This window comes from Candidatus Dactylopiibacterium carminicum, assembly GCF_014736495.1.
In the GTDB taxonomy this organism is placed as follows: domain Bacteria; phylum Pseudomonadota; class Gammaproteobacteria; order Burkholderiales; family Rhodocyclaceae; genus Uliginosibacterium; species Uliginosibacterium carminicum.
In genome coordinates, this window is record NZ_MDUX01000012.1 from 1 (window position 1) to 56682 (window position 56682).

54 protein-coding genes are annotated in these 56682 nt (G+C 65.5%); 21 read left to right on the plus strand and 33 right to left on the minus strand.

Annotated elements, in window-relative coordinates; translation table 11 throughout:
- Positions 1–193 (plus strand): hypothetical protein (locus tag BGI27_RS17920; RefSeq protein WP_223871613.1); only part of this gene is annotated, 193 nt, incomplete at its 5' end.
- Between the two features lie 98 nt (positions 194–291).
- On the opposite strand, the gene BGI27_RS05345 is transcribed toward BGI27_RS17920, so the two are convergent.
- Both BGI27_RS05345 and BGI27_RS05350 read right to left on the minus strand, forming a co-directional pair.
- Entirely contained in the window at positions 292–1455 is a 1164-nt protein-coding gene (locus BGI27_RS05345; RefSeq protein WP_095523868.1) for a M20/M25/M40 family metallo-hydrolase, read from the minus strand.
- Positions 1452–2132 (minus strand): orotate phosphoribosyltransferase, encoded by a 681-nt coding sequence (locus tag BGI27_RS05350; protein ID WP_095523869.1) that lies wholly within the window; start codon positions 2130–2132, stop codon positions 1452–1454. Before BGI27_RS05350 ends, BGI27_RS05345 begins: the two co-directional genes overlap by 4 nt.
- 289 nt (positions 2133–2421) lie before the next feature.
- On the opposite strand from BGI27_RS05350, the gene BGI27_RS17925 reads away from it, so the two are divergent.
- Genes BGI27_RS17925 through BGI27_RS05365 form a run of 4 tightly spaced genes read left to right on the plus strand, consistent with a single transcriptional unit; the run spans position 2422 to position 4125 of the window.
- Positions 2422–2751 carry a LysR family transcriptional regulator gene (locus tag BGI27_RS17925; RefSeq protein WP_223871614.1) on the plus strand — a complete coding sequence of 110 codons (330 nt, stop codon included), beginning with the start codon at positions 2422–2424 and terminating at the stop codon, positions 2749–2751.
- A gap of 17 nt (positions 2752–2768) precedes the next feature.
- The gene (locus BGI27_RS05355) at positions 2769–3356 is read left to right on the plus strand and encodes a LysR substrate-binding domain-containing protein (RefSeq protein WP_239591103.1); all 588 of its coding nucleotides are present in this window, start codon (positions 2769–2771) and stop codon (positions 3354–3356) included.
- Between the two features lie 28 nt (positions 3357–3384).
- On the plus strand, positions 3385–3822 hold the full coding sequence (locus BGI27_RS05360; protein WP_223871615.1) for a VanZ family protein: 438 nt from the start codon (positions 3385–3387) through the stop codon (positions 3820–3822).
- Between the two features lie 60 nt (positions 3823–3882).
- Positions 3883–4125 (plus strand): GlsB/YeaQ/YmgE family stress response membrane protein, encoded by a 243-nt coding sequence (locus BGI27_RS05365; RefSeq protein ID WP_095523870.1) that lies wholly within the window; start codon positions 3883–3885, stop codon positions 4123–4125.
- Positions 4126–4271: 146 nt separating this feature from the next.
- Here the strand turns inward: BGI27_RS05365 and BGI27_RS05370 are convergent, their stop codons facing one another.
- Together BGI27_RS05370 and BGI27_RS05375 are read right to left on the minus strand one after the other, a co-directional pair.
- Positions 4272–4817, minus strand: coding sequence for an NADPH-dependent FMN reductase (locus BGI27_RS05370; RefSeq protein WP_095523871.1), 546 nt, complete (start codon positions 4815–4817; stop codon positions 4272–4274).
- Between the two features lie 68 nt (positions 4818–4885).
- Positions 4886–6457 (minus strand): DUF4139 domain-containing protein, encoded by a 1572-nt coding sequence (locus tag BGI27_RS05375; RefSeq protein ID WP_170942948.1) that lies wholly within the window; start codon positions 6455–6457, stop codon positions 4886–4888.
- A gap of 149 nt (positions 6458–6606) precedes the next feature.
- Here BGI27_RS05375 and BGI27_RS05380 point away from each other — a divergent pair, with 149 nt between their 5' ends.
- The 4 genes from BGI27_RS05380 to BGI27_RS05395 all read left to right on the plus strand — a co-directional run bounded on the left by BGI27_RS05380 (position 6607) and on the right by BGI27_RS05395 (position 11397).
- Positions 6607–7290, plus strand: coding sequence for a nitroreductase family protein (locus BGI27_RS05380; protein ID WP_095523873.1), 684 nt, complete (start codon positions 6607–6609; stop codon positions 7288–7290).
- An 85-nt stretch (positions 7291–7375) separates the two neighbouring features.
- A complete protein-coding gene (locus BGI27_RS05385; RefSeq protein ID WP_095523874.1) occupies positions 7376–7876 on the plus strand; it encodes a hypothetical protein in 501 nt (166 codons plus the stop codon).
- On the plus strand, positions 7849–9612 hold the full coding sequence (locus tag BGI27_RS05390; protein WP_239591105.1) for a heparinase II/III domain-containing protein: 1764 nt from the start codon (positions 7849–7851) through the stop codon (positions 9610–9612). The genes BGI27_RS05385 and BGI27_RS05390 overlap by 28 nt, the downstream gene beginning before the upstream one ends.
- 78 nt (positions 9613–9690) lie before the next feature.
- Positions 9691–11397 carry a ClcB-like voltage-gated chloride channel protein gene (locus BGI27_RS05395; RefSeq protein WP_170942947.1) on the plus strand — a complete coding sequence of 569 codons (1707 nt, stop codon included), beginning with the start codon at positions 9691–9693 and terminating at the stop codon, positions 11395–11397.
- Positions 11398–11415: 18 nt separating this feature from the next.
- Here the strand turns inward: BGI27_RS05395 and BGI27_RS05400 are convergent, their stop codons facing one another.
- Positions 11416–13923 (minus strand): sensor domain-containing protein, encoded by a 2508-nt coding sequence (locus BGI27_RS05400; RefSeq protein ID WP_095523877.1) that lies wholly within the window; start codon positions 13921–13923, stop codon positions 11416–11418.
- 213 nt (positions 13924–14136) lie between these two features.
- On the opposite strand from BGI27_RS05400, the gene BGI27_RS05405 reads away from it, so the two are divergent.
- Positions 14137–14622, plus strand: a complete 486-nt coding sequence (locus tag BGI27_RS05405; RefSeq protein WP_095529765.1) for a GNAT family N-acetyltransferase — start codon at positions 14137–14139, stop codon at positions 14620–14622.
- Positions 14623–14644: 22 nt separating this feature from the next.
- Here the strand turns inward: BGI27_RS05405 and BGI27_RS05410 are convergent, their stop codons facing one another.
- The 4 genes from BGI27_RS05410 to BGI27_RS05425 all read right to left on the minus strand — a co-directional run bounded on the left by BGI27_RS05410 (position 14645) and on the right by BGI27_RS05425 (position 20491).
- Positions 14645–16186, minus strand: a complete 1542-nt coding sequence (locus BGI27_RS05410; RefSeq protein ID WP_223871624.1) for a methyl-accepting chemotaxis protein — start codon at positions 16184–16186, stop codon at positions 14645–14647.
- A gap of 280 nt (positions 16187–16466) precedes the next feature.
- Positions 16467–18905, minus strand: a complete 2439-nt coding sequence (locus tag BGI27_RS05415; RefSeq protein WP_095523880.1) for a TonB-dependent receptor — start codon at positions 18903–18905, stop codon at positions 16467–16469.
- Between the two features lie 117 nt (positions 18906–19022).
- Positions 19023–19988, minus strand: coding sequence for a FecR domain-containing protein (locus BGI27_RS05420; protein WP_095523881.1), 966 nt, complete (start codon positions 19986–19988; stop codon positions 19023–19025).
- The gene (locus BGI27_RS05425) at positions 19988–20491 is read right to left on the minus strand and encodes a sigma-70 family RNA polymerase sigma factor (RefSeq protein ID WP_223871616.1); all 504 of its coding nucleotides are present in this window, start codon (positions 20489–20491) and stop codon (positions 19988–19990) included. The genes BGI27_RS05420 and BGI27_RS05425 overlap by 1 nt, the downstream gene beginning before the upstream one ends.
- Positions 20492–20790: 299 nt before the next feature.
- On the opposite strand from BGI27_RS05425, the gene BGI27_RS05430 reads away from it, so the two are divergent.
- Both BGI27_RS05430 and BGI27_RS05435 read left to right on the plus strand, forming a co-directional pair.
- A complete protein-coding gene (locus BGI27_RS05430; protein ID WP_095523883.1) occupies positions 20791–23085 on the plus strand; it encodes a FepA family TonB-dependent siderophore receptor in 2295 nt (764 codons plus the stop codon).
- Between the two features lie 286 nt (positions 23086–23371).
- A complete protein-coding gene (locus BGI27_RS05435) occupies positions 23372–24985 on the plus strand; it encodes a methyl-accepting chemotaxis protein (protein ID WP_095523884.1) in 1614 nt (537 codons plus the stop codon).
- 80 nt (positions 24986–25065) lie between these two features.
- Here the strand turns inward: BGI27_RS05435 and BGI27_RS05440 are convergent, their stop codons facing one another.
- The 8 genes from BGI27_RS05440 to BGI27_RS05475 all read right to left on the minus strand — a co-directional run bounded on the left by BGI27_RS05440 (position 25066) and on the right by BGI27_RS05475 (position 32430).
- Positions 25066–25428, minus strand: a complete 363-nt coding sequence (locus BGI27_RS05440; protein WP_095523885.1) for a CoA-binding protein — start codon at positions 25426–25428, stop codon at positions 25066–25068.
- Positions 25429–25493: 65 nt separating this feature from the next.
- Positions 25494–26249, minus strand: coding sequence for a 2-keto-4-pentenoate hydratase (locus tag BGI27_RS05445; protein ID WP_223871617.1), 756 nt, complete (start codon positions 26247–26249; stop codon positions 25494–25496).
- A complete protein-coding gene (gene hydA, locus BGI27_RS05450) occupies positions 26246–27682 on the minus strand; it encodes a dihydropyrimidinase (protein WP_095523886.1) in 1437 nt (478 codons plus the stop codon). Before hydA ends, BGI27_RS05445 begins: the two co-directional genes overlap by 4 nt.
- Before the next feature lies 1 nt (position 27683).
- Positions 27684–28409 carry a maleate cis-trans isomerase family protein gene (locus BGI27_RS05455; protein WP_095523887.1) on the minus strand — a complete coding sequence of 242 codons (726 nt, stop codon included), beginning with the start codon at positions 28407–28409 and terminating at the stop codon, positions 27684–27686.
- On the minus strand, positions 28406–29785 hold the full coding sequence (locus BGI27_RS05460) for an amidohydrolase family protein (RefSeq protein WP_223871618.1): 1380 nt from the start codon (positions 29783–29785) through the stop codon (positions 28406–28408). The genes BGI27_RS05455 and BGI27_RS05460 overlap by 4 nt, the downstream gene beginning before the upstream one ends.
- A 10-nt stretch (positions 29786–29795) precedes the next feature.
- Positions 29796–30581: an ABC transporter ATP-binding protein gene (locus BGI27_RS05465; protein WP_095523888.1), complete on the minus strand. Its 786-nt coding sequence runs from the start codon at positions 30579–30581 to the stop codon at positions 29796–29798.
- A gap of 11 nt (positions 30582–30592) precedes the next feature.
- Positions 30593–31408, minus strand: coding sequence for an ABC transporter permease (locus BGI27_RS05470; RefSeq protein WP_095523889.1), 816 nt, complete (start codon positions 31406–31408; stop codon positions 30593–30595).
- 20 nt (positions 31409–31428) lie between these two features.
- Positions 31429–32430 carry an ABC transporter substrate-binding protein gene (locus tag BGI27_RS05475; protein WP_095523890.1) on the minus strand — a complete coding sequence of 334 codons (1002 nt, stop codon included), beginning with the start codon at positions 32428–32430 and terminating at the stop codon, positions 31429–31431.
- Positions 32431–32749: 319 nt separating this feature from the next.
- Between BGI27_RS05475 and BGI27_RS05480 the strand changes: the two genes are divergently transcribed.
- The 4 genes from BGI27_RS05480 to BGI27_RS05495 all read left to right on the plus strand — a co-directional run bounded on the left by BGI27_RS05480 (position 32750) and on the right by BGI27_RS05495 (position 35744).
- Positions 32750–33478 carry a GntR family transcriptional regulator gene (locus tag BGI27_RS05480; protein WP_095523923.1) on the plus strand — a complete coding sequence of 243 codons (729 nt, stop codon included), beginning with the start codon at positions 32750–32752 and terminating at the stop codon, positions 33476–33478.
- A gap of 144 nt (positions 33479–33622) precedes the next feature.
- Positions 33623–34267: an amidase family protein gene (locus BGI27_RS18475; protein ID WP_095523924.1), complete on the plus strand. Its 645-nt coding sequence runs from the start codon at positions 33623–33625 to the stop codon at positions 34265–34267.
- On the plus strand, positions 34150–34986 hold the full coding sequence (locus BGI27_RS18480; protein WP_263406607.1) for an amidase: 837 nt from the start codon (positions 34150–34152) through the stop codon (positions 34984–34986). Before BGI27_RS18475 ends, BGI27_RS18480 begins: the two co-directional genes overlap by 118 nt.
- Positions 34987–35000: 14 nt before the next feature.
- Positions 35001–35744: an aspartate/glutamate racemase family protein gene (locus BGI27_RS05495; protein ID WP_095523892.1), complete on the plus strand. Its 744-nt coding sequence runs from the start codon at positions 35001–35003 to the stop codon at positions 35742–35744.
- A 4-nt stretch (positions 35745–35748) separates the two neighbouring features.
- Here the strand turns inward: BGI27_RS05495 and BGI27_RS05500 are convergent, their stop codons facing one another.
- Positions 35749–37146, minus strand: coding sequence for an MFS transporter (locus tag BGI27_RS05500; RefSeq protein WP_095523893.1), 1398 nt, complete (start codon positions 37144–37146; stop codon positions 35749–35751).
- 36 nt (positions 37147–37182) lie between these two features.
- Positions 37183–37602 carry a DUF2141 domain-containing protein gene (locus BGI27_RS05505; RefSeq protein ID WP_095523894.1) on the minus strand — a complete coding sequence of 140 codons (420 nt, stop codon included), beginning with the start codon at positions 37600–37602 and terminating at the stop codon, positions 37183–37185.
- 221 nt (positions 37603–37823) lie between these two features.
- Here BGI27_RS05505 and BGI27_RS05510 point away from each other — a divergent pair, with 221 nt between their 5' ends.
- The 3 genes from BGI27_RS05510 to BGI27_RS17935 all read left to right on the plus strand — a co-directional run bounded on the left by BGI27_RS05510 (position 37824) and on the right by BGI27_RS17935 (position 41058).
- Entirely contained in the window at positions 37824–39923 is a 2100-nt protein-coding gene (locus BGI27_RS05510; protein WP_095523895.1) for a methyl-accepting chemotaxis protein, read from the plus strand.
- A 287-nt stretch (positions 39924–40210) separates the two neighbouring features.
- Positions 40211–40540 carry a DUF134 domain-containing protein gene (locus BGI27_RS05515; RefSeq protein WP_095523896.1) on the plus strand — a complete coding sequence of 110 codons (330 nt, stop codon included), beginning with the start codon at positions 40211–40213 and terminating at the stop codon, positions 40538–40540.
- Positions 40537–41058 (plus strand): NifB/NifX family molybdenum-iron cluster-binding protein, encoded by a 522-nt coding sequence (locus BGI27_RS17935; protein WP_223871625.1) that lies wholly within the window; start codon positions 40537–40539, stop codon positions 41056–41058. The genes BGI27_RS05515 and BGI27_RS17935 overlap by 4 nt, the downstream gene beginning before the upstream one ends.
- On the opposite strand, the gene BGI27_RS05525 is transcribed toward BGI27_RS17935, so the two are convergent.
- The 5 genes from BGI27_RS05525 to BGI27_RS05545 form a co-directional block, all read right to left on the minus strand.
- Entirely contained in the window at positions 41055–41582 is a 528-nt protein-coding gene (locus tag BGI27_RS05525) for a flavin reductase family protein (protein ID WP_223871619.1), read from the minus strand. The two genes, BGI27_RS17935 and BGI27_RS05525, sit on opposite strands and share 4 nt — an antisense overlap.
- Before the next feature lie 94 nt (positions 41583–41676).
- Positions 41677–42504: a methylated-DNA--[protein]-cysteine S-methyltransferase gene (locus tag BGI27_RS05530; RefSeq protein ID WP_095523898.1), complete on the minus strand. Its 828-nt coding sequence runs from the start codon at positions 42502–42504 to the stop codon at positions 41677–41679.
- A complete protein-coding gene (locus BGI27_RS05535) occupies positions 42501–43373 on the minus strand; it encodes a DMT family transporter (RefSeq protein ID WP_095523925.1) in 873 nt (290 codons plus the stop codon). Before BGI27_RS05535 ends, BGI27_RS05530 begins: the two co-directional genes overlap by 4 nt.
- Before the next feature lie 127 nt (positions 43374–43500).
- Entirely contained in the window at positions 43501–43806 is a 306-nt protein-coding gene (cowN, locus tag BGI27_RS05540; RefSeq protein ID WP_095523899.1) for a N(2)-fixation sustaining protein CowN, read from the minus strand.
- A 59-nt stretch (positions 43807–43865) separates the two neighbouring features.
- Positions 43866–44540, minus strand: a complete 675-nt coding sequence (locus BGI27_RS05545) for a Crp/Fnr family transcriptional regulator (RefSeq protein WP_170942944.1) — start codon at positions 44538–44540, stop codon at positions 43866–43868.
- Between the two features lie 427 nt (positions 44541–44967).
- Between BGI27_RS05545 and BGI27_RS05550 the strand changes: the two genes are divergently transcribed.
- Positions 44968–45864 carry an EAL domain-containing protein gene (locus tag BGI27_RS05550; protein ID WP_095523901.1) on the plus strand — a complete coding sequence of 299 codons (897 nt, stop codon included), beginning with the start codon at positions 44968–44970 and terminating at the stop codon, positions 45862–45864.
- 29 nt (positions 45865–45893) lie between these two features.
- Here BGI27_RS05550 and BGI27_RS05555 read toward each other — a convergent pair whose 3' ends face one another.
- From BGI27_RS05555 to BGI27_RS05570, 4 genes are all read right to left on the minus strand, one after another.
- Positions 45894–46574: an amino acid ABC transporter permease gene (locus BGI27_RS05555; protein WP_095523902.1), complete on the minus strand. Its 681-nt coding sequence runs from the start codon at positions 46572–46574 to the stop codon at positions 45894–45896.
- A 6-nt stretch (positions 46575–46580) separates the two neighbouring features.
- Complete coding sequence (locus tag BGI27_RS05560; protein ID WP_170942943.1) at positions 46581–47333, minus strand: amino acid ABC transporter permease; 753 nt, start codon at positions 47331–47333, stop codon at positions 46581–46583.
- 264 nt (positions 47334–47597) lie between these two features.
- Positions 47598–48407, minus strand: coding sequence for an ABC transporter substrate-binding protein (locus BGI27_RS05565; RefSeq protein ID WP_095523927.1), 810 nt, complete (start codon positions 48405–48407; stop codon positions 47598–47600).
- A gap of 191 nt (positions 48408–48598) precedes the next feature.
- On the minus strand, positions 48599–49213 hold the full coding sequence (locus tag BGI27_RS05570) for a LysE family translocator (RefSeq protein ID WP_095523903.1): 615 nt from the start codon (positions 49211–49213) through the stop codon (positions 48599–48601).
- A gap of 230 nt (positions 49214–49443) precedes the next feature.
- Between BGI27_RS05570 and BGI27_RS05575 the strand changes: the two genes are divergently transcribed.
- Complete coding sequence (locus BGI27_RS05575) at positions 49444–51831, plus strand: hypothetical protein (RefSeq protein WP_141239712.1); 2388 nt, start codon at positions 49444–49446, stop codon at positions 51829–51831.
- A gap of 63 nt (positions 51832–51894) precedes the next feature.
- Here BGI27_RS05575 and BGI27_RS05580 read toward each other — a convergent pair whose 3' ends face one another.
- The 5 genes from BGI27_RS05580 to BGI27_RS05600 all read right to left on the minus strand — a co-directional run bounded on the left by BGI27_RS05580 (position 51895) and on the right by BGI27_RS05600 (position 56547).
- On the minus strand, positions 51895–53181 hold the full coding sequence (locus tag BGI27_RS05580) for a hypothetical protein (RefSeq protein WP_095523905.1): 1287 nt from the start codon (positions 53179–53181) through the stop codon (positions 51895–51897).
- Positions 53182–53183: 2 nt separating this feature from the next.
- A complete protein-coding gene (locus BGI27_RS05585; protein ID WP_095523906.1) occupies positions 53184–53414 on the minus strand; it encodes a DUF2249 domain-containing protein in 231 nt (76 codons plus the stop codon).
- Complete coding sequence (locus BGI27_RS05590) at positions 53414–53863, minus strand: hemerythrin domain-containing protein (protein WP_095523907.1); 450 nt, start codon at positions 53861–53863, stop codon at positions 53414–53416. Before BGI27_RS05590 ends, BGI27_RS05585 begins: the two co-directional genes overlap by 1 nt.
- Before the next feature lie 111 nt (positions 53864–53974).
- Positions 53975–54376: an NUDIX hydrolase gene (locus BGI27_RS05595; protein WP_095523908.1), complete on the minus strand. Its 402-nt coding sequence runs from the start codon at positions 54374–54376 to the stop codon at positions 53975–53977.
- Positions 54373–56547 (minus strand): primosomal protein N', encoded by a 2175-nt coding sequence (locus BGI27_RS05600; protein WP_095523909.1) that lies wholly within the window; start codon positions 56545–56547, stop codon positions 54373–54375. Before BGI27_RS05600 ends, BGI27_RS05595 begins: the two co-directional genes overlap by 4 nt.
- Positions 56548–56682: the final 135 nt, after the last annotated feature.

The following is a 56682-nucleotide window of genomic DNA, read 5'->3' on the forward strand; positions in this document are numbered from 1 at the left end:
CGATCTTGAGCGTCTTGCTCTTGAGCACCCCGGACAATGCGTCCTGCGCTTGCGCGGCGACAGCGCCAGGGCAAGCGCCCCAAGACAGAGCGCGGAAAAGAAATTGCGTTTCGAAAACTTCATGGTGCAGCCCTTTCAAAAACGGACAGGGGAGAGAAGAACGTTCCGAATGCCAGTCCCGGAACGAAGGTGAAGCCGGAACCGGCAGCGCCGGTCATGTCCAGACACGGTGCTCTGCAAGGACCTGAGCAGTTTCTGTGCCTGGATTGCATACAAAACCGCCAATCCGCCTCAAGCCGCCAGCAGCGCGCGACACAGCAGGTCGACGCCATCGAGGAAGTCGGCACACTCCATGGCTTCATGCACGTTGTGCGAGCCATGGGCATTGCGTACGAAAACCATCGCCGCCGGAATGCCCGCATTGGCGAACACCGCGGCATCGTGCCCGGCCCCGCTGGGCAGGCGTTCCACGGGGGTACCACGTGTCTCGGCCGCCTGCTCCAGACACCCGATCCAGGCCTCGTCCATGCGTGCCGGCGCCGAGCGGATGGATTTGTCGAATTCGAAGCGCACACCGCGCGCCTTTTCCACCGCACGGCACTCTTCCTGCATCAGCGCATGGAAGCGCTCCAGCGTGTCCGCATCCTGGCTGCGCACCTCGAAACTGAATTCGACTTCACCGGGGATCACCGAAACGGCATGGGAGCGCACCGGTGTGGTGCATATGCCCAAGGTCATCACCAGATCCATGCCCATCTGCAGCAACACGCGCCAGTGTTCGTCCATACGCGAGAGCAGGTCTGCCGTGGCGAGCACCGCGTCGTGCCGCAGCCAGCGCGGCACGGCGCCGGAGTGGCCGGTTTCGCCCAGACAGCGCACGCGGGTGTGCCGGATGTTGCCCCGGATCCCCGTGACCACCGTCGACGGCCAGCCACGCGCCACGGCATCGACATCGACACCGCTACGGGCCATGGCCTCGCCCAGCGTACCTTGCCCACTGCGGTGGCGCAGCGCCAGGGCACTGGCCGGCAGCTTACCCAGCAGTGCCAGCGAGCCGACGTAGGCCTTGCCATACCAGGCGCTTTCTTCGCCACGCAGCGCCAGCACGCGCACCGGTGGGGCGGCCTGCGGATCATCACGCAGGCGGTCGAGCACCAGCATGCCGGCCAGCACGCCGGCCAGGCCATCGTAGTTGCCCCCTTGCGGCACGGAATCCATGTGCGAGCCGATGACCACCGGTGGCTCGCTACGTGCATCGTTGGGCAGGCGCATCCACAGATTCTGGAAACGATCACGCTCACAGGCAAAGCCAAGCGCGTGGGCATGGGCCTCGATGGCCTGCATGGCGCGCTCTTCGCCTTCGCCATAGCTTTCACGGGTGATGCCTTCGCCGTCGCGACTGAGCGCGGCAATGTCCTCAAGAATGGTGAGGGCCAGGGTTTCCTGTGTCTTCATGCGCCCACCCCGCCGTGTTCGATGGACCATTGCACGGGGTCCGCGCTGAAGGCGGCGAGGGTTCCGGCCTCTTCCGCATCGAGCTTGCCGGAAGCCAGCAGCGCCGCATGCAGGTGCGCCCAGCTCGTCAGCGCGTGCAGGGTCAGGTTGTGTTCGGCGAACAGTTCGCGGCTCTGCGGGTAGATCGCGTAGTCCACGAGCACCAGGCTGTCGGCGGTCCGTGCGCCGGTACCACGCAACGACTGGGCAGCGGCCACCTTGGAGCGGCCGTCGGTGGTCACGTCATCCACGTGAAGCAGACAGGCCTGGTCCGGCAGGCGACCCTCCAGGCGTGCCGAGTTTCCCCAGCCCATGGGGCGCTTGCGCAGATAGAGCAAGGGCAGCGCCAGACGCTCGGCCAGCCAGGCGGCCACGGCGATGCCGGAGCTTTCGGCACCGACGATGGCGTTGATGCCCTGGCGGGCCACGAGCGGGATGAGCCCTTCGGCAGCAATGTCCATGACCTCGCGGCGCAAGGCCACATCGGACATCAGCAACCGGGTATCGACATAGACCGGACTTGCCCAGCCGGAGGTGTAGATGAAGGGTTGCGCCGTGGTGATGCGCACCGCGCCGAGTGCAACCAGCACTTCGGCCACACGGGCGGACCGGGAAGGAGAAAGCAGAGAGGCTTGCATCGCAGCATCCGTTTCCGGAGTCGTCAAAGCCACATGCTGCACGCCGGGGCGGGCGCAGGAGAAGTTCAGAAATCTCCGGCCAGCCATGCCCGTTGACGATGGCTGACGCCCCGGAATGCTGCGCGGCACGCTTCCTGCTAGAAGAAACCGTGCAGTCAAGCACCAGGTATCGAGAGCCTGTTCAAAGTCTGTCGCGAGAGTCCCTCAGCAGAGTGAAGAGCAGTACAGGAGTCCCTGATCAGGGCTCGCAGCCAGGCGATGAACAGGTTCTGAAAGGCAGGCAGAAACAATGTCCTCTCTTCTTTCTTCACGCAGTTTCCTGCGGCAGCTGGATCTGGGAACCCTGGATCTCTTCGTCCTCATCTGCGAGAGCGGAAGCATCGCGCGCGCCGCCGAACGCGGCCAGCTCGCGGCCTCTGCACTGAGCAAGCGCATTTCGGAACTGGAGCACGTGATTGATGCGCCGTTGCTGGAGCGTCACGCACGTGGCGTGCGCCCCACTTTCGTCGGCGAGCAGCTCGCCCAGCACGATCACGGCATCCTCGATGGTGTGGAGCGGCTACGTGGTGACCTCACCGAGTTCTCGCACGGCGTACACGGGCGCGTGCGTCTGGTCTGAGTGCCAGCGCCTCGGCCGTGGAGCAGTTCCTGCCCTCCGACCTGGCGGTATTCACCCACTCCAATCCCGATATCCGCATCGACCTGCATCAATGCAGCAGCCGTGACGTGGCCCATGCGGTGTTCCACCGCGAAGCCGAGCTGGGCATCTGCGGCCCCTGCGAAGAGGTGGCTCCGCTGCAATCACGCCCTTACCGCACCGAGCGCCTGGTGCTGGTGATGCCGGAGAGCCATCAGCTGGCACGGCTGAAAAAGCTCAGCTACGTGCAGTCGCTGGATTTCGAGCAGATCGCCATGCGCGGCAGCAGCACCGTGCAGGCCACGCTGGACCGTGTGGCACGCCAGCAGCGCCGCCGCCTGCGCCAGCGCATCGAGGTCGACAGCCTGTCGGCGATGTGTCGCATGATCGAATGCGGCATGGGTATCGGCGTAATGCCGCTGGGCGCCTTCCAGGCGCTCGGTGAGCGCCGCCTGCACGCAGCCGAACTCACCGACCCCTGGGCCCTGCGCGCGCTGAATCTCTACGCACTGGATTTCAAGGCACTCCCGGCGCCGGCACAGCGTTTCGTCGAACGGCTGACGGCCGTCGAGCGCGGCGGGGAATGACGCACGAGGAAGGTCAGCCGGAGACCGCATGTCGCATGGCCTCGGGCAGAATGGCGAGCATTCTCCGGCATTGCCTCCGATGAACGATCCAGTACTTCTCCAACGCATCTCCCGCCTGAGCCGCGCAGGTTTCTGGCTCGCCACCCTGGCATTCCTCATCCTGGCACTGCTGCCTGGCGAACGCTTGCCGCCCGGTCTTTTCGACTGGTGGGACAAAGCCCAGCACGCATTGGCCTTCCTTGTTCTCGGCACACTCGGCTTCACCGCCTACCCGGCACGCCACTGGCGGATCAGCCTGGGGCTCGGGTTGTTCGGCGCATTCGTCGAATTCGCCCAGGCCGCCACCGGCTGGCGCTCGGGTGACGTGCAGGACTGGCTGGCAGATGCCACAGGCATTCTTCTCGCCCTCGCATTACGCGCTATCTGGCGGGCAAACTTCGCCTCCAGGCGCCCGGTGTCCGATTGATCTTCACAAATTCGTGGGCTACGGTCTGAAAGACATAGCCATCACACAGAAGGAGGCAGCATGTCCCTGATCATCTTCCTGATCATCGGTGCCGTCGCGGGTTGGCTGGCCGGCCAGTTCACCAAGGGCGCCGGTTTCGGCATCCTTGGCAACATCATCGTCGGCATCGTCGGCTCTTTCATCGGCGGCTTCGCTTTCGGCTTGCTGGGTCTCTCTTCCCACGGCCTGATCGGCTCCATCGTCACCGCCACCGTCGGCGCGATCATCCTCCTGTACATCGTGCGTCTGATCAAAAAAGCCTGAGCCCTCCACTCGTACAAGATAAAAGCCCGGCACCTCGCGGTGGCCGGGCTTTTTTGCTATCGCCCCTCTCAAGGCCAAAATCCAGAGGAGAGCAGCGCCCCTGTGAAACGGGAGGGCATGGAGACCTATTTGCGTCGGAACCTGATTCAGCGTGCCGCCTGCACCTTGGCGACCAATGCCTGCATCTGCTCGCCGACCAGTTTGGCGAGTTTCTCGTCGGTCAGATTGCCATTGGCATCGAAGCCGCCGGCGAAGGCGTTGGCGAAGACTTCGGGCTTGTTCAGCGGTTGCAGATCGAGAAAGACGCAGACCTGCCGCAGGTGATACTGCGCACGCGAGGTACCCATGCCCCCGCCAGCCCCCATCAATGCCACGGGCTTGCCCGCAAGCAGCGCGTTGTTCGGTTCGCGCGACGCCCAGTCGAGGATGTTCTTGAGCGCGGGGGCCAGCGAGTAGTTGTACTCGGTGCTCGCCAGCACCAGGGCATCTGCCGCACCAATCTGTGCCAGCACGCGGCTTACCGCAGCGGGCCGCTCGACGATGTCCTGGTTGTAGAAAGGCACGTCCGCCAGTTCGGCGAACTCCAGGGTGGCGCCTCCGGGCAGATTGGCCTGTGCGGCACGCAGCAGGCCGCGGTTGGTGGATGCCTGGCGCAGGCTGCCCGCGATACCCAGCAGTTTGATTGAAGCCATGAAACCTCCTTGCATGTCAGTTACACGGAATCCGCATGCGCCGGATGGCTGCATGCGGGAAGAAACGCTCAGAGCCCGTCGATGATCGCCTCTCGCGGCCAGCTGATGCGGTACTCGGTACTGATGCGTGTGCTCGCACCGGCAGCCAACGGCAGCTCCCAGGCCTGCACGCCACGGCGGCTTTGCCAGTCTTGCTGCGTGGGCTGCGGCGTGAAGCGGCTTTCCACACGGATGCGGTTGTCACCGGCCAGTGGCGTGGCTTCCAGCAACAGCAGGGTGACCGGCTGGCCGTGGCGGTTGCTGATCACGTAGTCATTACCGAGCTGGCGTTCGCGGCGGGCCTCGATGAAGCCGCCCTCTCCGGCCTGATCCTTGCGCGCGATGACTTCCACGCGGACCAGATCGTCACGCCCGAAAGGCAGCTCCAGGCGCTCGCCTTCGTCGGCCTGCCACTGGGTGGCCCCCACGTAGGCACCATCACAATAGAGCTGTACCTGCCCCGGCAGCCACACGCCCTGAGGCCGCGCTGCGCTGGCCACCAGATACGCGGTGGCATCGCTGCGTGGGGTGACCTGCACACGCAGATCCGCCGGCAGGCGCTGGTTGCCCAGCGCCACGGTGAGCTTGCGGCCGTCGCCGGGCAGCGAAACCTTCACCGGCACCACGAACTCGGTGGCGAACATGCCCTGCAGCTCACCGATCTCGAACAGCGGGGCCTCCGGCATGGCACTGTCGGCCTCTGCCGACTTGGCCATCAGGGGGGCTGCGGGCAATGCCATGGTCGCGGCCCGGGCCTGGGGACGCGGCTCGCGCAGCGAGAGCTGCCAGGGCCAGGGTTGCGGCCCTTGCGGCGCGGTACGCGGCTGGCCGGTGGACAGGCGCAGGTCCACATCGCTCCAGTCCTCGCCGCTGGCCTGTGCGATCAGTGCCTGGCGCTCGATCAGCAGCTGCCCGCTGGCCGAATCCAGGCTGGCGCGATACACCGGCTGCCAGCCCGGACCAGGCAACTGATAGCTCACGCGGATCTCGCCGGCACGCTCCGCAGCCAGGCTCAGACGCAAGCTGCGGGTATCCCGGCTCTTGCCGGCGATCTGGTCCAGCTCACGCTGTACGGCCGCGAGCTGACGCTCGAGCTCGCGCTTCTGCACCGCCACTTTCTGGATCCTCGTGTAGGCATCGCCGCCGCCCTGGCGGATGGCATCCAGCGTGGAGCCCAGGGTCTTCGCATCCGGGCGCGGGGTGTCATTGGCCTGCCCCAGCCCTTGCAGGTAATTCGTCACCAGCTCGGCCGACTGGCGTTCCACGTCCAGCACCGCGATGCGGTCCGACAGCGCTTCGCGGCGGGTTTCCAGCTCGGCCTGGCGCGGGCTCGCGGCCTCGGCCGAGGGCACGTCACGCACCGAGAACTCACCCAGGCGCACGCCATCGTCGGCCTGGATGTTGAGCGTGCGCACGTCGAAACCGGCGGGCAGCCCCCCGATCTCCAGTGTGCGTGCGCCGGCCGCCACGCGCACGCTGCGCTCCACGGTGGCCAGCCCCGGATACAGGGTGACGGCGCTCACGCGGGCAGTCTGCTGCGCGAGTACCGGTGCAGTGACACAAAACAGGGAAAGCGCGATCACGCGCAGGCTTGGGGGCATCTCGTTCTCCATTCTGGCTTGCCGTATGGCCCGGACAGGCTCACATTATCGGCCCGTTGGTCTGTGGCTGCCGTCATATACCCCACGCGGGCAATGACGGACCACCGCATGGACCGTCGCCCCCTTTCTTCGTTCAGTCAGCCGCCACCATGAGTCGCATCGCCGAACCCCTGGAAGACGCCATCCGCAGCCGCCATTCCATCCGCCGCTTCCTGCCCACGCCCGTGCCCCGCGAACAGATCCTCCACTTGCTGGATCTCGCCGCCTGTGCGCCCAGTGGCGTGAATACCCAACCCTGGCACGTCTACGTCCTCACCGGGGAATCCAGGCAGAAGCTCACGGATGCGCTGCTGGCCGAATTCGCCAACCCGAGTTTCGAACGCCGCGGCGAGTATGACTACTACCCCGCGCAATGGACCGAACCTTACCGCGCCCGCCGCCGCGACACCGGCCAGCGCCTGTACTCGCTGCTCGGCATCGAGAAAGGTGACAACGCCCGCATGCAGGAACAATGGGCGCGCAACTACGCCTTCTTCGACGCCCCCGTGGGCCTGATCTTCACGCTGGACCGCGTACTGGGCCAGGGCAGCCTGATCGACTATGGCGCCTTCCTGCAAACGCTGATGATCGCCGCGCGCGGCGCCGGGCTGGACACCTGCGTGCAGGCCGCCTTCACCGAATACCATCCGGTGATCCGCGCCCAATTGCAGATCCCCGAGGCGCAGATGGTGCTGTGCGGCATGTCGCTGGGCCATGCCGACCCCGATGCGCCGGAAAACCGGCTCGTGCTGCCGCGCATACCGGCGAGCGGATTCACGCAATTCCGCGATTGAAGCCTCCGGCGGGTTTCCCGCACTGGCCGGCAGCGCCGGCTTCTGCCGCAATACGCCATCCTTCTCGCAATCGATCGCCTTCGCCATGCGCCGCCTGTTGATCCTCCTGTGCATCAGCCTGAGCGTATTCAGCGCCCGGGCCGACGATGACCATCAGCTCGTCGCCCGCCGCGCGAGCGCCCTTGTGGCCAGCCTTGCCGACGAGCACCCCCGCCTGCTGTTGCGCCCGATCGATCTGCCCGCGCTACGCGAGTTCGTGCGCGAAGCGCTGCCGGCGGATGCCGAAGGACGCAAGCTCGCCGGCTTGCTGCTGCCGCCCACGACGCCCCGCGCGCTGATCCCGCAGCCCGAGGCCGTCAGGAATGGCAGCCCGGAGGGCAGTCAGCGCTGGCGCGCCGGCTACCAGGCAGCCAACGAGGTCGGCACCTGGGCGCAGCGTTACGCGCTGGCCTGGCTGATCAGTGAAGACCCGGCCTACGCGCGCGAAGCCCCGCACGCTGGCTGCTGCATCTGGCGAGCTGGAAGATCGATCGCGACACCTACCGCGCCAACGACGAGCTGTTCATCCAGCATCTGCGGCCGATGATCTTCGCCTACGACTGGGTATGGCCTGCGCTCAGCAGCGACGAGCGTGCCACCATTTCCGCCGCACTCGCCAGTCGCCTCACTCTGCTCGCATCCCAGATCCAGCCGAAGTTCAGCCTCACCCAGCCCACGCCGGCCGATAACTCGCTGAGCCACCCGATGCGTTTCATCTCCACGCTGGGCCAGGGTGGGCTGGCGCTGCTGCATGAGAACAAGGCTGCGCCCGGCTGGCTGGCCTGGAGCTACGAGTATTACCTGCGCCAGTTCCCGGTATGGGGCGGCCCCGCTGGCGGCTGGGCCGAAGGGCTCAACTACTGGGGCACCGGCCTCACCCAGCACCTGCGCTTCCTCGAAGGCCTGGCCCTGCTCGGCCACGGTGAGCCGCTGGCCCGCCCCTTCTGGCGCAACACCGCCTACTACGCCGTCTACAACCAGATGCCCTATGCCGGCAGCTCCTTCGGCGATCTCAACAATCTGGTGCGTCCAAACTCCAGCGTGGCCCTGCTGCTCGCCAAGCTTGGCCTGCTTGACGACGATCCCCGACCGGTCGCCTTCGCACAGGCCATGGCGCAGAAGCTGCCCGGCGACTTCGGCTATTACAACTTCAACGCCTTCGATACCCTGCTTCATCGTTTCCGCAGCACCCAAACCAGATTGCCCGCCGGCTCGCTCGCCGATCTGCCGCAAGGCCGGCTTTTCGACGACATCGGTATCGCCACCCTGCACTCCGCACTGGGCAACGCCGGCCAGGACATCATGTTTGCCCTGCGTGCCAGCCCGCTGGGCACGGCCTCGCACGCCTTCTCGGACCAGAACAGCTTCGTCCTCAACGCCTTCGGCGAGCCACTGGCCATCAGCTCCGGCTACCGCGAGTTCTACGGCAGCGCGCACCACACCGGCTGGACGCGCCAGACCCGCGCCAAGAACGCCATCCTCTTCGGCGGCGAAGGTCAGCGCTTGCGTGACGCCAGCGCCACCGGCCGCATCCTGCGCTTCGTCGACCTGCCGCGCACCGGCTTCATCAGCGCTGACGCACTGGAGGCCTACAAGCCACATGCCACACGTGCGCTGCGCCATGTGCTGTTCGTCGACCGGCGCTACTTCGTGATCCTCGACGAAGTGGCCGCGCCCTCGCCCGTCAGCTACCAGTGGCTGCTGCACGCGCGCCGCGAGATGCAGCTCGATCCGGCCAACGGCCAGGTGCGCGTGAGCATGCCGAATGCCCGCCTGGATCTGAGCTTCCTGCACCCTGCCGCCGATGCACTCGCCTTCAGCCAGACAGACGCCTTCGATCCCCCCGTGTTACCGGCCTACGAGAAACAGATGCCACGCGAATGGCATTTCACCGCCGTGACCCGCACCCCTGCCGCCAGACAGGAATTCCTCACCGTGCTGCAACCCGGGCAGGCGCAGCAGCCCGCGCCGGCACGCGCGCAGGCCATCGCCGCAGAAACAGGCCACGCGCTGCGTCTGCAGGCCGGCGAGCATGAAGAGATCGTACTCATCTCACGTCAGGACGAACTGCGCGTCAGCGCCGCCGGCTGGCAGCTGCAAGGCCAGGCCGCAAGCTTCATCCGCGACGGCAGGCAACTGCGCTTTGCCCTGATCGGCGCCACTCGCCTGACCCTGCCCGCCGGATTCAACACCGTGCAACCCGCCGAACGTCTCACCGATGGCCGCCTGCGCGTGCAACTACCGGCAGGGCGCAGCCAGATCGTGGCGCAACAAGGCCGATAGCACTGTCGTGGCCTGCCGGCATCAGGGCCACGACACGCACGCCGTACAATGCCGGCGTCCCCCAGCCACCTTCCCGCCATGCTTGCCCGCCTCAACCGCCTGCGCCTGCTGTTGCTCGAACGCCTGCCTGCCGGCGATCTGCCGGCCACCTTGCTGGCGGCGGCACTGGTGGGCCTGCTCGGCGCACTGGCCACGGTGGCTTTCCGCGAACTACTGCATGGCCTGGGCATGCTCTGGTTTGGCCGTGCGGACGGGCTGGTGGCCACGGCGCGCGGGCTGGAATGGTGGCATCGGCTGTGGATTCCGGCGGCCGGGGGTGTGGCCGCCGGGCTGGTACTGCGCTGGGCGCAACGCTTCGACGCTCCGGGTGACAAACGCGACTACATGGAGGCGATCACGCTGGGTGACGGGCACATCGGCGCGCGTGCCTCGCTGGTGAGAGCGCTGTCCTCGGCGCTGTCGGTCGCTTCCGGCGCTTCCATCGGCCGAGAGGCGCCGATGGTGCAACTGGCTGCGCTCACCGGTTCGCTGATCGGCCGCTGGCGCCGCATGCCACGGCAACGGCTGCGCCTGCTGGTGGCCTGTGGTGCGGCGGCGGGTCTCAGTGCAGCCTATAACGCGCCGATCGCCGGGGCGCTGTTCGTCGCCGAAATCGTGCTCGGCTCCTTCGCCATCGAGGCACTGGGGCCGCTGATTGTTGCTTCGGTGGTGGCCAATCTCACCGTCCACCAGTTTCTCGGCTTCGCTCCGCTGTACAAGATGCCGGTCTTTGAACTGGTGCTTGGGCTCAACGCCCTGCCCTTCCTGGGCCTGGCTCTGGTGGCCGGCCTGTGTGCGCCGGTCTATCTGCAATTGCTGGCGCTGGCCAGACGGCCTTTCGCCCGGCTCGGCGGCCCCTTGTGGCTACGCCTGGGCGCGGGCGGCCTGATCGTCGGAATCGTCTCCACCGTCGAGCCCGGCGTCTGGGGCAATGGCTACAGCGTGGTGAACGCCATCCTGCAAGGCGGCTGGCTATGGCCGGCATTGCTCGCCATCCTGGCCTTCAAGTTTGCGGCCACGGGGGCGGCCACCGGCTCTGGTGCCGTGGGTGGCGTGTTTACGCCCACGCTGTTCGTCGGCGCCGCGCTGGGGGGGCTGTTCGGCATCGGCATGGAACAACTGTGGCCCGGCGCCGTGCCGATGCCGGCCTGGGTGGCCGCCGGCATGGGCGCCTTTCTTGCCGCTGCGAGCCATGCGCCGTTGATGTCCGCGGTGATGATCTTCGAGATGACGGGCAACGCACAGATTATCCTGCCGCTGCTGCTGGTCTGCGTATGCGCCTCGGCCCTGAAGCAACTGCTGCGCGCCGAATCGCTGTATTCGCATTCCCTGCCCGTCGCGGTGCCGGAGCCAGACGCCGCCAGCCTGTTGCGCGCGGCGCCACCGATGATCCCGGAGACCGCCACGCCCGCCGAGGCCGAGGCTGCCTTCCTCGCCAGCCGCTGGCAGCATCTTTATGTGCATGACCCCCGTGGCCGCTTCATCGGCGCCCTGTCGCTGCACGACTTCGGCCCCTTCCAGCGCGAGCACGGCGCCAGTGCCGTCGCCATTCCGCCCGGGCTGTTGCGCCGCGACTATCCGCGCGTCAGCCTGGATGCCGGCCTCGGCGAGATCCTCGCCACCTTCGCCCAGCACAGCGGCGAACGCCTGCCGGTGCTGGACCTCGATGGCCGACTGCGCGGCTACGTTTCCAAGACCGATGTGATGCTGGCTCTGCAGGAACGGGCGCCGGGCGGACGGGGATAGGCGTGGCCCCCGGTCCCCTCACCCGGTGGCGTCGACATCTTCCTCACCCGCCTGATGGTCTGCCAGCCAGCGTGCGAACGCTTCGGCGGGCAACGGCGGCGAGTAATGAAAGCCCTGTGCCACGTCATACCCCTGGGCTTTCAGCATCTGCCGCTGGAACGCGTTTTCCACGCCTTCCGCGATAACCGTCAGGCGCAGGCTCTCGCCGATGCGGATGACGGCTTCACTCAGCGTGCGTGCGGTGTCGTCGTGTTCGAGGTCGGCGACGAAGCTCTGATCGAGCTTGATCTCGCTGACGGGCAAACGGCGCAGATAGCTCAGGCTGGAGTAGCCGGTGCCGAAATCGTCCATGGAGAGCCGGAACCCCAGCGCGTGGATTTCATGGATCGTCTTGAACGTGGTGGGATTGGTATCCAGCAGCACGCTCTCGGTGATCTCCAGCGTCAGGTCGGCAGGTGCGAGCTGATAGCGGGCAAGCGTCTCGATGATCATGCGTGGCAGATCGAGGTTGTGAAAGCTGGTGGGTGAGAGGTTCACGGAAACGGCCGGGATCTCCAGGCCTTGCGCGCGCCATTGCGAGAGCTGGCGGCAGGCTTCGTCGAGTGCCCAGCGCCCGAACTCGGAGATCAGCCCGCATTCCTCCGCCAGCGGAATGAAGTTGCGCGGCGAGATATCCCCCAGCTCGGCATGCTTCCAGCGCGCCAGGGCTTCGGCGCCGTAGATCTTTCCGTTCTTCAGATTGATCTGGGGCTGGTACTGGAGCTGCAGGCCGCGGCCGTCGCGTAGCGCTTCGCGCAGGGCGCTTTCCAGCCTGAGGCGTTCCTGCGCAAGCTTGTTCATCTCGTGGCTGAAAAAGCGGAAGCAGCCACGGCCGCTGGTCTTGGCCTCATACATGGCCATGTCGGCATGCTGGATCAGCGTTTCCATGTCACGCCCGTCGGCAGGGAACATGGCGATGCCGATGCTGGCCGTCGGCGCGATCAGCACGGCGACGAACTCATCGCCCGAGAGGCGCCCGACGACATCCGATGCCCGGAATTCCTGCTTGAAGCAATTGGCGATACTGCACAGCAGTTCGTCGCCGGCGTTGTGTCCGAGGGAGTCATTGACCTGCTTGAAACGGTCGAGGTCGATGAACAGCACGCTCAATGAACGCTTCTCGCGCTGGGCGATGGCGATCACCTGATCCGCCTTGGCCAGCAGCAGGCTGCGGTTTGGCAACCCGGTAAGGCTGTCATAGAAGGCCAAGTGGCGGATCCTGGCCCGCGCCTGCTCGCGCTCCATGGCGATCGCACACAGATGGCTGCAGGTATCCAGGAGCTTCTCGTGAAAGGAGGTCGGCTGCATCTTTTCCTTGAAATACAGCGCAAAGGTTCCCAGCACATGCCCCTCGGGCGCGCGGATCGGTGACGACCAGCAGGCGCGATAGCCCAGCGGCAGGATCAATTGCTTGTAGTCTGCCCACAACGGGTCGCGCTCGATGTCGTCGCCCATGACCGGCTCGTTGCGATAGGCGGCAGTGCCGCAAGAGCCGGCGAAGGCACCGATCTCCAGCCCGTCCAGAGCCTCGCCATAGGATTTCGGCAGATGGGGCGCGGCCAACGGATGCAGGTGCCCGGTCTCGTCTAGGCCAAGGATGGAAGTTGCAACATCAGTAGCGATCCGTTCGACTTCACGGCACACGAGGTCCAGCACATCGACCAGGGGCTGATCGTGCGCCATGGCCTCCAGCACCCGCTGCTGCAACACTTCGTGGAGCTTGGGGCGGGTGATGTCACTGATCAGGGAAACCGTCTGTTGCAGGCTTCCCCGGGAGTCCAGCACTGGCTGGGTGGCAATGCTGACCCAATAGCGCTGGTCATCCCGGCCGTGGACGATCTCCTCACGGTGTACGGTCTGGCCGCGCAGTAGTCCGGTGACCGCATCCTCGCCCCCTTCGGTGAAAAGATGGGCTCCGAGCAGGGCAACCGGCTCGCGGCCAATCACATCTTCCTGGCTCCAGCCGAACATCCGCGTGAAGCCGGCGTTCACATACACGATCCGCCACGCCTGATCGCACATGACGATGGAGGCATCCGCAGCATCCGTGGCCATTGCCAGACGCTGGTTGCGCTCGTGCAGGCCCGCTTCCAGTGCCGCGCGGATCGTGATGTCCGTCGCGATCTTGATCACGCCGACGATCTGCTGGTCCGGATTCCGGATGGCCGAGTAGGTTGCCTCCAGCCACCGGCTGCTGCCATCGGCGTGACGCCGCTCACAGAGATTGGAGAAGACCTGCCCGTGCAACAGCCGTTGCCAGAACAATGGATAGGCTGCGCTGTAGACTTCGTGCGGCTGGCAGAAGAGGCGGTGGTGGCGCCCCAGCGCGGTTTCCTCCGAGTATCCCAATGCCTCCAGGAAATTCCGGTTGGCCCTGCGCAGGATGCCCTCGACATCGAACTCAGCGATCAGCATCGCCCGGTCCAGTGCGATCAATAGCGCCTGATCTGCGGCGGAAGCGGATACATCAAAGGAAAACGCTGCCATAGGAAGAGAGCTCCACCTCGATCCGCACACGTGGCTGATGCCACGCTTTCAATCACGCAACATAGTCCACCCGAGCATCCTCCGGCAGGCGTTTTTGGTGACTAGAACGCTGCTATGGACTTTCAGCCACGGCCGAAAGGGTAGGCCCCATGACGCCCGGCTGTGGCCGGGGCAACCGCCGCCGCCGGCCCCGCTGGCTATACTGCCGCACACATGACGATCACCCTCATCCCCTCACAGAAAGCCGACATCCCCTTCGTGCTGGATTGCGAAGCACAGGCCGATGCCGCGCCCTTCATCTTCCCGTGGTCCGCCGATCAGCATCTGCAGGCGCTGCAGAACGCCGACTGCGTACATCGCATCGCGGTCGATGCCGCCGGCGTACGCCTGGGGTTCAGCATGCTGTTCGGTCGGAAATCAGAGCATCGCTCACTGGAGCTGCGCCGCATCGTGGTGGCGGACAAGCACCGAGGCACGGGAAGACGGATGCTGGCCCGCCTCCAGCAACTTGCCTTTCTGGAACTTGGCGCCCATCGCCTTTGGCTGGATGTGAAGCAGCAGAACACGCATGCACGGCAGCTCTATCGCAGCATGGGTTTCGTGGAGGAAGGCGTGCTGCGTGAATGCCTCACCGGTCCGGGCGACACACGCGAATCGCTGGTGCTGATGGCGATGCTGCGCCACGAATACGCGGGCTGACGACGAACCGGGCCGCGACAGTTCAGACCTTGTAGGTTGCGATGATCTGTTCCATGTCACGCGCCAGGGTGTTGAGCTCCCCGGCTGTCCGCGCGCTGCTGCCGGCCGCGGCGCTGCTTTCCTCGGCCATCTGGGCGACCCGTTCGACGTGGCTGGCGATGTTGTTGCTGGCCATGCCCTGTTCGCGGATGGCATCGGCAATCTCTTCCACTCTCTGCAAGGTATCGAGGCTGCCGGTCTCGATCCGCTGGATCGCGCTGCTGGCCGAGCCGGCACGCTCCACGCCCGCGCGGACCATGGCGACCGCTTCCGCCATGCTGCGCGAGGCTTCCCTGGAGACTTCACGAATGGCCTCGACCATGCCGGTGATTTCGGTAGTGGAGCCCGCAGTGCGCTCCGCCAGCTTGCGCACCTCATCCGCGACCACCGCGAAACCCCGCCCCTGCTCGCCGGCACGGGCTGCTTCGATGGCCGCGTTGAGTGCCAGCAGGTTGGTCTGATCGGCCACGTCACGGATCACCGAAACGATGGAAGAGATGCTGTCTCCATGGGCCTCCAGTTCGCTGATGCGCCCGGATACATCGGCTACCGAACGCGCGATGGCATTGATATCTTCCACAGTCTCCGCGATGGTCCGCGCACCATCGCTGGCGAGTTGCCCGGACTGCTGGGAGAGCTGGCGTGCTTCGGCGGAACGGTCGCCGACATGATTGATGCTGACCGTCATTTCCTCGACGTTGGCTGCCATGCCGGCAGCCGCATCGCTTTGCTGCGCCGCAGCCCCGGCAACCTGCTCGGCGCTGGTGGCCATCTGCGCGGAGGCGCCGGCAAGCCGGGCGGTATGCTGGGCAATCCTGGCAAAGCTGCCGGAGAGCTTCTCCAGCAGACTGTTGAGCGCACCGGATACGGTAGCGATCTCGTCGCGCCCCAGCACCCTGGCACGCAGACGGAAATCCAGCTCGCGCTCGATGCGCGTCATGGTGCGCTGGATGTCGCCGAGCGCACCTCGAATGCCCCGGATGATCGCAAAGCTGACCGCGCCGATGAGCAACAAGGAAAGCACGACGATACCGATGACGGTGCCGAAGCTGCGCTCGGCCCCTGCAACGGCAGCATTGGCTTCCTGCGAAGACGTCGTGATATTCAGTGCAAGATGCTCGTCGAACACCTTCGCGAGCTCCGCGCGCTTGGCGCCCATCGGGCCGGAGAGATCGGTCGCCGCACTGCCGGACCGCAAAGCCGCCAGATATTGCGCAAGCATGCCCAGATATTCCTCCAGCAAAGCCTGCTCCTTCATGTACAGCTCGCGGCCGCGCGGCGTACGGATCATGCCGTCGTAGGCACCGAGGTTTTTGCGCAGACTCTGTGCGATATCCTCAAGCTCGCGCTCGATCTGGGCGCGGACCGCCGGATCGGTAGCCACCAGATGGCGGAAGAGGTTGATCGAGGCCTGCTGCAGATCCGAGCGCATCGAATGCATCAGGTGCAGGCCGGGGATGGAGCGCTGGTCCAGCGTGCGCCAGGGCTTGCGCCTCCTGGCGGGAACTGTAGGCCCCCATGCCACCGACGACGAGGATGGCAAGAATGGCGGTGGACGCCAGAAGCAGGAGTTTCTGTGTGATGGACATTTTTCCTCCCCATGGAAGCGGTTGATGATTCAAATATCATTCTTGCCATAATACGGCAGCAACGACTCCCCCGGCGCCGTCTTCGTCCGTCCTGCAGCGCCGCGCTACGGCTTGCAGCGCGCGGTCCGACGAAAAAAAGGCTCCGCATCCCTCACGGGACGCGGAGCCTGCCGCAAGCGAAGCTTCAGATGAAAAGGCGGGGCCCTGGCCTCTGGCTCAGAAATCCACCGTCGCCGAGAGCTTGAAGGTGCGCGGAGCCCCCAGCGTGGCGTAGCCATCGCCAAAGCGGCCGGACCAGTAATGCGCGTCGGTCACGTTCTCCACGTTGGCGCGGAACACCGTCGGCCGGCCTGCGATGCGGGTGCTGTAGCGAGCGCCAAAATCCCAGCGATTCCAGGCGGGGATTTCAAGCTTGTTGGCTTCATCCAGGTACTGCGCACCGGTATGGGTGAGGCGGGTGTTCAGTGTCAGACCGGCCACCCAGGGGGTATCCCATTCGGTGCCGAGATTGGCCGTCCAGACCGGCACACCGGGCACGTCCTTGCCTTCGTTGGTCGCCGTCGAGGCATGTTCCTGCCGGGCCTTGGTATAGGCGGCGCCGCCGAGCACCCGAAGGCTGGGCGTGATCTGGCCGAAGACGTTCCACTCCACGCCCTGATTGCGCTGATCGCCATCCAGTACCAGCGTCGACTTGCCTCCGCTGCTGCTGGCCACCGACACCGTGAACGGCTTCTTGATACGGAACAGACTGAGGGTATTGGTGAAGCTGCCGTACTCCCACTTGACCCCCACTTCGGCCTGCTTGGTCTTGTATGGCGCCAGCACCTCGCCCTCATTGGCGTAGGTGGAGCCGACCGTAACCCCCGGGCTCAGCCCTTCGATGTAATTCCCGTAAAAGGCAAGAGAGGGGCCCCAGGGTTTGACGACGATGCCTGCCAGCGGCGTGATGGCCTTCTTGTCATAGGCAGGGGAAGACATCTTCTGCTGCACACGCTGATGTCGCGCACCCAGCGTGACCAGCAGGCGATCCTGCAACATGGCCAGCGTATCCACGGCCGCCAGGCTGCTGAAGGAGTTGTCGGCCGAGCGGTTCGCCGTACCGTAGGGCCCGGCCAGTTGCGGCGTGATCGGATCGTAGATATTAGTGGTGTAGCTGCTGCTGGTGACAGCGGACGCCAGGCCGCTGCGCGTCTTGAGCAGCAAAGTGCTGAGCGTAAGCTTGTGCGCGACCTCGCCGGTGACGAAGCTGCCACGCACGCCCGTTTCGGCCGAGATGCTCTCGGTGAAGCCCTTCTGGTGATAGGTCTGGCCGCGCGCATCGCCAGCGTCGTTGAGTACCACCACGCGCGTGCCATTGAGGTAACCCTTGTAGTCGTAGCTGGCCGTGCCGGCAGCGGCGTATGCCGTCCACTGATCAGTCAGATCGATCTCGCCACGCGTGCTCACACCGTTGGTTTCCTGAGTCGCGTAAGTGCCGCGCAAGGCATTCTTGGTTGGATCGGGCGCATCGAGCACATGGCCGAGCGTGCCGAACCCAACCATCAGCGGGCTGCCATCGGTCTGCTTCTGGCGCGAGGTGTAGGCATCCAGTTCGGCACGCCAGCGCTCCCCCCGCCAATCCAGGCCGAGGGAGAAGAAATGCTCGCGCTTGGTCTGATCCTCCAGCGTGGTATTGCCATCGCTGACGGAAGCATTCATGCGGACACCAAAGCGCTGCTCCTCGCCGAGGCGGCGGCCGACGTCCAGCGCCAGACCGAGGCGGGAATCGGAGAGGTAGCTGGTGGTCACGCGGGTGATCGGCGTATCACCGGCACGCTTGGGCACCAGATTGATCACACCACCGACCGAACCACTGGGCGAGATACCCGAGAGCATGGCGGCCGGGCCCTTGAACACCTCGACCCGTTCCAGGAATCCGGTGGGGACGTGCGCCCCCGGCAGCATTCCATACATGCCGTTGAAGGCAAGTTCCGTGGAGTTCACGTCAAAACCGCGGATGGTGAAGTTCTCGGCGTTGTGCCCATCGCTGGTGGTGAAACGCACGGAAGGATCGTTGCTCAGCACTTCGGCCACCGTGCCGCTCTGCTGATCGACGATGGTCTGTTCGGTGTAGGCCGTAACATTGAACGGCGCATCCATCACGTCAACGTTGCCCAGCGTGCCCAGACGCGCACCGCGCGCCACCTGGCCACCGGCATAGGCCGCAGGCAGCTCGCTGGCGCGTTCGACGCCGGCCGTCACCACCACCTTGCCCAGTTGCGTCTCACCGCCCACGGGTGCCGCACGTTTGCGCAGCGAATACACGCCACCGCCCACGGCATCCAGTTCCAGGCCGCTGTCGGCAAGCAGGCGTGTGAAGCCTTCATCGACGGAGAATTCGCCCTGCAAGCCTCTGCTCTGGCGCCCCGCCACCAGGGCCGGATCGAAGGAGAGCCTGACACCGGCCCTGGCAGCGAAGGTAGCCAGCACGTCGCCCAGGGCGCCGCCAGCAATATTGAAAGGCCGGCGTGCCGCCGTACTCTGCTCGGCAGCCTGCGCGCTGCCCGGCGGGAGCATGCCGGCGGCAATACCCGCAAGCATCAGGTGGATGGAAAGCGCGATGGCACGGGGCCGCCCGATGCGGCTGCGGGCGGAGTGCGCGGGTTGCGGGGTCATGCGGTATTCCTTTCTGCAAGCGTTGGACGATCAGCGCGGAGGCACGCTGTCATCCGGTACACCGCACGACCCGGAAAAAGGTATCAGCCTCCTTGCAAAATCCTTGGCGCGCGAGCCTCAGCTTCGCGCTGGCAGCAGACGGGTCCAGTAACGTGTGAGGCGTTGCAGCTGCAACGGCCGGGTACGTACCAGCATGTCCAGACTGGCCTCGGTGTCATCCAGCGGAAAAGCGCCAGAGACACGCAGTTCCGCCACGGCGGGATCACAACGCAGCACACCGGCGTGATAACGCGAGAGTTCGGCCACCCAGTCGGCCAGGCGCATGTCACGCGCAATCAGCATGCCGTCCGTCCATAAGTCGTCCCCGGGCGCCAGTGCGCCCACCCTGCCGGAGGCCATCGCGCCGAAGCTGGCCTGTTCGCCAGCCCGCACCAGATGGCGTGCTCCGCTGCCGGTCGTGACCTCCACGGCCCCTTCGAAAACCGCCAGATGGCTGCTGCCCGGCTGTTGCCATACGGAAAAACGCGTTCCCACGGGGCGGAACAAGGCCTGCTCGGTCTCGACAACGAAGGGGCGTGACGGCGCTTGCAGATCGGGTGCCGTGGTGAGCATCAGCTTGCCGCGATGCAAACGCAAGCGACGTTCCTGTGCGGTAAACAGCACATCGACCGCGCTCGCGGTGTCCAGGACCAGCAGGCTGCCGTCGGCCAGCCGGTGGTGCTGACGCTCGCCGGTGGCGGTCCTCAGATCGGCCTGCCATGCCTGCCAGGGCAGGCTTGCACGCAACGCCAGCGCTCCCGATGTGCCCAACGCGCACAGTCCGAGCACACGCAGGGCGCGACGACGCCCCGGATGCGGCAGGCCACCCAGCGTCTGCCGTGTAACGCCTGCCGGCACCCTGCCGAAACAGCCGAGCACGGCCTCGGCGCGTTGCCAGGCGGCCGCGTGGCCGGGGCTGCGTGCGCGCCAGCGTTCGAATTCGGCTTGCAAGGACTCCGACCGCTCGCCGGATTGAAAACGCAGCAGCCATTCCGCCGCTTCGGCGTACAGGAGCTTGTCTGCAACAGGCAGGGATTCCGGCATCACAGCGCCGTCATGCAGGCCACGAAGCCCGCCTTCATGTGCCGTTTCACGGTGATCAACGAAACCCCCAGCCGGGTGGCGATCTGCGGATAGGTCATGCCATCGAGCTGCGAGAGCAGGAAGATCTCGCGAGTCTTGTCCGGCATCTCGCGCAGCATGCGTTCGATGCTGTACAGGGCTTCCAGGATTAGATAGCGCGTCTCGGGCGACGGGCATTCCGCCTCGGGCAGATGCGCGACGCTTTCCAGATAGGCGCGCTCCACCGCCTGGCGCCGCCAGTGATCGATCAGCAACCCCTTGGCGATATGCGCAAGCAGCGCGCGCGGCTCGCTGAGATCGGCTGGACCCGGCTGGCCGAGCAGACGCAGGAAAGTATCCTGCGCCAGATCCGCCGCCCGCTCATGACAACCCAGCTTCCGGCGCAGCCAGCCCTGCAGCCAGCCGTGGTGCCCGGTGTAGAGATCGGAAAGAACATCGGGTGGGCAGGTTGCTGCGGTAGACAACGATGGGCTCCGGTGGATCTGGTTGCAAGGCGATGCCATATCCACGGCACCACACAATCAAGAATGGTTCTCATTCTTTACCTGTCGCGATCCCACGTCAATCGGCCAGCGTCTGCCGCATGTCTGCCCTGCGCACAGCCTGCGGCGCCTCATTCCAGAGACGTGCCGCACTTGACACATTTGTTGCGATTTCGCAACAAAACCGCACTCAAAGATGTAAATGGGTCGTTAATGAGAATTGTTTTAATTAACATATTCAACTGGATAGTTTCCCATCGAACCATCAAGAGGGGTTTTCCATGATGTACAGCAGCATCCGTCTGCCTCAGCTAAGCAGCATCACACTGGCCATCTGCGCCCTGGCTGCCCAGGCACAAGCCCAGGCTCAACAGGCACAAGACAAGGTCACGCAACTCGAAACCGTCGTGGTGAAAGCCACCGCTGAAGAGGAGGTCAAGCGCTCCCTTGGTGTTTCGGTCATCACTGCACAGGATCTGGAAAAGAATCCCCCGGCAGCAGATCTGTCCGAAGTGCTGCGTCGCGAGCCGGGTGTTAACCTGACAGGCAGCGCGGCCTCCGGCATGCGCGGCAACCGCCGCCAGCTGGACATCCGCGGCATGGGCCCGGACAACACGCTGGTGCTCATCGATGGCCGCCCGGCCACCTCGCGCAACGCTTCGCGCCAGGGCTGGACCGGCGAGCGTGACACCGACGGCGATACCAACTGGGTGCCCGCGGAAGCCATCGACAAGGTCGAGATCCTGCGTGGCCCGGCTGCGGCGCGCTACGGCTCCGGCGCGATGGGCGGTGTGGTCAACATCATCACCAAGCGCCCCACCGACAAGTACACCGGTTCGGTGACCTATTACGGCAACTTCCAGCAGGATTCCAAGGAAGGGGACACCAACCGCATGACCTTCAACCTGGCCGGCCCGCTGAGCCAGCGTCTGGGTTTCCGTCTGTACGGCGGTGTCGCGGAAACCGACCCGGACGCCATCGACATCAACAAGGGACACGCCTATGAAGCCAATGGCATCGTCGCCGCGGCCGGCAAGACCGATAGCCGCGACCGGAATGTCAATGGCGTGCTGACGCTGGATGTCGACCCGCAACAGAAGATGGAACTGAACCTGGGCTTCAGCCGCAAGAGCGATCTGTATTCCGGCGACACCCAGAATCTGAACTCCTACAGCACGGGCAGTGGCGGCAACTTCATCCCGGTGACCGACCTCTACGGCTCGGAAACCACCGTCGTCAAACGTAGCGATATTGGCCTGACGCACAAAGGCAGCTGGGGCTGGGGCAGCTCCCGCACAGGCTTCAGCTACACGGAAACTCGCAACTCGCGCGCCACCGAAGGCCTGTTCGGCGGCCCGGAAGGCGCCTTCCTGTCAGATAGCGCAACCTCCCTCCAGCAGTCGCGCTACACCACGAAACTGCAGGAAACCCGCCTGGACGGCGAGGTCAACCTGCCGTTGCGCTGGTTTGGCGCCAGCCAGATGCTCACGCTGGGCGCGGAAACAAAGTATGAATCGCTGAACGATCCGGGCAGCACTCGTACCCTGCGTCTGGGCTCCAGCAGCAGCACCAACTATGAGCCGGTTTCGCTGGGCGGCCGCAGCGATGCAGGCAAGCTTTCCTACAGCAGCTTCGCGGTTTATGCGGAAGACAACATCGGCGTCGGTGAAGACCTGATCCTCACCCCCGCGATGCGCGTGAACCAGCACGAAAAGTTCGGCAACAACCTCAGCCCCGGCGTGACGGCGTCCTACTCCATCACCCCGGACTGGACACTCAAGGGCGGTGTTGCCCGTGCCTACAAGACGCCGAACCTCTACCAGGCCAATCCCAACTACCTGCTCTACAGTGCTGGCAACGGCTGCCGCTCCACCTCCGCCCCCTGCTATCTGCAAGGCAACGACGATCTCAAGGCCGAGACCAGCGTGAACAAGGAACTCGGCATCGCCTACGATGCCGGCAGCCTGCGCGCCAGCCTGGCCTACTTCCACAACAGCTACAAGAACAAGATCACGGCTGGCGTCGACTCCTACGGTACGGTAGCCATGGCCAACGGCAGCACGGCCTATCTGCTCAAGTGGGAGAACACCCCCAAGGCAGTGGTCTCCGGTCTGGAAGGCAACCTGTTCGTACCGCTGACGACCACGGTGGACTGGAATACCAATTTCACCTACATGATCGAGTCCGAGGACAAGACCTATCACCAGCCGCTGAGCATCATCCCGGAGTACACCCTGAACAGCTCGCTGGACTGGGCCGCCAACGACAAGCTGTCGGTACAAAGCACCGTAACCTGGTACGGCCAGCAGAAGCCGGCCACCTACGACATCCGTCGTGGCGCGTCCGTGACTTCCGCTCCGAGCCTGAGCCCCTACGCTCTGCTGGGCATCAGCAGCGGCTACAAGATCAGCAAGCACTACAGCGTCCGCGCGGGGATCAACAACCTGCTCGACAAGAAACTGTATCGCACGGGTCTGAACTACGGCACCAACAACGCCCTCGTCCTGGGCGCAGGTGCCAGCACCTACAACGAGCATGGCCGCTCGTTCTTCGTCAGTCTGACCGGTTCGTTCTGAACGAATCGCCTGTGTGCAGACAAGGGGCCGTAAGGCCCCTTTTTCATTGCCGGACCACTCCGGGATGAAAAAGCGCTCCCTTGGGGGCCGGGCCATCGGATCGCGATGGAGCGAGGGGCCATTTTTTCATTACTGGCCCTCTGCCCGAAAGCACCACGCCACTCTACGGAAAGCTGCAACAGCGGGCAGCCGATCAGTGAAAGTACGTAACACATGACCACGCGGCTATATAGATGCCCGCCAGGTGACCGTTAATACGCCACGCTTACGCCTTCTGGAGATCATCATGCGCATGTCCCAACGGCTGCTGGCCCTCATCGGCCTGGCCACAGCCGGTCTGCTCTTCCTTGCTGTGATCAACGTCGCCCAGATCAGGACGGTGCATGAGAAGACCGGTTACGCCAACGTCAATGTGGTGCCCAGCATCCTCCTGCTGAACAAGGCCATGGAGGAATTCAGCCACATCCGCGTACGTGCTTACCGCCACGCGCTGAGTGATGACGTCGAAGTCAAACAAGGGCTGGAAAAAGCCCTGGATGAGGCTGAAGACAATCTTGAAAAGGCGCTGACGGATTACGCCCCGCTGGCCTCGGACGACCAGGATAAACGCCTGCTGGAAACGGATCACGAGCTGCTCAAGCGCTACATGACCACCACGCGCCAGGTGATCTCCGTCTCGAATTCCGGTTACCGCGAAGAAGCGCTGTCACTGCTGACGCAGAATGCCAAGCCCGCCGAGGCGCTCAACGACGCCTTCGTGGCGCATATGGCCTACAACCGGCAGTTGGGGCAGGAGCACGAACGCGAGGCTGCCGCCACCGAGCGCTCAGCCACCTATACCGCCATCGCGCTGGTACTGGCCGTGATCCTGGCGGTCTGTACACTGGGTTTCTTCACTTACCGCCACACCGTGCGCAGCCTCGGCCTGGCCAACACCATCGCCGATCGCGTCGCCTCCGGCGATCTGCGCCCCTCGGCACAGCGGAACCTGCCGAATGACGAGATCGGTCATCTGCTGCGCCGCCTGGAAGGCATGCGTGCCAGCCTGCAAGAAACCGTGCGCGCGCTGGGTGACAACGCCAACCACCTGCATGGTTCCGCCGAACAGCTGACCGGCGTGGCGGGCCAGGTATCACAGGCATCGGAACACCAATCGAGCTCGACGGCATCTGCGGCGGCGGCCGTCGAAGAACTCACCGTCAGCATCGACGTGGTCGGTGGCGGTGCGGAAGACGCCAGCCATCGCGCCGCCCAGGCGGGCGAGCTTGCGCGCCAGAGCAACAGCGAGGTCAGCGGCGCAGTGGAGGGCATCCGCAAGGTTTCAAGTCAGATCGGGCTCACAGCGGAACGTCTGACGGCGCTCTCGGCCCAGGTCGCACAGATCGGCTCGATCTCCGTGGTGATCCGCGAACTGGCCGAGCAGACCAATCTGCTGGCGCTCAATGCTGCGATCGAAGCGGCGCGCGCCGGCGAACACGGCCGGGGCTTTGCCGTAGTGGCCGATGAAGTACGCAAGCTGGCCGAGCGCACCACCACCTCGGTGCAGGAGATCAACCAGGTCATCGACGCAATCCAGCATGGCGCGCAGGACGCGGTCGACAGCATGCAGACCAGCCGCGATTCCGTCACCGGCGTGCTCGGCGCGGCAGACTCCGCCAGCCGTTCGATGGAAGAGATCTGTCAGGCCACCGACACCGTGCAGCAGGCTATCGCGGACATCTCGCTGGCACTCAAGGAACAACGCGTCACCTCCTCCGAGCTCGCACGCAGCGTGGAAACCATCGCCCAGATGTCCGACGAGAATGCCCGCGCGGTCGCTTCGCTGTCCGACGCCTCGAACGAACTGCTGGGTATTTCCCGCTCGCTCACCGACACCACGGCCCGCTTTACGGTGAACTGACGCTTCAACCCTGTTCGTACCGAGGCATCGAAGCATGAACGGGCGCCCGAACCGTATCGGAAGAGATCGGGAACAGCCCTTTAGAACTGCCCGCTGCGCAACAGCACCAGCGTGCAGGCCTCCTCGTGATCGATCCCGGCGGCGTCCAGCCGCGCATAAGCCTCCGGATTCTCGGTGCCGGGGTTGAAGATCACGCGGCGCGGCGCCAGGGCCACGATGCCATCGAGCAGCGCCGCCTGGCGTGCCGGGCCGATGTACATCGTCACCGTGTCCACCGGGCCGGGCACCGCGTCCGGCACGGCATAGGCGGGCTCGCCCAGCACCTCGGCCACTGCCGGTGCGACCGGGATGGGCTGATGCCCATACTCGCGCAGCATCAGCATGGCCTTTTGGGAATAGCGCTCGGGATTGTTGCTGGCGCCGATGACGACGACTCTTTCCATGATGCGACCTCGCATGCCCGCAAACGCGGTAATGCCGCACAGGCTACACCAGCCGCCGGCCGCGGCTACAGCCGCATCTCCACGCTGCCGAATTCATCCAGCTCGACGCGCACCCGCGCGCCCGGTTGCGCCCAATGGATGCCGGACCAGGAGCCGGTAGCGATCAGATCGCCTGCACGCAGCCCATCCCAATGCTCGGCGGCGTGACGCGCCAGCCAGGGCAGCGAATGCAGCGGATTGCCATAGGGGTGGCAGCCCTCGCCGCGGAAGATCTCGTGCCCGTCGTCCTGCACCGCCAGACGCAGCGCGGACCAGTCCGGCCGTGCCAGCACGCGCAGCGCCGGGCCGAGGATCAGCGCACGGTTGAACTGCTGATCGGCGCGCTGCACGCTGGCCGGCAAGGGCTGCTGCGCGTCCAGCCGGATGTCGCACAGCTCGATGCAAGGGTACAGGCAGTCGATGGCCGCCCAGACGGCCGCCATGTCGGCATCCGGCGCCAAATCGCAGCGCAGGCGCACCGCTACCTCGGCCTCGATGCCCAGTTGCACGGCAAAGCCGGCGGGCAACTGCCAGGGGGATTCGAAAATCGCATCGGCCGGCACCGGCGCGCAGGCCGGCCCGCTGGCCGGGCTTCCGCCCAGCTTCCAGGCCGGCGGATGCCCATCCTGAAACCAGCCCATCGCCCGCGCCACGGCTTGCTGCACGCGGTAGCCGGCAGCAAGGTCGAACGCCGCCCAGTCCGCGGCGGGCAACGGCAGTTGGCGGTTGCCACGCCGCGCTGCCAGCAGCGTCTCGCACAGCACCCGTTCGGCGCCGCTCACAGCGCCAGTTCCTCCTGACGACGGCGCCGCAGCGCCGGACGCGGCCGCTCGCAAGCGAGGAATTCGCCGCGCCCAGCGCCAGCCAGCGGCGTCTGGCCATCCCACACCACTTCGCCGCGCGACAGCGTGAGCGCCAGCCAGGCGCGCAGGCGCATGCCTTCGTAGGGGGTGTAATCGACGTTGTGATGCAGCGCAGCGTTGCTGACCACGTGATCGCCTTCCTGCCAGATCACCAGATCGGCGTCGGCGCCGATGGCGATGCTGCCCTTGCGCGGATACAGACCATAGATCTTGGCCGGGTTGGTGGCGGTGAGTTCGACGAAGGTCTGCGGCTCGATGCGCCCGGCCAGCACGCCTTCGGACCACAGCAACGCCAGCCGCGTCTCCACACCGGGGATGCCGTTGGCGATCTTGTCGAAGGAGGCGTTCTCACCGTGGACGCGCTTGCCGTCCGGGCCGTCGAAGCGGAACGGCGCGTGGTCCGAGGAGAACACCTGGAACACGCCGTTTTCCAGCCCTTCCCAGATCAGCGTCTGATTGGCCTTGTCGCGTGGCGGCGGACTGCAGATGCACTTGGCGCCGTGGAAATCGTCGTCGCAGCCGAGATCCTCAGCGCTGAGGAAGAGGTATTGCGGACAGGTCTCGGCATATACGCGCAGGCCGTTGCCCTGTGCCCAGCGGATCTGCTCCATGGCCTCGCGACCGGAGACGTGCACGATCAGCACCGGCACGTCGACCAGCTCGGCCAGCGAGATGGCGCGGTGGGTGGCCTCGCGCTCGACCAGCATCGGCCGCGAGCTGGCATGAAAGCGCGGCGCGGTGTGGCCGGCAGCGATCAGCTTGCTGGTAAGCCAGGAGATGCAGTCCGCGTTCTCGGCGTGGATCATCGCCATTGCACCCTCGCGGCGGGCCACCGCCAGGGTTTCCAGCATCTGGCGGTCGTCGAGCTTGAGCGCGTCGTAGGTCATGTAGATCTTGAAGGAACTGAGCCCCTCAGCGATCAGCGCCGGCAATTCCTCTTCCAGCACCTGCGGCGTCGGATCGGTGACGATCATGTGGAAGGCGTAGTCGATCAGCGCCTTGCCGGCAGCCCGGCGGTGATAATCCTCCACCGCCGCGCGCAACGACTGACCCTTCTGCTGACAGGCGAAGGGGATCACCGTGGTGGTGCCGCCGCAGGCTGCCGAGCGGGTGCCGGAGACGAAGTCGTCGGCCATCACGCTGCCGTCGCCGGTGGGCTGGTCGAAGTGGCAATGGGCATCGATGCCGCCCGGCGTCACGTAGCGGCCGGCAGCGTCGATCTCCTGGCTGCCGGCGGCAAGCTGGCGCCCGAGGGCGACGATGCGGCCGCCGCTGATGCCGATGTCGGTGTCGAACTGGTCGGCAGCGGTGACCGCGCGGGCATTGCGGATAACGAGGTCGAAAGCGCTCATCTCAGGCTCCTTCACGCATCAGCGAGCCCCAGCCCTCGATCCTTGCGGTGTCGACACCGCAGGCGCGCAGCATCTTCCACACCACGGTGCTGGTGGTGTCGTACACCGCGCAGCCGTACTGCTTTTCCCAACGCTGCGCGAAGTGGGCGGAATACAGATTGGTGCAGTAGGGCACCACCACCTGCGGCGCGGCCCGGGCCACCTGCGCCACCTGGGCGTCGAGCGTGGCTTCGTCCACTTCGGCGAAGGCGAAGTTCTCGCTGATGGAAAGATGCGATTCGGCCACCACCCCGATGCCGGCCGCTGCGTAGTTGGCGGCGATGCGCCGCTGCACGTCCTCCAGATAGGGAGAAACGATGGCCATGCGCGTGAAGCCGCGCAGCGCCAGCAATTCATTGAGCGCCAGGATGGAGCTGGTGGCCGGGATGCCGGTGGCTTCGGTGATGCGCGCGCGCAGCAGGCGGTCGCTGTCGAAACCCAGCCAGCCGGCGGCGGTGCCACTCCAGCCGATCATGTCGACGCGTGCATCGGCCAGCAGGCGGGCGGCGGCGAGGATCTTGCCGTCGTCGAACTGGCCCAGCGCGCCGTCGTCCAGCGCGATGCGGGTGACGGTGAAGCGCGAGAAATGCGCGCTCACGCCCGGCAGCTGCTGCAGCATGCCGCAGGTGAGCGGCTCCAGGGAGGTGTTCGAGGAGGGCGTGAGGATGCCCAGGCGGATGCGTTTCATGCCGTGATTTCCGTTCTCTTCGGGGGATAGGTGCGCAGGGGGCGCTCGCAGCGGCTCCAGGCCGCGCGGCAGGCTTCTTCTGCACGGGCGATGGCTTCGGCCTCGTCGACCAGCACGCAGCGGCGGTTCTCGACCACCAGCCGGCCATCGACGATGACGTGTTCCACGTCGTGCCCGGCAGCGTTATGCACCAGGGTGCCGACCGGATCGATGCAGGGCGTGAGATGCGCGGCGCGGGCATCGATGACAACCAGATCCGCCAAGCGGCCCGGCTCGATGCAGCCCAGCGCTTCGCCCTGGCCGAGCGCGGTGGCGCCTTGCAAGGTGGCCATGGCCAGCACGTCGCGCGGCTGCCAACGCTCGCTGACGTGCCCCTGCTGGATGCGGCCGACCGCCAGTGCCCAGCGCATGGCTTCGATCATGTCGCCATGCATGGTGTCGGTGGCCAGGCTGAGCCGGGCGCCGGCCTGACGCAGCGCATGCGTCGGCGCGAAGCGGCCGGACACCGCATTGCCCAGCGGGATGTGCACCACCTGCTCGCCCGAGTCGGCCAGCAGCGCGATGTCCTCGTCGCTGACGTGAATGCAGTGGCCAGCGAGCAGATCCGGCGCCAGCAGGCCCAGGCGTTGCAGCAGTTCGACCGGCGAGCAGCCGTGACTGGCCTGGATCCAGTCCACCTCCTCCTGGCTCTGCGCCAGATGGGTGCTGATCACCAGCCCATGGCGACGCGCCAGCGCGGCCACGGCCTTGAGGAAATCCGGCGAACAGGTATCCGGCGCGTGCGCGGTGAGGTGCGCCTGCACACGGCCGCCGGCACAGCCATGCCAGCGGGTGACGAAATCCTCGGCTTCACGCAGCACGCGCTGCGCCCGCACAGGGTCGAAACGCCGTGCACCGGCCAGCACGGAGGCGAAATCCACGTCGTTCAGGCGCGGGCTGGCGAACAAGCGCACGCCGGTGTCGGCCATGCCGGGCACGATGTGGTCGGCGTGCACGAAGGAATCCACCAGCGTGGTGCAGCCGGACTTCAGCGCTTCGATGGCGCCGAGCCGCGAGAGCGCCGCGGCTTCGTCCGGCGTCAGTTGCGAAGCCTGCGGCAAGCCAGGTGTGTAGGACGGTGCAAAGCCCAGATCCGGCGCCACGCCACGCACGAAATTCAGCCCGGCGTGATAGTGCATGTTGATGAAGCCGGGGCTGACGATGCGCCCGGCAAGATCCAGCTCGCGGCGCGCGGGCATCGGCGCGCGCGTGCGGGAGAGCCACGCGATGCGCCCCCCGCGGATGCCGATCCAGGCCTGCGGCCAGCTCTCCAGCGCCGGGCCGACGCCGATGAGCTGCGCGCCGCCAAGCAGCAGGTCCAGTGTTTCGTCCTGCATCGCAAGCTCCTCAGACAGTGGCCGCGTCGGCGCGGGCCAGCGCGGATTCCTCACGGATCAACGCCAGGATGTGCCGCTTGTATTCGTTGAATTCGGCCGAAGTGGAGTCGCGCGGGCGCGGCAGGTCGAGCTTGATCAGCTCGCGGATGCGGCCCGGGCGGTGCGTCATCACCGCGATCTGCGAGCCCAGCACCAGGGCTTCGTCCACGCTGTGGGTGACGAACACCACGGTGCCCTGATGGCGCTGCCAGATGGCGACCAGCTCTTCCTGCATCTCCAGCTTGGTCTGCGCATCCAGCGCCGCGAAGGGCTCGTCCATCAGGATGACGGAGAAGTTGAGCAGCAGGGCGCGGGCGATGCCCACGCGCTGCGCCATGCCGCCGGAAAGCTCGGCGGGGTAGTGGTTCTCGAAGCCGGTGAGCTTGACCATGTCGATGAAGGGCTGGGCTGCTGCGCGCCGCTCCTCGGCCCCCTTGCCGGCGAGCTTGAGCGAGAAGGCGATGTTTTCCCACACCGGCAGCCAGGGCATCAGCGTGGCCTGCTGGAACACCATGCCGCGATCCGCGCCCGGGCCCAGCACCGGCTTGCCGCCGACGCTGACCGTGCCGCTGGTGGCCGACTCGAAGCCGGCGATCATGTTCAGCAGCGTGGATTTGCCGCAGCCGCTGGGGCCGAGCAGGCAGAGGAATTCATTGCTGTCGACGCTGAAACTCACGTTGTCGATGCTCAGCAGTTCGGTGCCGCGCTTGCGGTCCTTGTAGATCTTGACGATGTCCTTGAGTTCGATGGACGCCATGTGCGCCTCCTTCAGTGATTGCGGCCTTGCACGGTCTGCCCGTGCTGCCAGTGCAGGATGCGCGACATGAGCAGCTTGATCAGCCAGTCGGTGAGGAAACCGAGCAGGCCGATACTGATCATCGCGGCGATGACCAGGTCATAGCGCAGGAAGTAGTAGGAATCCCACAGCACGTAGCCCAGACCGCTCTTCACGGCGACCATCTCGGCCGTCACGGTGAGCATCCAGGCCGAGCCGATGGCGATGCGCAGGCCGGCGAAGATGGATGGCAGCGCGGCCGGCAGCACCACGTAGCGCAGGATCTGCGCTTCACGCCCACCCATCATGGCGGCGGCGCGGATCAGGTTGCGATCCACCGTCTTCACGCCATGGATGGCGTTCATCAGCACCGGGAAGAAGGCGCCGAGGAAGACCAGGAAGATGGCCGGCTTGTTGGCGATGCCGAACCAGATGATGGCCAACGGAATCCAGGAGACCGGCGGCACCGGGCGCAGCATCTGGATGGTGGGCTCGATGGTTTTCTCCACCCAGCGCCACCAGCCGATGGCCACGCCCAGCAGCACACCGCTCACCACCGCGATCGCATAACCCACGAAGACGCGCACACTGCTGGCCAAAGCGTCATGGATCCAGCGACCGGCATTGGCTTGCGAGGATTCATCGATGGAGAACACCCAGTCCGCCCAGGTACGGCAGACCGTCGAAGGCGCGGGCAACAGGGAGGGCGGCAGCCAGCCGGAGCGCGAGAAAATTTCCCACGCCACGATCAACAGCACCGGCACCCACAGACGATCGCGTTGCTCACGCAAGCTTGCAAGCCAATTCATGGTCGTGATCCTCTCCTGCCTCAGTAACCGAGCTCGGTCTTGGGCTTGCCGGTCACGGCAGACAGGAAGCTGTAGTCCATGGCCTTGTCGACCCCGGCCGACACGTCATTCGCCACATACTTCAGGTCCTTCATCATCACGGCGATGGCCTGGGCCGACTTGCGGTGCATGAAGTAGTCGGGATAGGCGTTCTTCAGCGCCTCGTTGGCCACGTTGGCATCCATCGCGGTGTACTTGTTGATCACCTCCACCCAGGCCTGGCGATCGCTCTTGAGCTTGTCCACCAGCTGCACCACGGCGCCAACGGTGTCACGCACGGCCTGCGGCTTCTCCTTGATCACGTCGGAACGGGTGACGATCAGGTTGGTCAGGTTGCCGGCGGCCTGGTTGTAGGGCAGCGAGAAATGCTTGCCGACGCCGGACATGCGGATCTGCGAAGCAAAAGGCTCCACGGTACAGATCAGCTCGACCTCGCCACGCTGCAGCGCGGCCGCGTGATCGGAAGGGTTGGGAATGTTGATGAACTGCACATCCTTGTTCGGGTTGATGCCATGCAGCATCAGCTCACCGCGCATGTGGATGTCTTGCGCGTTGCCACGCGAGGCGGCCACGCGGAAAGGCTTGCCCTGCGCCTTGTAAATGGCGATCAGCTTCTTCAGCGCATCCCAGTCGTCCGCCTTCAGATCCACGCCCTTGGCGGTAAGGATCTCGGAGCCGCCATTGACCTGGCCGGAGATGGCGACCACGTCGAAGCCCTTGTCGAGCGCGGTGATGAAATGCAGGTAGGTGACCTGGGCAACGTCGATGCTCTTGGAGACCAGCGCGGTCAGCACGTCGTTGCCGGAATTGAAGTTGATCGCCTCGATCTTGGTGTTGCTGGAATACTCAGGCGTCAGTGCCATGGGCAGGCAGTGAGCGCACTTGGCGAAACCCAGCTTGACTTCGGACTTGCCCTGGGCGGCTGCGAGCCCCGGGGCGATCAGCGCCACCGAGAGGAGGAGGGGTGCGAATTTCTTGAACATGGCTACTCCGGTTCAAACAACAGGATTGCAAGGGGAGGAACAATCCGCCGATCAGCTCGCCACAGCTTTGTCACAAACATCAAAGCAGATTGTGACAACGCATAGGCAAAAGATGTGCCAATCCTGTCAATCCCCGATTTCCGGGCATTCCGCCCCTTCCGGCAAACAACATGGCGCACGTCACTGGTGCATGACGCACCACACTGTCGCAAACAAACTGGTTTTTGTGACAAAACAAATTGCGATGCGTGACAATCTTCCCCGCATACCCCTAGAATCCCTCCGCAACAAGGATCGTCCTGCCCTCACGCCCATCACCATGTCCGAGAAAGCCCTCGCCCGCACCAGCCGGCGCTCCCCCCTGCCCTCCACCGAAGCCGACGTCGGCGCCAGCGTCGATACGGTCTATGACCGCGTCGTTCAGGCGGTGATGGAGCATCGCCTGCCGCCGGGCACCAAGCTGGTCGAGGAAAAACTGGCGACGGTCTTCAGCATCACGCGCACCCGCGTACGCGAAGTGCTGCAGCGGCTGGCGCACGAAGGCCTGGTCAACGCCATCCCCAACCGGGGCTCCTTCATCGCCAGCCCCACCGTGGAAGAAGCGCGCCAGATCTTCGACGCGCGCCGCATCCTGGAGCCGGCGCTGGTGCGCCGCCTGGTGGCCGACGCCGACGCCGAGGACATCCAGCGCCTGCGCGCGCACGTAGCCGCCGAACGCCAGGCACGCGCCGAGGACGACCGCCGCGCGATCATCCGGCTCTCGGGCGAATTCCACCTGCTGATGGCGGAAATGGTGGGCAACCCGCAGCTCACCCAGGTGATGCGCGAACTGGCCTCGCTGACCTGCCTGATCATCCTGCTCTACGACTCGCCGAACATGCCGGCCTGCCCCAACCATGAGCACAGCGAACTCATCGATGCCATCGAGACGCGCGACGAGGCACAGGCCGTGCGCTGCATCGTCGAGCACCTGCAGCACATCGAGGAGACCCTGGACCTTTCCGGCGACGAAGGCCCCGAGATCGACCTCGAATCGATCTTCGCCTGAGCGGCCGCACATGATTTCCTCTGCGTCATGCCGCCCCCTGATGCAGTTCAGTCAAAACATGGGGGTCATTCCGACGCAAGCCGGAATCCAGTGCTTCCATACGCCTAATGTCAGCAGAAATTTGAGCAGACCCTGAAAAATCTCATGCTCCACACCCTGCCCGCCACACGCATCGCCGCACTCTGCCGCAGCGGCGGACTGCGCGTACCCGACCTTGCCGAAGCGCTGTGCGCGCGCATCGCCGCGCTCGATCCCGTACTGAATGCCTTCGCCGATTTCGAGGCGGACTTCGTGCGCGCGCAGGCACAACACATCCAGTACCGCCTCGAGGCCGGCGAAGCGCTGCCGCTGGCCGGCGTGCCGGTGAGCGTGAAGGACAACCTGTGGGTGGGCGGCCGCCCGGCCAGCTGCGGCTCACACGTGTTCGCCGACTTCATCGCACCGCGCGACAGCTGGAGCGTGGCGCGCCTGCGCGAGGCCGGCGCACTGATCCTGGGGCTGACCAACTGCTCCGAATTCGCCTGCAAGGGCGTGACCAGCAGCCCGCTGCATGGCGACACCCGCAATCCCTGGAACACCGCGCTGACGCCCGGTGGCTCCTCCGGCGGCGCGCTGGCACACTGGCCACCGACTCCGGCGGCTCCACGCGGCGCCCGGCCGCACACACCGGGCTGGTTGGCTTCAAACCCACCACCGGCCGCATCCCGCACCCCTGGGGATTTGCCGACCCCACCCAGCCGCTCAACGCCATCGGCCAGATCGGCCGCAATGTGGCTGACGTACGCCTGATGTTCACCACCCTGGCCGGCCATCACGGCGGCTATCCACTCGCCTCGCCCGCGCCATTGATAGAAGAAGCGCCCGCCCTGCGCATCGCCTGGTCACCCGACCTGGGCCTGGGCCATCCGCTGGACGCGGAAGTACGTGCCTGCCTGGAAGGCGTCATCGCCCGCCTGCGTGACGCCGGCTGGCAGGTCGCCGATGCGGCCCCCGCCTGGCCGGCCCAGCTCGCCGACACCAATCTGATGGCGCTGCAGCACGCCGGGCTGTACGAACTTTTCGGCGAGCGCCATCGCCATGACCCGCAATGCTTCGATCCGGCCATCGCCGCGCAGATCGAAGCCGGCGCCGACATCAGCGGCGCTGCCGTGGTGCGGCTGCAACTGCTGCGCGAACGCATCGTCGCGACCATGGCGGAATTCTTCGAGACGCACGACCTGCTGCTCTGCCCCACCGTACCCTGCGAACCCTGGCCGCTGGAACAGCTCGGCCCCGCGCACATCGGCGGCCTGCCCGCCGGCCCGCGCGGCCACGCCGTGTTCACGCCGCTCTTCAATCACGCCGGCACTCCGGCGCTGTCGCTACCCTGCGGGCTCGGCACGCGGGGCCTGCCGCTGGGGCTGCAACTGGTCGGCCCGCGCTTCGCCGACCTGCGCGTGCTGGAGGCTGCCAGCCGTATCGAAGCCCTGCTGGGGCCTCTGCCCGCCTGCCCGCTGCTCACCCCCTGACGCCAGGAGCCGCCATGAGACTGCTGATCATCAACCCCAACATCTCGCAGAGCGTGACCGAGCTGATCGAAGCCGAAGCCCGCCGCACGGCGGCAGCCGGCACCGAAATCACGATGGCCACCGCCGCAGCCGGCGTGGCTTACATCGAGACACGTTTCGAAGCCCTGCTCGGCGCGCATGCCGCTGCCTGCATCGCCGGCGAGCGTGCCGGCAGCTATGACGCGCTGATCGTCGCCGCCTTCGGCGATCCGGGGCTGGCGGCACTGAAGGAAGCCCTGCCGGTGCCTGTGGTGGGCATGACGGAAGCCGCACTGATGAGCGCCTGCCTGCTCGGCCAGCGATTCTCCATCGTCGCCATCTCGGCGCGCATCACCGCCTGGTATCGGGAAACGGTAGCCGCCAACGGCCTGCTGGACCGCCTGGCCAGCATCCGCCACCTCGACCGCCCGCTGCGCGACGCCGGCAGCGTGCAGGAAGACCACGCCGCACGCCTGCTTGAACTATGCGAAGCCGCTGTGCGCGAAGACGGCGCCGACGTGATCATCCTCGCCGGCGCGCCGCTGGCCGGGCTCGCCCGCAGCGTGGCGGAGCGCCTGCCGGTACCGGTGGTGGATGGCGTCTCCAGCGCCGTGCGCCATGCCGAGACACTGGTCGCGCTGGGGGTGCGCAAGGCCCGCGAAGGCAGCTTCGCACCACCGCCGGAAAAGCCCCGCGCCGGCCTGCCGGCCGGCATCGAGCGGCTGTTCCAAAGAGATTAACGACTCACCGGGGCGGCGCCGCCGGCTGGCCGCGTAGCGAAGCGATCCACGCGCCGAGGAAACTCAGCGCGGCGGCGACCCAATAGACCGTGCGCGCACTGGCCAGGTAGGCCTGCGCATCGGCAAGGTCGTGCCCGGCCATCAGCAGCGAGAAAGCCAGGGTGGAAAAGGCGATGCCCATCACCATGCCGAGATTCTTGGTCAGCTGTACGAGGCTGGTGCCCGCGCCCAGCTTCTCGCGCGGCACGTTACCCATCGCCGCGCTGCTGTTCGGCGACTGGAACATGCCGAGACCGACTCCCATCGCGAACAGCGGCAACAGGATCGTCCACTGCGGCATCGCCGGCGTCAGCAGGCCGAAGGCGATCAGCGCCAGCCCGTTGAGCACCAGCGCGGCCACCGCCAGCGGGCGGGAGCCAATGCGATCCGAGAGCCGGCCGCTCAGCGGCGACAGCAATGCCATCGCCACTGGGAAGGACAGCAGGTACAGGCCTGCAGCCTGCGGTGACAGACCCAGCGTACCCTGCAGGTAGAAGGGCAGCAGGATGGTGGGCGAATACATGGTGGCGTAGGAAATCACCGAAGCGCCGATCGCGGAACTGAACACGCGGTTGCGGAACAGGCCGATATCGAGCACCGGCCAGGGCGCGCGGCGCTCGACCCACAGCAGCAACGGAAAGGCCACGGCACAGACCAGCAATGCGGCATGGGCGGCGCCCGCATGTGCCCCCTGCCCACCCAGCCCGCTCACGCCATAGATGAAGGCGAAGATCGAGAGGGCGAAAAGCACCGCGCCGGCGTGATCAAAATGCTTCAGGCCGGCATCGCTGCGGCGTTTCCTGGGAATCGCGAAGAAGGTGACCGCGAAAGCAGCGAAGGAAACGACGAAGGTCAGATAGAAAGCCACGCGCCAGCCGAACATGCCGATCACCACGCCTCCGATCGAGGGGCCGGCGATGCTGCCTACCGCCACCATGGAAGCCAGCAGCCCCAGATTGCGGCCGCGCTCCGATGCCGGATAGCTCTCGGTCGCAATCGCCATGCCGTTGGCCATCACCATCGCACCGCCCACGGCCTGCAGCACGCGGCACAGGATCAGCAGCGGCAGGTTCGGCGCGAAACCGCACAGCAGTGTGAAGATGGAGATGGTGAAGAACCCGAGGTTGTAGATGCGGCCACGGCCGATCCGGTCCGACAGCGTGCCGAAGATCGGCATCAGGGCGGAGATGGCCAGCAGATACACCGAGGTCACCCACTGCGCATCGATCATCTCAGCGCCGAACTCGCGCGCGATCACCGGCAGGCCAACATTGATCAGGCCGGCGTCGAACATCGCAAAGAAAGGCCCGAACATCAGGGCGTAAAGGATCGCGCGGGAAGGCGCTTTTGCTTCGGTGCTCATGCAATCACCCGGAAGGCTGCCACTGAGGGCACGGTTTCAATAGGCAAGCTTCAAGGTGATCACCGAGCCGCTGGCGGGCAGATCGAAGGCACTGTCGGCGAAAGCAGGCGGACCGAACACCTTGGGGTTGTTGGAGAGCCCGTAACCTTCCAGCGGAAACATGCCCAGGCGCAGATCCAGTTTGTCGTTGGCGTTCTCGTCGTGATAGCCCATCACGGCATAACGGCTTGGCGGCAGGGCCGCGAAATCCAGCGTGACGTCCCCCTCACGTGCCGGCACGGATTGCACGCGGAAAGCCTGGGCCTCCTTGCGGAAGGAATCCTGCTCCCGGTACACGCTCACCCGCAGGTTGCCGGTGGCGCTGCGCACGCCACTGAGCGTGACGCCCAGCGTGGCATCCGCCCAGGCGCCCATCGGAAGCGTCAGGAGAAACAGGAGGGGGAGCAGTCTTTTCATGTCCGGAATCCACAACAAAACGGGGGAGAAGGCGGGAAACCGCCGCGCCCGCAACGGCATTTCTTCATGATCCAGCCCAGGGAGTGCAACGCTCATCCGTCGCCGGGGTGAAATGAAACGGTATGTGAAAACAAGGCGTTCGGGCGCCTCTCCGGCTTCAGATCCAGGGGCTGGAGGCCGTAGGCAGCACACCACCCCCAAACAGATCGCAAGGTACCGCCATGAAGTCCCTGCGCAAACTTTTCCTCGCCCAACAGTTCGTTGGCGCGTCGGTCGCGCTCGCGTCATTGATCATTCTGCTGCTGGCAGGCTTCGTCGCCACCCGCAGCAGCGACATCCTGCTGCAACGCATGCAGCAGAACCTGCAATCCCAGCTCGGAGGCGCCACGGCGCTGGTCGAATCGGCCTACGAGCTGAGCCGCACCCAGACCGAACAGGTCTCCGAGCGCCTGCTGGCAAACTTTCCCCAGCCCCTGAGCCTGTCCACCAGCGAGCGCATGACCGTCGGCACCGGCGAGGCGCCGGTATTGCGCCACGGCGACACGGTGCTGAACCTCAGCTTCGGCACCATCGAGCCCTTCGGCCAGGCCACCGGCAGCGTGGTGACGCTTTTCGCGCGCGACGGCGAGGATTTCGTGCGCATCGCCACCACGCTGCTGGACCAGAACGGGCAGCGGGCCGTCGGCACCAAGCTGGCGCGTGAGCATCCCGCCTGGCAGGCCATATCCAAGGGGGAATCCTATCTGGGCGCGGCCACCCTGTTCGGCCGCCAGTACATGACCCGCTACATTCCCGCCCGCGATGCCAGCGGGCAAGTCGTCGGCCTGTTCTTCGTCGGTTACGACCTCGCCGCAGTGATCGCCAACCTCGACGCCTCGCTGGCCGGGCTTTCCTTCGGTGACGCCGGCTTCGCCTTCGTGATGCATGCCGATCCGAAACAGACCGGGCAGGCCATGTTCCACCCGCTGCACCGTGGGCAAGATCTCGCCGCCATCAAGGCCGCCGACGGCAGCGCACCCTACGCCGACGCCCTGAAGGCCGATCACGGCATCATCCGCTTCGAACGCAGCCAGGCCGAGCAGGACGCCCATGCCGGGTTTGGCAGCACTTACGGCGGCCGCACGCTGCAGGCCGGCTCGCCCGAACGCATGTTCGCCTTCCAGCGCAGCTCCGTGTGGGACGGCGTGGTGGTGCTTGGCGAAGCCGATGTAGAAGCCTTCACGCAGGCTGCCACCGAGTTGCGCACGCAGATCCTGCTCGCCTGTGCGCTGGCCGCCCTGCTGATGGGCAGTGCGCTGTGGTGGCTGTTCAGCGCGCGCCTGCGACCGGTGGCCGACGTGGTGCGCAGCCTGGAGCGCATCGGCGCGGGCGACCTGCGCGTCGGCACGGACCGGACCGACCCGGACAGCCGCAACGAACTGGATCTCATCAACCGCAGCGTGGCCCACACCGCGCACGGTGTCGGCCAGCTCATCGCCAGCCTGCGTGCCAATGCCACGGAGCTGCAGCACAGCGCCCACGGCCTGTCGGCCACCGCGTCGGCCATGGCCAGCTCCGCCAACACCCAGCATGCTGCCTCCAGCGCCATGGCCGCTGGCGTCGAGGAAATGGCGGTGAGCGTCAATCACGTCAGCGACAACGCCCGTCACACCAACGAAATCACCAGCCACAACCGGGAACTCTCGCGCCAGGGACGTGCCGCCACCGACGAAGCGCTCGCCCAGATGACCCGCATCGAGCAGAGCGTGCATGGCGCCAGCAATCATCTCGAAACCCTGGATAACCAGACACAGCAGATCGGTGCCGTGGTCGCACTGATCCGCGAGGTCTCCGAGCAGACCAACCTGCTCGCGCTCAACGCCGCCATCGAAGCCGCGCGTGCCGGTGAAGCCGGGCGCGGTTTCGCCGTGGTGGCCGACGAAGTGCGCAAACTTGCGGAGCGCACCAGCACCGCCACCGGCCAGATCGGCGACATGATCGGCCAGGTGCAGCACGGCGCGCAGGATGCCGTGCAGGGTATGCGCGAAGCTGTGGCACGCGTGCGCGACGGCGTCGAGGCCGTACACAGCGCAGCCAGCCTCATCAACCAGATCGAGACTGGCTCGGGCCAGATCACCGAAGCCGCCGGTGAGATCGCCAACGCCCTGGCCGAGCAGGCGCAGGCCGCCAACAGCCTGGGGCAGGACGTGGAACGCATCAGCCTGCTCGTCGACGAGAGCACGCGCGCTGCCAGCGAATCCGAAACCATGGTGCGGCGCCTGGAAGACATGGCCGAACGCATGAGCGCAGAGATCGCGCGCTTCCGCACCGACGAGGGCTGAAACAGCGCCACATTCAGACCCATGGTGCGCATGGCGCACCACGCGCGGTATGGATATTGATCCGGCCAAGGTGCGCGTAGGGTGCGCCACGCGCACCGATTACGCGCGACGGGAAACGGCGTGCGCGGGGGCTACAGCACACCGCCCCCTGCCCCATCCCCTCGTTCCCAGTCAGCCCCTCGCTTGAGAATTCTCAAACAGAGGGGAAATAGCCAGCCGAACCAGGGCTTCGGGGGTATGCCTGCGACGAGCGAATATTTAGCATTCGCCAATAACAGGAGAACCCCATGGCTCGCCCCCCGAAGCAACGCTGCGTCCATTGCCTGCCTGCCGCCAGCTATTTCAAGCCACGCGGCATCCCCATGACGGCGCTGGCCGAGATCGAACTCGGCCTCGACGAACTCGAAGCCCTCCGCCTGGCCGACCTCGAAGGTCTCTACCAGGCCGATGTGGCCGTGCAGATGGGGGTTTCACGGCAGACCGTGGGCAACATCCTGGCGCGCGCGCATCGCAAGATCGCCGACGCACTGCTCAACGGCAAGGCCTTGCGCATCGCCACCCCGGTGGCTGCCCGGCCGCCTGCAACCGCATCCGCTCAAGAGGAAAGCATCGCATGAAACTCTGTATCCCCATCGCCTCGCCGGACGGCCTGGAAGCCAGCCTGCACGCCGATTTCGGTGCCGCCCAGTACCTGCTGGTGATCGACAGCGACACCCGTGAATTTACGGCCATCGACCGCGCCCGGCCCGAAACCATCGCCGAGGAAACCGTCAGCGGCATCCAGGGCATCCTGTGCAGCGAGATCCATCCCCGCCTGCTGTTCGAGCTCCAGCACAACGGCATCCAGGTCTTCGGCTGCGAGGCGGACACCGCCGGTGCCGCGCTGGCACTGTTCTGCGCCGGGGAACTCGAAGCCGCGCCGCCTTTCGATCCGCATACCCTGCAGGGCGGTGAAGGCCACGCCTGTGGCGACCATGGCGACGACCATGAATGCTGCGGTGGCGCAGGCCACGCCGATCCCGATCACGAATGCTGTGGCGGCAAGGGCCATGGAGAAGGACGCGGCGGCGGCGGCTGTGGCGGCGGCGGGCACGGTCATGGCCGCCAGGGCGGGGGTTGCGGCTGCGGCGGCTAGACGCCTTCCGGCAGCTTGGTCGCCATCGGCACCCGCCGGTCCAGATGGCGACCATCCACGATGAAGGAGCCATCGCCCACCGCATGCAGCATGCGCCGCTCCCGCCGGGCCGGGTTTCCATGCGCGGCCACGGCCTCCAGCACCACGATGCCATGTTGGGTGACGAAATCGATCACCCGGCACTCGATGCTGGCCAGGCATTCCCGGATCAGGGGCGGTGCCACTTGCGTGGCCGGCAAGGGGGTGAGCCTGAAGCGCCGGAACTTGTCGGTATCCACCCCCGAGCAAGTCCCGATGCCCACTACCTTGTCCAGCAGATCCGCTCCCGGAATGGCGATCACGCACTCCCGTGTGTGCTGCAAGGCCAGGAAGGAGTGATTCCATGCCCCGGTCGTGATGGCGAAGCGCGGGCTGAAGTCCAGCACCATCGTCCACGAAATAGTCATGATGTTGCTGCGATCGCCCTCCCGCGTCACCACCAGCACCACGGGCCCCGGTTCGATCAGCGTGAACGCCCTGTTCAAAGGCAAAGCCTGCATCGCGGACCTCCCTGTCGTACGCGCTGCATTCAAGCGTAGAACACCCGGGCCATTCCCACGCAGGGCACGGCCCTGCCGCTCACGCGCCCGCCTGCTCCCGCGCGATCAGCGCCAGCTTGCGCTCGGACTGCCAGCGGTATTCGCCGATCTCGCCACTTTCGCGGATCACGCGATGGCAGGGGATCAGCAAGGCGATGCGGTTGGCGGCCACGGCCGAACCGACGGCGCGCGCGGCCCTGGGCTGGCCGATGCCGCGCGCCAGCTCGGCATAGCTCACCACGCTGCCGGCAGGAATGCGCAGCAGCGCCTCCCAGACCTTGAGCTGGAAATTGGTGCCGCGCAGCAGCAGGCGCAGTGGCACCTTGCCGACGGCCAGCAGCTGCAGCTGCGGCGCGATCTCCGCCGCGACGCGCCCGTCCGGCAGCAGTACCGCCGCTGGCCATTCGGCACGCAGTGCGGCCACGGCCATGGCATCGCTCATGTCGTCGACATGGAAAGCCAGGTGGCAGATGCCGCGATCCGTGCTGCCGACCAGAAAGCGGCCGAAGACCGAATCGGCGCAAGCGTGGCGGATCGTCACGCCACCGCCCTGGGCGCGCACCTCGCCCGGCGACAGCGCCTCGCAGCTCACCATCAGATCGTGCAGCCGGCCGGCGCCGGACAGCCCGCTCTCCAGCGCCGTGGCGAACACATCAGCATTGGCGCGCAGCAGTTCGCGCGCATGCTGTTTGGTGAGGTATTGCAGGAAACGTTTGGGCGACACGCCGGCCCAGTCGGCAAACACGCGCTGCAGATGCGCACCGCTCAGGCCCAGCTGGGTGGCCAGCTCCTCCAGCCCCGGCTGGCGCAGGCGATGCGCCTGCAGATAGCGGATGGCCGCCGCGATGGTGGCGTATTGCGCATTCATCTGCCGCGCGGCCCGATCAGGCCGTTGGCCAGCGCCGTGCCGAGCAGCACGATGGCGCCGCCGGCAAGCATGCTCAGGGTGACGGGCTCCGCGAGGAACAGATGCCCCCACAGCACGCCGAACACCGGAATCAGGAAAGTCACCGTGAGTGTGCGCGCAGGCCCGATCTCGGTGATCAGGCGGAAGTAGATCAGGTAGGCCCAGCCAGTGCAGACCACCGCCAGCGCGAGGATCGCCAGCCAGTCGCCCACCTGCGGCGCGGCGCCTGCAGGTGCCGCCAGGGCCAGCGGCAGAGCGACCAGTGCCGCCATCCACATGCTGCCATGCGCCTGCGCGAACGCCGGGATGTGGCTGGCGTGCTTGCGGGTGTAGCTGGTCGCCAGCGCGTAACACAGCGGCGCGCAGAGCGCGGCCAGCGTGGCGATCCAGCCCTGATTGCCATGCACACCGGCATTGCCGCCGACGATCAGCAGCACACCGGCGAAGCCGAGCCCCAACCCCAGCATGGCCGCCGACCGGAGCGGCACGCGCAGCCAGATCGCCACCACCAGTGCCCCGAAAATCGGCGTGGCGGCGTTGATGATGGAAAGCAGTGAGGCGTTCAGTGTCTGTGCCGCGAAGGCATAGAGCAGAAAAGGGATGCCCGAGTTGAACGCACCGATGAACAGCAGGTGGCGCAGGTTGCCTCGCCAGGCGAGATCGCGCTTGAGCCACAGCGCCACACCGAGCAGGAACAGTGCCGCCAGCCCGACGCGCAGCACGATCAGCTTGCCTGGCCCGAAGACCGGCACACCGATGCGGATGAAGAGGAAGGAAGCGCCCCAGATGGCGGCGAGCAGGATCAGCTGGAACAGGTTGCTGCGGGACATGGCGGGACAGTGGCTGACGGGGGGTGCATTGTGGCGCCGGCGCCCGCCGGCCGCCACCCGATTCTTGCGATCCGCAGCGCCGCTGCCCGCAAGCCACACCCGCCGATGTCCGCCTGCGGACGCCGGCTCAGCAGCACTCTTCCTCGATCTTTTCCAGCAAGGCCTGCGCTTCGCGATCCTCGTGGGTCTCGAAGAATTCGCGCAGCTGGTTGAGATGGCAATGGACCATGAACAGATCGTCCGGCTGCGGCCCGGTTTCGCCGGCAGCCTTCTTCTTGAAATATTCCCAGAAGGCATTGGTCTTGGCCGGATCTTCCAGATGGCGATACAGCATCTCCATCAGGAGACGGGCGTTGCCGTCGCAATCGATGTCGGAAAAGCTCACATAGCGGTCTGGCGCGCCGCCGCCGGGTTTCTGGCAGGAACAGGACATGGCATGGGATCCTCGGATTGGATGGGCTCCATGCTATGCAAGCCCTCGCGCCCGCGCTGTCAGCCAGCCGACACTTTGTGCATATTGCCGACGGGGCGCCCGCGCGCCAGCCAATCCTGCAGCAGCCCGGGACGCAACAGCAGCAGCCGGCCACGCGCCGGACGGGCGATCACCGCCTCGCGCTCCAGCTGGTTGAGCAGGCTGGATACCGTCTGCCGTGAAGTGCCCAGCATCAGTGCCATTTCCTGCGTGGAGAGCGCCAGCGTCACCTGCGCGCCCGGCGCCACCGCACTGCCCTGCTGACGCGCGGCGAGCAACAGGAAACGCGCCAGTCGGCCAGCGACGTCACGGAAGGCCAGGTCCTCGATGATGGCGATGCTGTTGTCGAGGATGCGCCCCAGCACCGGCATCACCATCGCCAGCATGCCCGGCTCGTTGGCCATGGTGCGCACGAACTCGCGCGTGGGCAGCGCCAGCAGCTCGCAGGCGCTCTCGGCACGCAGGAATGCGCGGGTGTGGGTGCTGAAGAGTTCTCCCGGCGAGAGATACGCCAGTGTCAGCTCGCGTTCCTCGGAAGCCACGAAGACGCGGATCCGCCCCTGGCGCAGCAGCAGGATGCGATCGTTGGGATCATGCGGTGTGCTCACCAGGCTGCCACGCGCCAGCCGCCGGCTCACGAAATTCGTCAGCAGGGTTTCGGGCAGCGGCGCGGCGGAATGCTGGGGAGGATTCATGGCATGCGATGCGCGGACGGATGACCGATGACAGCGCAAGTTGCATGCCGGAAGGCGAAAGCCGCGGGCGGCTGGCCAGACGCGATCACGCGGGCCGCCTTTTCGTGCGGGAAACGGACGATCTTGCGGCATACACGACAAAGAAGCCCCCCACGCTCTACCGCTTCGCGGAGTCGCTGCCCCCCAAGGGGGCTTTTTGCCTTGGGGCGGCCCGGCGGGGAGAAAAGCCCCCACGCTCTCCCGCTCCGCGGGTCGCTGCCCCCCAAGGGGGCTTTTTTGCCTTGGGGCGGCCCGGCGGCAAAATAACAGCGCCGCACGCTGCGTTTCGGGCATAAACAAAGAGGAATTGCGTTGTTCGGCGGGCCGCCGGGCCGCTGTTAAGCTGGCCCTTTATTGACTGCGCCCCGCCGCCGGGCCCGGCGACGCGATGAGGATCGACTCCATTCTTGCTTTCTTCGAGCACTGGGCCGGACGCCATTGCCTGAGCCAGCACAGCCTGCGCTTCGACGACCGCGGCGCAGTGGGCTGCTTCGGCGAGTACGAACTGCACAGCGTCTTCCAGCCCCTGTTCGGCGCCCAGGATCCGGCGCGTGCATTGGCCTTCGAAGCACTCGCCCGCGTGCGCAACCAGACGGGGCTCCAGATCCCGCCTCAGATCGCGTTCGATCTGCCGCAGAATCCCGCCGAGATCATCTTCTTCGACCGCCTGTGCCGCATGGTGCATGTGGTGAACTTCGTCACCCAGCCGGCGCACGAGCACTGCCGCCTGTTCCTCAACGTGAATGGGCGCCATCTTTCCAGCATCCGCAGCGGCACGCACGGCGAAGCCTTCGAGGGGCTGCTGCGTCAGGCAGGCCTGATGCCGCAGCGCGTGGTGCTGGAGATCCTGGAATCCAGCGTGGATGACCTGGACCTGCTGATCGCGGCCGTCAATGCCTATCAGCAACGCGGCTTCCAGGTCGCCATCGATGACTTCGGCGCACGCCACTCGAATTTCGACCGGCTCTGGCAGCTCTCGCCAGACATCGTCAAGCTGGATCGCCAGCTGATCCGGCAGGCCCAGCACGACTCACGCGCCGCGCGCATCCTGCCAAAACTGGTGGAAATCATCCACGATCTGGAAGCGCAGGTTGTCTGCGAAGGCATCGAAACCCATACGCAATGGCAGATTGCGCGGGATGCCGGCGTCGATCTGGTGCAGGGTTTCCTGTTCGCCCGACCGCAGGCAGACCTGCAGTTTGCCGGGCGGCCAGTGCCCACGGCGCAACCCGGGCGTGCCCGGACAACGGCGGGCTCACCGCTGGGAGCCCTGGGCGCGGCCTGAATGCCTTCGGTGCGAAACGGGCACGAGGCTCAGGCGCGTCGGGGACGGCGGTTCAGCAGATACACCAGCAGGTCCAACCCGCCGCAGAACACGAAGTAGATCGCGCCGATGAACAGGAATATCTCGGCCGGATGCACCATCACCCGGGCATTGACCTGGGTGGCGAGGAAGGACAGCTCCGGCACGCCCACGATGTAGGCCAGCGAGCTGTCCTTGATCAGTGTCACCCACTGGTTGATGAAGGAGGGCAGCATCATCCGCAACGCCTGCGGCAGCACCAGATGGCGCAACGCCCCCCAGCGTGTGAAGCCCAGCGCCAGCCCCGCCTGCCACTGCCCTGCCCCCACGCCACGGATGCCGGCGGCCACGCCGTGGCCGAGGTAGGCGCCCCCCACCAGCGCCAGCGCGGCCATCACCGAGAGCACGCCCGGCACGTCCACGCCGAACAGGATGGGCAACAGGAAATAGGTCCAGAAGATCAGCATCAGCACCGGAATGGCGCGCAGGAAGCCGAGCGCCGTGGTCAGCGCGGCCAGGGCCGGGCCGCGCAGCATCACCAGCAGCACGCCGAACGCCAGCCCGAGCAGCGCCGAGGCCAGCCCGGAACCGGCAGAAAGCAGCAGCGTGAGCAGCGCGCCGCCGGGTGGGCCCTCTGGGAAGGTGCCCCAGAGCAGGTAGGTCAGGTCGTCCTGAAGAAAGGAGAAATCCATGGTGCGTCAGCGGGAGCGGCGGGCATTGCGGCGCTGCAGGCCATGGGCCAGCACCTCCAGCGCGGCGATCGCCACGATGTAGAGCAGCGTGGCCACGCCGTAGACCTGGAAAGTCTTCCAGGTTTCGGCCTCGGCCTGCCGCGCGCGGTAGGAAAGCTCCATCAGCCCGATGGCCATGCCCAGCGAGGTGTTCTTGAGGATATTCATGTACTGCCCGAGCAGCGGCGGCATGGCGATGCGCAGCGCCTGCGGTAACACCACGTACCGCAGCGCCTGCAGCGGCGTGAAGCCCAGCGCCGTGGCGGCGATACGCTGGCTGGCTGGCACGCCGCGCAGGCCCGAGCGGATGTCCTCGCCCACGTAGGCCGTCGAATAGGCCACCAGGCCGACGATGGCGGAAAGGAATTCGAAGGAAGGCCAGCGCAGCAGCTCCGTGCTGCCCACAGCCAGGGCATGCGTGCCGTTGAGCCAGGCGAGCACGCCCTCCGGCAGCAGCGCAGGCACGCCGAAGTACCAGAAGAAAAGCTGCACCAGCAGCGGCGTGTTGCGAAACAGCGCGACATAGACACCGGCGGCATGCGCCAGCGGCGCGCGGCCACTCTCGCGTGCAGCGGCGAACGCCATGCCCAGCAAGGTCGAGGCGAGCACCACGAGCAGCGAGGCCCACAGCGTCATGAGCCAGCCGTCGAGCAGCCAGCCCAGATACTTGGGGGCGAGGAAGCCGTCCGCGAGAAAAGTGGATATCAAGGAAGAGTCCATCGGAACATCGGGGGCGGGAGCTTACCTGCGGCATCCAGTGTCGTGGGGGGCTGGCAGGCATTTCGGTGCATGCCGGAATACGCGCCAGGCCAGGCGGATGACAAAGGTCAGCAGCGAAATCCGCCCGCACTTCGATACCTCAGTGCGAACGGATTCCGGAACGGCTACGCCCATTGCCCGCACTCCCCATCCCTTCAACACAAAGGCCTCCGCATGAACGGAGGCCGAGGGGGCATGCCCCTGCTCAAGCAAAGGCGCGGCGGCTCAGGTCTTGTCGCCGATCTTGAAGATGCGCTTGAGCGGCGTCTTCGTCGTCGGGCCGAACCAGGCGTCGTAGATCTTCTGCGCACGGCCGTCGGCTTCCAGCTCGCGCAACGTGGTGTTGACCAACTCGGTCAGCGCCGTCTCGCCCTTGGGGGCGCCCACGCCGATGTAGTCCTGCGAGATCGCGAACGGCGGAATCTCGTACTTGTCGCGGTCGGGCACGTTGGCCAGCAGGCCGATGAGCTTGGGGCCGTCCTGCGAGATAGCCTGCACGTTGCCGTTGCGCAGCGCGGTGAAGGCGAAGGGAGTGTCGTCATAGGCCACCAGTGTGGCTTTGGGGAACTGCTCGCGTAGCTGGATCTCGTTGGTCGTGCCCTTGTCCACGCCGATGCGTAGCCCGCTGAGCTGCTCGGGCGAGGTGAGCGTGCCCTTCTTGGCGATGAACTGCGTGCCCGAAGCGAAATAGGGGATGCTGAAATTCACCACCTTGGCGCGCTCTTCGGTGATGGTGAAGTTGGCGAATACCAGGTCCACTTTGCCCGCGCTCAGCAGCGGAATGCGGTTGGCCGGATTGGTCGGCACGATTTCGAGCTTGACGCCGAGCTTCTTCGCCAGCGCATCCGCGTAGTCCACATCCAGACCGACGATCTTTTTCGACTTTGCGTCGACGAAACCGAACGGCGGGTTGGCGTCAAAAGCCGCAACGCGCAGCACGCCAGCCTTCTTGATATCGGCCAGCCGGTCGGCATGGGCCAGCGGAACCAGGCCGACGAGCCCGAAAACGAGGGTGAGCAAAGTCAGTTTCTTCATCGTCTTTTCCTTGGAATCACGGGGCCGCATAGCGGCCGGGGAACGAAGCCTACGCCCCGGTTTCCAGGCATCCAACGATGTTATTCACATACCTATATTCGATTTTGCACTAAAGCGGTGCATTCGCAAAACAGGCGACGCGCACCATTGTGGATTCCAGATGCTGCGCCAGAACACGAGGCGGAAGTGTCTCACCGCTCGCTCATCGCCAGGCGCGCGCCAAGCGCCGCGAACGCCGCCGCGAAACCATAGCGGAGCGCCCGCTGAACGCCGGCGGACTCAATGACGAGGCGGCGGAAAGCGTGCGCCAGCAGCCCATAGCCCAGAAAAACCACGAAGGTCATGACCATGAACACCGCACTGAGCAGCAACAGGCCGGGCAAGGGCCGCGCGGCAGCCGGATCCACGAACTGCGGCAGGAAGGCTAGGAAGAAGATCGTCAGCTTCGGGTTGAGCAGATTGAGCAGGATCGCCTTCACCACCAGCCCGAGCGGCGAAACCGGCGCCTGCCCGCCTTCCAGCGCGAATGCCGCGCGATCGCGCCAGGTCATGAAGGCCAGATAGAAGAGATAAGCCACGCCCGCGTACTTGAGGAGCTGGAAGGCCAGCGCACTGGTGTGCATGACAGCTGCCAGCCCCAGCACCGTGGCCAGCAGATGCGGAATGATCCCAGCGGTGCAACCCAGCGCGGCATACGCACAAGCACGGCGCCCCTGCCCCAGGCCGGTGGAAATGGTGAACAAGGCGCCCGTGCCCGGCATCAGCACGACGACAAAGGAAGTGACGAGGAATTCGAGCGTGATCATGAGCCAAGACCCTGAAAGAGACGGAAGATGTTGAGCCTGGGTAGGCTAGGCCTGTTACCGCCAACAGCAATACTTATTACAAGGAAATCGAGTTTCTGATCGCACTCAAACGACATTTAACAAAATTAACACCTTTGAAAATTCCTCTCTAGAATCCGCCCGCGCTGAAAGTGCGTAAAGGGAACGCCTGCAGCGGCAAGCCCGATAAACGATCCCGGGGGAAAAACAGAGTGAACTTAGGAAAACTACTGGTCGCCGTGTCATGCCTGATCCTTACCATCGCGCTTGGCGCATGCGGAGGTGGTGGTGGTGGTGGAGGTGGTGGCGACGACTCTGGTATGCGGATATCAACCGACAAGGACAACATCTCCCTTCAGTTCCGACAGGGATCGGCAGGCGGTGTAAGCAGCTCAGTCACCGCCACGATTCACGGCAGCCTACCCAAATCACTCACCCAGCTCTATATCAAGATCTTCGTCGAGGGAGAGGCAATCCTCCCGAATATCACGACAACGATACTGTCCAACACGCAGGCCCGTTTCGACGTTTTCCCACGTTCGACGCTGGCTGCTGGCACCTATACAGGCAAGATCACGTTCTATGCTTGTTCGGACGCGGCCTGTACTGCCCCTCTTGGCGGAACCCCCATCACACTCCCGTATTCAGTCAACGTCATTGGCACGATGCAGGTGCAGCCAGGCAGCTTGGATTTCGATACAACAGAAGGAAGTAGCGCCGCGGCCCAAGTCCTGAACGTCATTTTCCCGGACCCGAACGCCAAGCGCGATATCCGCATCACAACGCAGTACGCACAAGGACAAGGCTGGCTCAGCGTTAACCAGACCGTGGATAGTGTCAGCGTGGTGGCTTCCGCAGCCGCCCTCGCTCAAGGCGACTACAGCGCCAACCTCACCGTCACACCACTGGCCGACACCAGCCCAGCCGTTACAATTCCAGTCCGATTTCATGTGGCTGGCAGCCTTGCCGAACTGGATGACATCAATCTCGTAGTCAACGCGCAGACCACTGATGCCGAGCTCTCCGCTCATACCCCGGTTCGCAGCAATATTGACGGCGTTACTTGGACGGCCAGCAGCGATGCGAACTGGCTGGTGGTGACGCGTGCAGCGGGCAATACCGATGATGCCGTCGAGTATTCCATATCCAAAACAGCCCTAAACAGTTGGGAGAATTTCAGTACCCACACGGCGACCATCACCATCACACCGAGCCAGAGTGCACAAAGCCCGCAGTCGTTTACCGTGTCGGTCCGCAAAGAATTGCCAGAGATTGATGTCCTCGGTCCTCACGCGCTGATGAAAGACCGGGAAGCAATGCTCTATATACGCGGGCGCGGCTTCGCAAAAGTAAGCGGGTTGGTTTCGCGCCTGTCGCTGGGCAATCTGACGCCGATCAGCATCACTCCCACGGGAGACACACAGATAACCGTACGTCTCAGGGCCGATGTTGCGGGACAACATGTCGTCGGAATCAGCAACGCCTTAAATTTCACGCCGCCGTCAAAAGTCCTGCACGTCATCGACACGGAAAACTACACGACAGCCGTCGTTCCCGTACCTGGTAAAAAAAGATCTGTCGTATTTGATCCCGTCCGCAAGGCGTTATACGCAGCCAACACCGAAATGGGGACGCTCACCCGCGCTCGCTTCACAGGCTCGGGCTGGGCCACAGATGCGGTCTCCATTCCCGCCATACTGGACGTGGGTCTAGGGCCGAACGGCTCAGAAATCATCGTAACTACCTCCAGTGGCACCCTTAGCCTTCTGGACCCTGAGACGCTAGGAACAATCTTCTCTCTGTCCCACCCTTCCGGATTTGCCTCCGTTCCAGAAACGGGGCTCGGCATTTCCACGACCAACGATGGGCGGTCCTGGCTTACAACAGATAAAAGCAGCTCATGGAATACGCTGTCCTATTTCGACTATCGGACACGCACGATCCAACTGCTCTCAATACAGCCCGAGCTACGGACCATGTTCTATAACGGGCCATGGACCGCTATGTCGCGCAATGGAGAACGACTATTGGTCTTTCAATCATCAAGCATCTCTCCAAGGCCCCCCATGCTTTATATGGACGCCAGCACTTCCGTCCTGAAAGAAAATTCATCGAACATCGAGTTCGTATATTCAATGTCCCTTTCGGATGACGGCAATCGGGCCCTGTTGGAGCAAAAAGTCTACGATGCAGATTTCAAATTGATCGGTGAGGCCGTCATCCCTGACGCGGACTATTCCGCAGTGACGGGAGTCTTATCGCCGGACGGTTCGCACGTCTATCTACTTGCATCGCCTGTGTCGGCAAGCAGTACGGAGAAAAAACTCCGTCTCTATGTTTTTGATGCCGGTATCGCAGCAGGGACACAAGCAACACTTCCACTCAGCGACAGCGAAATCTTGCCCAGCGTGGTGGATTGCCCGATGAGTTATGGCGCTCGTAACTGCTCGTCACTGAAAGCCACGATCAGTCTGGATGGTAAAACCCTGTTCTTTACCGACAGCGCCAACCTCACCGTCGTACCAATCCCAGCCTTTTCAAACCTAAACATTCAGGCCAATAAGGCATCACCTCCCCAAGTCTGGCCTCAGCGACATTAAGACGATCGGGCCCAAGATTTGCCGCAGGAGCGCCATCGCCCTGCGGCAAATCTTTCTTGTCTCCTAAGGCGCAGCCCGTACCTTCGGCGGCAGGCGGCGCAGCAACGCGAGGCGCTGGCGGAAATCGCGCATCGCCTGTGCCAGCAGCACGATCTGCAGGAATTTGGCGGCGGCATACAGCAGCGCGGCCGGCTGGGTGAGGCCGGGTTGGAAGATCGCGCCGAGCAACAGCAGCACGGCCGCGAGCTCCAGCATCAGTTGCACGCGCTGATCGCGCTCGGGCACGATCTGGTGCAGCAGCGGCAGACGCACGCGGGCCTTGTTGGCGCGCTGCCAGTGCAGCCAGATGAGAAAGGGCACGATGCGGTAGAGCATCACGCTGACCGTGCCGCCCCCCAGCCCGGCGAGCGCCAGCAGGCCGAAGACCATGCCCCAGTGCGCATCGTCGAGCAGCGTTGCGAGGCCACCCGCCACAGCCAGCGCCAGGCACAGCACGCCGACGCCGCACCAGCCCCAATGGAAGGCATCACGCTCGCCACGCCGTGCGGCCAGCACGCGGCGCAAGGTGAGCCCGCCGAAGACCGCACCTGCCAGCGCCAGCAGCAGCCAGGCAATCCGGGCGACAACCGGCCAGCCGCCCCAAAGCGCCAGGCTGCCCACCAGCAACGGCAGGGGCAGCAGACGCGCCACGCGCGCCCAGCGTGCTGGATAGGCATCCGTGACGTGGAACATCGGCACCACCACGGTGGCGACACTGACGATCAGCCCGCCCACCCAGCCGGCCAATGCCCACAGCGCATGGGCATCGACGAGCGGCACCAGCGGCAAGGGCCAGCCGAACGCCAGCACGCCCACCAGCAGCAGCCCCAGGATCAGCGTGACCACCAGCGCCAGACCATTGGCGCGCAGCAGGCCGACCAGCACGCCGCTGGCCGCCGGCGTCCACAACGCACGCAGCAGGCGCGCCGCCGCCGTGGCGAGGCTGACCGCCAGCAGGCTGCCGGCCCACAGGAAGCCGTCGGCATACAGGCCGAGGAACGCCATCGCCAGCAAGGCCGCACCGGCCATCAGCCCGGCCAGGATCAAGTAATCGAAACCACCCCGGCGCGGCAGCGACAAGCCGCTCGCTACCGGCACGAACTGGTAGAGCGCGCCCAACATCACCGGCATCAGGCCGCCGAGGGCAAACAGATGCACCGCCGCCAGCGTGGCCGGATGCCAGCGCGTGAGCAGCGCCATCGGCTCGTGCAGCAGCAGGAGCGCTGCGGCAAGCATGCCGGCCAGCCCGCAGAGCATGTGGATAAAGCTGATGCCGGGCGCCGGCGAGGCATCCGTGGAGGCGATGACCATGCTCAGCCTTCCTGCACCGGCGCCTGGATCTGCAAGGTGAAATGCGTCTGCCCGGTTTCTGGCGGCAGCGTCGTCCAGCGAAAGCCGTGTTCGCGCAGCCAGTCGTAGAGCGGAAACGGCTCACGGCTTATGAGCAGCGTCAGGCGCTCGCCCGACGCCAGCGCATCGAGCGCCTCCAGCGCACGTTCGAAAGGCTCGCAGGGCACCAGCCCACGCACATCCAGCGTGCGCATCAGTGCTGGCGCCGTCCGGCGATGCGTGCCCCCAGCTCGCCCGCATTCGCGCCGGCCACGTTGTACGCCATCGGATAGAGGATGTTCTCCTCCTTCATGTTGTGTTGCTGCAGCAGGATCAGCAGCGCTTCGCCATGGCCGCGCACGCCATCGACATCCTGGCCGGACACTGCCTCGGCCAGATCGGCGAGCAGCTCGCGCGCCTCGGCATGCTCCATGCGCATGACCTGGGTGGGCCCGCAGCTCATGCCGGTAGCGCTTTCGAAGGCAGGAAACAGCACCTCTTCCTCGGCGGCGAAGTGCGCCAGCACATCATGGTTCAGAGCCTCGAAGGTCTGGGCCGCAGTGGCCGAGTCGGCCGCCAGAGCGAGCTTGCGCAAGGCGCCGAGCTGTTCGTCGCAGTGGCGATGGTCGGCGGTGAGGTAGGCAGGGAAATCAGCGTATGACATGGGGGGCTTTCCTGTTGTGCAAAGGGATGGCCCAGTCTAGGAAGCCCTCTTCTGCCCCGCCCTTGATTCGCCTCAAGTTTCGCCAACCGCGCGGCAGCGGCCTGATGCAGCTCAAGCCGCCAGCAGGTGCTCACGGCACAGCTGCTGCACAGCGGGTGCGAATTGCGCCAGCGCGGTGACGGGCAGCCAGTCGACCGCGCTGATTTCCTGCTGCGCGCGGATACCGCCCTGCCAACGCGCCGAGAAGCAGACCAGCTCGACCTCGCCCGGCTGGCCGTAGGCCGGCCCGGTCACCGTATATAGCGGACGGATGCTCTCAGGCAGCAAGGCAATACCCAGTTCCTCGGCCAGCTCGCGCTGCAAGGCCTGCACCGGCGACTCCCCGGCTTCGATCTTGCCGCCCGGCAGACACCAGTGCGCGTTCTGGCGTACGCGCACCAACAGCAGCCGGCCACCCTCCACGGCGACCAGGCAGGCGCAGCGCAACGCCGGCGCGTTTCCTGTCGTGTTCATAGTTCTCCAGGGTCCACATCCACATGCCAGCGCAATTCGCGCGGCGTCTTCAGTGCATAGAGCAGCGGCATCAGCGCCACCAGCAGCGCCTGCAGGGCCGGGCGCGAATCGGATTCGAGCACCAGCTGCGCGCGCTCCAGCCGTGCACGCCGCACCAGACGCATCGGCACCACATCGTAGAGGCGCACCGGGCTCTGCTGCGCCTCGGCAAGTTCGCGCGCCCTTGCCAGAAAGGCCACCGCCTCGTCCAGCACCAGCGCCTCGGCGCGCAGCACCGCATGATGTCCCCAGGGCGGAAAGCCGGCCAGGCGGCGGTCGCCCAGCTCGCGCCTGGCAAAGCCGGGATAGTCGCGGCGCGCCAGATGCTCGTAGAGCGGATGCTCGGGGAATTCGGTCTGCACCAGCACCTCGCCGGGCAGCTCACCGCGCCCGCTGCGCCCCGCCACCTGCATCAACTGCTGGAACAGGCGCTCGGGCGCGCGGTAATCGGCCGCGTACAGACCAGCATCCGCACCGACGATGCCGACCAATGTCAGCATCGGGAAGTCGTGCCCCTTGGCAAGCATCTGCGTGCCGACCAGTACGTCGATCTCGCAGGCTTCGATGCGGGATCGCACTTCTTCCCACTGCGTCGGCGTGCGCACCGCGTCGCGATCCACGCGTTCGATGCGCGCGTCGGGGAAATATTCGCGCAGACGCTCTTCCAGCCGCTGGGTGCCGCGGCCGAAGGCGTGCAGATCCTGGTTGCCGCAATCGGGGCAGGCGCGTGGCGCCTTCGTCTCGTGGCCGCAATGATGGCAACGCAGCAGACCATCGGCGGCGTGGAAAACCAGGTTCGCCGAGCAGTGCGGACAGGCGCTGACCCAGTTGCACTGCGCGCAGGCCACCACCGGCGCGTAACCGCGCCGGTTGAGAAAGACCAGGCTTTGCTCGCCACGCGTCAGGCGTTCGCCGATGGCCTTCACCAGTGCCGGCGACAGGCCGTTGTCCAGCTTCACGCGGCGGGTGTCGATGCGCTTGAGCGCCGGCGGGCGCTCGGCCACGGCCGGCACGGGCAGATCCAGCCGCGTGTAGCGCCCGGCCTCGGCCTGCTGCCAGGTTTCCAGAGAGGGCGTGGCCGAGCCCAGCACCACCGGCAGGCTTTCGTGATGGGCGCGCCATACGGCCAGATCGCGCGCCGAGTAGCGCAGGCCATCCTGCTGCTTGAAAGAGGCATCGTGTTCCTCGTCGACCACGATCAGCCCCAGACGCGGCAATGGCACGAAAACGGAAAGCCGGGTGCCGAGCACGATGTCCGCCTCACCCTTGAGCGCCTGCACGAAACCCAGCGAGCGGGCGCCATCGGCCATGCCGCTATGCAGCGAGACCAGATTCGCACCGGGAAAGCGGCTGGCGACTCGCTCCATCAATTGCGGCGTCAGCCCGATCTCGGGCACCAGCATCAGCGCTTGCTTGCCGGCAGCCAGCGTATGGGCGATCTGGTGCAGGTAGACCTCGGTCTTGCCCGAACCGGTGACACCGAACAGCAGGAAGGGTTTGAAGCTGCCAGTGGCTGCATTCACTGCAGCCACAGCCGCCGCCTGGGCCTCGTTCAGCGCCAACGCGCCGATGGGATCACGCTCGCCTGCGCGGGCGACGACCTCCAGCCAGCCACGCTTGCGCGCTTCACGGATGGCGGCCGAAGCATCGCCTTCCAGATCGCCCAGCAACTGGCTGCGGCGCCGCGCGCCGGCCGACTGCACCGCCAGCACGGCAGCCAGCGCGCGCGTGAGTTTCACCGCCTGCCCCAGCGTCGCACGCCCCTCCGGCGTGGTCGCCAGCCAGGGGTCGTCATCGCGCGGCAGGCTCACTGCACGGCGGATGCCTGGCGGCAGCGCGGCCGAGACTACCTCGCCCAGCGGATGCTGGTAGTAACGCGCGGCAAAGGCGGTCAGCGCCAGCCATTGCGCCGGCAGTGGCGGCAACTCGCGCAGGACTTCCAGCACGGGTTTGAGTTTTTCCGGCGGAGGGGAGTCGGACGGGTCCAGCGCGACGATGACGCCGGTCTTCTCCCCGGCCCTGAAGGGCAGACGCACGCACTGACCGATCTGCGGACATATTTCGCCCGTAACGCTGTAATCGAACAGGCGTGGCAAGGGAAGCGGCAGGGCGACTCGGACGATGCGCTGCAAAGATTTTCCTTATACGTCCATCAATGTCATTTCGCGTCAATTACTTGTCGCATTCTTGTAAAGTGCTTTGTGCGTTTAGCGACGCAAGATATTGCGGAGATATTACGTTTCTGGTTTCCCCACAAGCCCTGTGGA

Excerpts from the sequence above, each read along its gene's own strand:
- BGI27_RS05345 (WP_095523868.1), bottom strand. The coding sequence starts at position 1,455 with ATGAAGACACAGGAAACCCTGGCCCTCACCATTCTTGAGGACATTGCC.
- BGI27_RS05350 (WP_095523869.1), bottom strand. The coding sequence starts at position 2,132 with ATGCAAGCCTCTCTGCTTTCTCCTTCCCGGTCCGCCCGTGTGGCCGAA.
- BGI27_RS17925 (WP_223871614.1), top strand. The coding sequence starts at position 2,422 with ATGTCCTCTCTTCTTTCTTCACGCAGTTTCCTGCGGCAGCTGGATCTG.
- BGI27_RS05360 (WP_223871615.1), top strand. The coding sequence starts at position 3,385 with ATGTCGCATGGCCTCGGGCAGAATGGCGAGCATTCTCCGGCATTGCCT.
- BGI27_RS05365 (WP_095523870.1), top strand. The coding sequence starts at position 3,883 with ATGTCCCTGATCATCTTCCTGATCATCGGTGCCGTCGCGGGTTGGCTG.
- BGI27_RS05370 (WP_095523871.1), bottom strand. The coding sequence starts at position 4,817 with ATGGCTTCAATCAAACTGCTGGGTATCGCGGGCAGCCTGCGCCAGGCA.
- BGI27_RS05375 (WP_170942948.1), bottom strand. The coding sequence starts at position 6,457 with ATGCCCCCAAGCCTGCGCGTGATCGCGCTTTCCCTGTTTTGTGTCACT.
- BGI27_RS05380 (WP_095523873.1), top strand. The coding sequence starts at position 6,607 with ATGAGTCGCATCGCCGAACCCCTGGAAGACGCCATCCGCAGCCGCCAT.
- BGI27_RS05385 (WP_095523874.1), top strand. The coding sequence starts at position 7,376 with ATGCGCCGCCTGTTGATCCTCCTGTGCATCAGCCTGAGCGTATTCAGC.
- BGI27_RS05395 (WP_170942947.1), top strand. The coding sequence starts at position 9,691 with ATGCTTGCCCGCCTCAACCGCCTGCGCCTGCTGTTGCTCGAACGCCTG.
- BGI27_RS05400 (WP_095523877.1), bottom strand. The coding sequence starts at position 13,923 with ATGGCAGCGTTTTCCTTTGATGTATCCGCTTCCGCCGCAGATCAGGCG.
- BGI27_RS05405 (WP_095529765.1), top strand. The coding sequence starts at position 14,137 with ATGACGATCACCCTCATCCCCTCACAGAAAGCCGACATCCCCTTCGTG.
- BGI27_RS05415 (WP_095523880.1), bottom strand. The coding sequence starts at position 18,905 with ATGACCCCGCAACCCGCGCACTCCGCCCGCAGCCGCATCGGGCGGCCC.
- BGI27_RS05420 (WP_095523881.1), bottom strand. The coding sequence starts at position 19,988 with ATGCCGGAATCCCTGCCTGTTGCAGACAAGCTCCTGTACGCCGAAGCG.
- BGI27_RS05430 (WP_095523883.1), top strand. The coding sequence starts at position 20,791 with ATGATGTACAGCAGCATCCGTCTGCCTCAGCTAAGCAGCATCACACTG.
- BGI27_RS05435 (WP_095523884.1), top strand. The coding sequence starts at position 23,372 with ATGCGCATGTCCCAACGGCTGCTGGCCCTCATCGGCCTGGCCACAGCC.
- BGI27_RS05440 (WP_095523885.1), bottom strand. The coding sequence starts at position 25,428 with ATGGAAAGAGTCGTCGTCATCGGCGCCAGCAACAATCCCGAGCGCTAT.
- hydA (WP_095523886.1), bottom strand. The coding sequence starts at position 27,682 with ATGAGCGCTTTCGACCTCGTTATCCGCAATGCCCGCGCGGTCACCGCT.
- BGI27_RS05455 (WP_095523887.1), bottom strand. The coding sequence starts at position 28,409 with ATGAAACGCATCCGCCTGGGCATCCTCACGCCCTCCTCGAACACCTCC.
- BGI27_RS05460 (WP_223871618.1), bottom strand. The coding sequence starts at position 29,785 with ATGCAGGACGAAACACTGGACCTGCTGCTTGGCGGCGCGCAGCTCATC.
- BGI27_RS05465 (WP_095523888.1), bottom strand. The coding sequence starts at position 30,581 with ATGGCGTCCATCGAACTCAAGGACATCGTCAAGATCTACAAGGACCGC.
- BGI27_RS05470 (WP_095523889.1), bottom strand. The coding sequence starts at position 31,408 with ATGAATTGGCTTGCAAGCTTGCGTGAGCAACGCGATCGTCTGTGGGTG.
- BGI27_RS05475 (WP_095523890.1), bottom strand. The coding sequence starts at position 32,430 with ATGTTCAAGAAATTCGCACCCCTCCTCCTCTCGGTGGCGCTGATCGCC.
- BGI27_RS05480 (WP_095523923.1), top strand. The coding sequence starts at position 32,750 with ATGTCCGAGAAAGCCCTCGCCCGCACCAGCCGGCGCTCCCCCCTGCCC.
- BGI27_RS18475 (WP_095523924.1), top strand. The coding sequence starts at position 33,623 with ATGCTCCACACCCTGCCCGCCACACGCATCGCCGCACTCTGCCGCAGC.
- BGI27_RS05495 (WP_095523892.1), top strand. The coding sequence starts at position 35,001 with ATGAGACTGCTGATCATCAACCCCAACATCTCGCAGAGCGTGACCGAG.
- BGI27_RS05500 (WP_095523893.1), bottom strand. The coding sequence starts at position 37,146 with ATGAGCACCGAAGCAAAAGCGCCTTCCCGCGCGATCCTTTACGCCCTG.
- BGI27_RS05505 (WP_095523894.1), bottom strand. The coding sequence starts at position 37,602 with ATGAAAAGACTGCTCCCCCTCCTGTTTCTCCTGACGCTTCCGATGGGC.
- BGI27_RS05510 (WP_095523895.1), top strand. The coding sequence starts at position 37,824 with ATGAAGTCCCTGCGCAAACTTTTCCTCGCCCAACAGTTCGTTGGCGCG.
- BGI27_RS05515 (WP_095523896.1), top strand. The coding sequence starts at position 40,211 with ATGGCTCGCCCCCCGAAGCAACGCTGCGTCCATTGCCTGCCTGCCGCC.
- BGI27_RS17935 (WP_223871625.1), top strand. The coding sequence starts at position 40,537 with ATGAAACTCTGTATCCCCATCGCCTCGCCGGACGGCCTGGAAGCCAGC.
- BGI27_RS05530 (WP_095523898.1), bottom strand. The coding sequence starts at position 42,504 with ATGAATGCGCAATACGCCACCATCGCGGCGGCCATCCGCTATCTGCAG.
- BGI27_RS05535 (WP_095523925.1), bottom strand. The coding sequence starts at position 43,373 with ATGTCCCGCAGCAACCTGTTCCAGCTGATCCTGCTCGCCGCCATCTGG.
- cowN (WP_095523899.1), bottom strand. The coding sequence starts at position 43,806 with ATGTCCTGTTCCTGCCAGAAACCCGGCGGCGGCGCGCCAGACCGCTAT.
- BGI27_RS05545 (WP_170942944.1), bottom strand. The coding sequence starts at position 44,540 with ATGAATCCTCCCCAGCATTCCGCCGCGCCGCTGCCCGAAACCCTGCTG.
- BGI27_RS05550 (WP_095523901.1), top strand. The coding sequence starts at position 44,968 with ATGAGGATCGACTCCATTCTTGCTTTCTTCGAGCACTGGGCCGGACGC.
- BGI27_RS05555 (WP_095523902.1), bottom strand. The coding sequence starts at position 46,574 with ATGGATTTCTCCTTTCTTCAGGACGACCTGACCTACCTGCTCTGGGGC.
- BGI27_RS05560 (WP_170942943.1), bottom strand. The coding sequence starts at position 47,333 with ATGGACTCTTCCTTGATATCCACTTTTCTCGCGGACGGCTTCCTCGCC.
- BGI27_RS05565 (WP_095523927.1), bottom strand. The coding sequence starts at position 48,407 with ATGAAGAAACTGACTTTGCTCACCCTCGTTTTCGGGCTCGTCGGCCTG.
- BGI27_RS05570 (WP_095523903.1), bottom strand. The coding sequence starts at position 49,213 with ATGATCACGCTCGAATTCCTCGTCACTTCCTTTGTCGTCGTGCTGATG.
- BGI27_RS05580 (WP_095523905.1), bottom strand. The coding sequence starts at position 53,181 with ATGGTCATCGCCTCCACGGATGCCTCGCCGGCGCCCGGCATCAGCTTT.
- BGI27_RS05585 (WP_095523906.1), bottom strand. The coding sequence starts at position 53,414 with ATGCGCACGCTGGATGTGCGTGGGCTGGTGCCCTGCGAGCCTTTCGAA.
- BGI27_RS05590 (WP_095523907.1), bottom strand. The coding sequence starts at position 53,863 with ATGTCATACGCTGATTTCCCTGCCTACCTCACCGCCGACCATCGCCAC.
- BGI27_RS05595 (WP_095523908.1), bottom strand. The coding sequence starts at position 54,376 with ATGAACACGACAGGAAACGCGCCGGCGTTGCGCTGCGCCTGCCTGGTC.